The sequence below is a fragment of the Nocardia nova genome (assembly GCF_002933465.1).
Taxonomy (GTDB): domain Bacteria; phylum Actinomycetota; class Actinomycetes; order Mycobacteriales; family Mycobacteriaceae; genus Nocardia; species Nocardia nova_B.
The window spans coordinates 1-57,671 of record NZ_PSZE01000032.1 but is presented as its reverse complement, the minus strand read 5'-3'; the positions used below and the strand labels follow the sequence as shown (position 1 = coordinate 57,671).

The following is a 57,671-nucleotide window of genomic DNA, read 5'->3' as shown; positions in this document are numbered from 1 at the left end:
TTGTTCTCCTTTGGGAAGGCCGAACCGGGGCTGGCACCCCGTGCGACCTAGAGCTGTTCGGTTTCGGCGTAATCCTGCTCGCCGTTGTCGGTATCGCCGAAGGAGCCGCTGTCACTCCAGGTTCCGGTGGCGGCGTCGTAGCCGACGACGCTCGACGGATCGAAGGAGGCCGGGCTGTCCTTCAGCGACAGGCCGAGCGAATGCAGCTTGACCTTCACCTCGTCGATGGACTTCTGGCCGAAGTTGCGGATGTCCAGCAGATCCGATTCGGTCCGCGCAACCAGCTCGCCGACGGTGTGCACACCCTCGCGCTTGAGGCAGTTGTACGAGCGCACGGTGAGGTCCAGGTCCTCGATCGGCAGCGCGAACGAGGCGATGTGGTCCGCCTCGGCCGGGCTGGGCCCGATCTCGATACCCTCGGCCTCCACGTTCAGCTCGCGCGCCAGGCCGAACAGCTCGACCAGGGTCTTACCGGCCGACGCCAGCGCATCCCGCGGGGAGATCGAGTTCTTGGTCTCGACGTCCAGGATGAGCCGGTCGAAGTCGGTGCGCTGCTCGACACGGGTGGCCTCGACCTTGTAGGTCACCTTCAGCACCGGTGAGTAGATCGAATCCACCGGGATCCGGCCGATTTCCGCACCCGAGGCCTTGTTCTGCACGGCCGGGACGTAACCGCGACCGCGCTCGACGACGAGCTCGATCTCCAGCTTGCCCTTGTCGTTCAGGGTGGCGATGTGCATATCCGGGTTGTGCACGGTCACACCGGCCGGGGGAACGATGTCACCGGCGGTGACGGTGCCCGGGCCCTGCTTGCGCACGTACATGGTGACCGGCTCGTCCTCTTCGGACGACACGACCAGGCCCTTGAGGTTCAGGATGATGTCGGTGACGTCTTCCTTCACGCCCGGGACGGTGGTGAACTCGTGCAGCACGCCGTCGATGCGGATGCTGGTCACCGCGGCCCCCGGAATCGAGGACAGCAGGGTGCGGCGCAGCGAATTGCCGAGGGTGTAACCGAAGCCCGGCTCGAGGGGTTCGATGGTGAACTTCGAGCGGTTCTCGGCCAATACCTCTTCGGCCAGTGTGGGTCGCTGTGAAATCAGCATGAGGATCTCCTCCTTCAGGGGCGCCCGCTATTTGACGCCCACGAACTGGGGTGTGGATGAGCACGGAAAGTGCTCACCCACCAGCAGCACGAACGGCTTACTTCGAGTAGTACTCGACGATGAGCTGTTCGTTCAGCGGCACATCGATCTGCGCGCGTTCCGGGAGCTGGTGGACCAGGATCCGCAGCCGGTTCGGAACGACCTGCAGCCAGCCCGGGATCGGGCGATCGCCCTGGGTCTCACGGGCGATCTGGAACGGCAGCGTCGGCAGCGACTTCTCCTTGACATCGATGATGTCGTACTGAGAGACCTGGAAGCTGGGGACGTCGACCTTGCGGTTGTTCACCAGGAAGTGGCCGTGCGAGACCAGCTGACGGGCCTGGCGGCGGGTCCGGGCCAGACCGGCGCGGTACACGACGTTGTCCAGACGCGACTCGAGCAGCTGCAGCATGTTGTCGCCGGTCTTACCCTTGCGACGGTTCGCCTCTTCGTAGTAGCGGCGGAACTGCTTCTCCATCACGCCGTAGGTGAAGCGGGCCTTCTGCTTCTCCTGCAGCTGGAGCAGGTACTCGCTCTCCTTGATCCGCGCGCGGCCGTGCTGGCCGGGCGGGTAGGGACGACGCTCGAACGCCTGGTCGCCTCCGACGAGGTCGACACGCAGACGACGCGACTTGCGGGTGATGGGGCCTGTATAACGAGCCATTTTTCGCTAAATCCTTTCCCGCTAGACGCGACGCCGCTTGGGCGGACGGCAGCCGTTGTGCGGCTGCGGGGTGACGTCGGAGATCGTGCCCACCTCGAGGCCGGCGGCCTGCAGCGAGCGGATCGCGGTCTCACGGCCCGAACCCGGGCCCTTGACGAACACGTCGACCTTCTTGACGCCGTTCTCCTGCGCCTTGCGGGCGGCGTTCTCGGCGGCGAGCTGCGCGGCGAACGGGGTCGACTTACGCGAACCCTTGAAGCCGACGTGGCCCGACGACGCCCACGAGATCACGTTGCCCTCGGGGTCGGTGATCGAGACGATCGTGTTGTTGAACGTGGACTTGATGTGCGCGTGGCCGTGCGGAACGTTCTTCTTGTCCCGGCGACGCGCCTTCTGGGACTTCTTGGGGCCGGAGGCCCGACTCTTCGGAGGCATGGTGGTATCCCTTCGGGAAGTAGGTTTATCCCTACTTCTTCTTGCCGGCGACGGTCTTCTTCGGACCCTTGCGCGTGCGCGCATTGGTCTTGGTCCGCTGTCCGCGCACCGGCAGGTGGCGGCGGTGGCGGATGCCCTGGTAGCAGCCGATCTCGATCTTGCGGCGGATGTCGGCCTGCACCTCACGGCGCAGGTCACCTTCGACCTTGAACTCCGACGCCTCGATGTAATCGCGCAACCGGGTGACGTCGTCGTCGCTGAGATCCTTCGACCGCAGGTCGGGGCTGACGCCGGTGGCGTCCAGGATCTCCTTGGCGCGGGTACGACCGATGCCGAAAATGTAGGTCAGCGCGATCTCCATGCGCTTCTCGCGCGGGAGATCGACGCCCATCAGACGTGCCATGTGGCAGCTTCCTTAACTGTTGCGGAGGTCTGCTCCCTGTCCGTCCCCTCGAATGGGGCCCCGGCCTCCGTTCCGGGGGTAGGTCGTCCGTCCGCTCTCCGCTCGTTTCCGAGACGGCGAGCTCGCCGACGGCGACTGGCGCTGGGAGGTCTTCTTTTCTGTGCCAATCCGAACTGCGTTCGGTGCTTGGCTGGTGAACCCCTGCGTCGGGGCGCAGTCCAGGTCAGCCCTGACGCTGCTTGTGACGCAGGTTGTCGCAGATCACCATGACCCGGCCGTTACGGCGGATCACCTTGCACTTCTCGCAGATCTTCTTGACGCTCGGCTGAACCTTCACGTCCGTCCAATCTGGTTGTGGTCCACACCGGGTGTGAACACAGCTTTTCCCCAGCCGTGTGACTGGGGAAATCTTTGGCGCGGATTCCGGGGTGAATCCACCCCTGAACCTCGCGAGTCCGGCGTCCGGACTCTCCCGGGAATCGCTTCCCGGAAACTCACTTGTAGCGGTAGACGATGCGACCGCGGGACAGGTCGTAAGGAGAAAGCTCCACGACCACGCGGTCCTCGGGCAGGATGCGGATGTAGTGCTGACGCATCTTGCCGCTGATGTGCGCGAGAACCTTGTGACCGTTCTCCAGCTCGATGCGGAACATCGCATTCGGCAGTGGCTCGATAACTCGACCCTCGACCTCGATGGCCCCGTCTTTCTTCGCCATATCCTCCGCGATCCCGCTTACGCTGAAACCCTGTGTGGTCTCAACTCTTCGGCTAGCTTGTCACTGCAGTTACCGGTGCACTGCAGTTACCGGTGCACTCCAGTCGACCCGGTGCCATACTCTTCGTAAGTCCCAAGCGGACACACAGTCGCATGAGCACAGACGTCGGGCAGGTGCACCGCCGACCAAGCTTACCCGTGCGCCCGCGATCCGGCCAAATGCGGTCCCCTCGCGCTGTTCGCGGCGGCTTCTGCGCACCGTTCGCGCGGCTTCGGCTAATGGTCGGCGAGCGGACCGCGCCCGGTCAGCGGGCCCCACGCCGCGATCAATCCGAGCATCACCACCAGTGCGACCGTGATCACCGTGAACACCGCACCGGGCCCGTGGTTGTCCAGCAGCGGGAGCAGCACGAACGGCTGCACGGCGGTGCTCAGTTTCGACAGGGAATAGGCCGTACCCGAGGCGGTGCCGCGCACGGTCGTGGGGAACGACTCCGGCAGATACGTGTGCAGGGCGTTGGAGAAGATGTTGCTGGCCAGGGTGAACAGGCCGCCCGACAGCAGAATCAGCGGCACGCTGGTGGCGAATCCGAAGACGAGGCCGAACAGCGCCATCAGTCCGGCCGAGGCCAGTACCAGGTATTTGCGCTCAGTGCGCTCGATCAGCGGAATCGACAGCAGCGAACCCAGCGGATAGCCCAGATAGGTGACGGTCAGATAGCCCAGCGAGTTCACCACCGTGAACCCCTTGTGCTGCAAGACCAGCACCGCCAATGTGCCGAAACCGTAGTAGCCGAACACCTGCAGGATCATCACCGCGGAGAACAGCAGGGTGCGGCCGCGATTGGCGCCGCGCAGGATGTCGGCGAACGCCACCTTCGCCGGGGTCCCGGCCGCCTTGTCGTGCTGGGCCTGCCAGCGCGGGGACTCGGGCATGTGCCGGCGGGCGACGAAGACCAGGGCGGCGCCGAGTCCGCCGAAGACGAACAGCCAGCGCCAGCCGTCGGTGCCGAACGGTTCCAGCGGAACCAGCCACCGAGCCAGGAATCCGACGGTCGGGACCGCGCAGAATCCGATGGTGTAGGCGATGGCGATCATCCGCCCGCGGACCTGCGGCGGCATCGTCTCCGACAGATAGGTGTCGGAGACGGTCATCTCCGCACCGATGCCGAGGCCCGCGAGTACGCGCGTCGCCATCAGGAACCAGACGTTGGGGCTGAACGCGCCGAGCAGGGTGAATCCGGCGTACACCCCGATATTGATCATGAACATCCGGCGGCGCCCGAAGAGGTCCGAGAGCCGGCCGATGAGCAGGGCGCCGAGGAATTGGCCGACGAAGGCGGAGGCGAGGATGCCGCTCAGCTGATAGGTCGACAGCGCGAGCTGCTGCTTCAGCACACCGGTGATGGTGCCGGCGAGGAACAGTTCGTAGAGATCGAAGAACAGACCCAGGCCGACCAGGGCGACGAGTGTGCGATGGACCGGACGGACGGGAAGTTCGTCCAACCGGGCCGCGCGGGGATCATCGCCTGCGGTGATTGCCATTTCGATACGCTCCCGACCTCGCAAATAAGGGGCAACCGAACCACGCGGCGCGTCCGCCGTCCGGCTTGTCGGCTGTGGGTAGGACGCCCGTCACGGCCGATAGCCCTCGCGTAAACTACCGGCTGTCCAGGAAATCGGTCCAGCAGATCCCAGGGGGACACCCGTGAGCGTGCGCAGCGAGCGAATTACGGACGCAGCGCCCTCGAACCCGATCGGCACGATCCCCGGCGAGGCCCCGACCACGAACCGCGGTGAGGTACTGCCGTGAGTCGCAACAACAACGATCTGCCGATGCTGCCCCCGTGGCTGTCGGAGAGCGATGTCACGCAAACGGGATACGAAGCTCCGGTCGAGAACCTGCCGCACGAGGAGTACATCCCCGAAGACAGCGGTCCGCGGCGGTTGTTCTCCCGCAAATCAGACGATCGCGCGGACTCCGACAAGAAGGACTCCGACAAGAAGGATTCCGACCGGAAAAGGCGGAAATCCCGGCGCAAGGACAAGGCCGACACCGAGCCGGCCGCCGGTGAGGCGGCGCCCTCCTGGGGACCGCCCGAATCCGCCGCGCCCAGGGGCGATGCACAGCCGGGGCCGGAAACATTGCGCGGCAACGGTTCGCAGAGCTCCGAGGCGATGCCGGGCCAGCACGCGCCCGACGGCTACCGCCCGGACGGCACCCAGGGTGTGATCCCGGCCGATTTCCGTGCGCAGCAACAGAATCAGTTCTTGCAGCCGCCGCAGGCAGCGTCCGGCCCGGTCACCCCGCTTCCCTCCGCGCCGTTGTCCGGCGAGTTTCCGACGGCACCGCCGCAGACTCCCACCCACCCGCCGATTCCGCCTGCGCCGCAACATATGCCGAGCACTCCGGTTCCGGCCGCTGAAAGCGCGGATGCGGAGATGACCGTGCGGGTGACGCGACGGCCCGACCTGCCGCCGCCGCCCCAGCAGTCGGCGCCGACTCCGCCGCCGCTGCCCGAGTGGCCTGCCTCGGCTCCCCCCGCCCGTCCCGGGCCGCCGCCGAGGCTGGGCGTGCCGGAAGGGTACGAGGACGCGTCGTCGCATCCGAACAACGCCGGTGCTCAGCAGGTTTCGTCCGCATCGAACGACACCACGGCCGCGCCGACCGCAGGCGCACCGGACCTACCCCGGCAGTCGGCGCACGCACGCCCCGCCTCGGCCGACACTCCGGTCGGGACCACTCCCCCCGTATCGGCCGACGTTCCGGCGCACGGGTCGGCGGGCGGTCCGTTCGGATCGAACCCGGATGCGAGTGAACACGCCGGGAACGTGGGCGTGCGAACTTCCGGCGTCGTGGAGGAGGCGCCCGCGTGGCTCGGCCGGGCAACGGAGCAATCGCCCGCACCGGCCGATTCCGCGCCCGGGCACGGCGACGCCGCCGCGGCTTCGGTCGCGCATCGGGCGACCGAGGATTCGGGTGCGCCCGGCGAGACCGCCGTATCGAACACTCCCGGTGCGCGCATCCCCGGCGCGGCGGCGGAAGACTCCGGGCACGGAGGCGGCACCACGTGGGATGCGTTCGCAGGCGGCACCGCCGGAGTTCCGCACGGTAGCGATTCGACTTCCGGTACGCGGCCCGTCCACTCGCCGACGATGGGAACCCATGCGCCGGAAAGCGATTCGGGTGCATCGTCGGTGGTCGGTGGGGTGGGATTCTACGGCTCCGGGAATGCCGACACCGGTGGCGCCGGTTCGGCGGGTCCGCAGTGGAGCGGGCGGCATCGGCTCGTCTCCGAACCGGTGTCGGCTCACGAACCTGCCGTGCGGCCCGGACCGGATGCGGGCACCGCCGCGTGGAACGGGATGGACGCGGTACCGCCGCGGCCCGATGCGCGGCCGCAGGCGCCCGACGGAGCGAATCCGCCGTACGGCGTCGCGCCACAGATACCGCAGTACCAGCAGCCGCCCGCTCCGGACTTCGGCACGCACACAGACCGTTCCGGCCCGCTGCCGCAGGCGCCGAATTCCGAATCGACGATGGTCGTCGGCCCGCAGGGCGTTTCGCAGCCTCGGATCCCACAGCCCGCCCCGGACGCCCAGTGGCACAGCGGGCCGCAACCGCCGCATGTGCCGGGCCCGGCGACCGGTCCCGAACAGCAGTGGGCCGCACGGCAGCCGGATCAGTACTCCCAGCCGCAGCAGTACGCGCGGCCGAATCCGTATATGCCCGGGCCGCACGTCAATTCGCCCGAGCAGTATCAGCAGGCTGCCAACCCACAGGCCCAATATCAGCAGGCCCCGAACCCGCAGGCGCAGTACCAGCAGGGTCAGCCGCCGCAGCAGTACCCACCGAACGGCGTGACGCCCTCGCTGGAGGATGTGCCGATGCGCCGGGCGAAGAAGGCCCCCGGTTCGGGGTGGCGGCGCGCGGTGCACCACATGTCGGGCGGTGCCATCAATCCGGGTATGTCCGCGGAGGAGCGCCGCCTGCAGGAATTGGTGGCTCGGATTCGGCAGCCGGTGCGCGGCGACTACCGGATCGCCACCCTGTCGTTGAAGGGCGGCGTCGGCAAGACGACCACTACCATGGGCATCGGCTCGATCTTCGCCTCCATCCGCGGCGACCGCGTGATCGCCGTCGATGCCAACCCGGACTTCGGCACACTGTCGCAGCGGGTGCCGCTGCAGACCCGGTCCACGGTGCGGGATCTGTTGCTGGATCAGCAGATTCGCAGTTATGGCGACGTGCGGCGGCACACCTCGCAGGCCACCAGCCGGCTGGAAGTGCTCGCCAGCGAGCGTGATCCGGCGGCGTCGGAATCGTTCAGCGAGGACGAGTACCGCCAGGTGCTGCGCGTCCTGCAGCGGTTCTACAACATCATCCTCACCGACTGCGGTACCGGACTGATGCATTCGGCCATGGCGGGAGTGCTGGATCTGGCGCATTCGCTGGTGCTGATCTCGTCCTCGGCGATCGACGGCGCCCGCAGTGCGGCGGCGACGCTGGACTGGCTCTCCCTGCACGGGCACGACCACCTGGTGCGCAATGCCGTAGTGGTGATCAATCTCCCGCGCGAGGGGTCGCCGAATGTCGCGATTCAGCATCTGCGCGAATACTTCCTGGCCCGGTGCCGCGCCGTGCACGTCATCCCCTACGACCCGCATCTGGCCGAGGGCGCCGAGATCGATCTGGCCCGGCTGCACAAGAACACCAAGCGTGCGCTGGTCGAACTGGCGGCGACGGTGGCCGACGATTTCGCCACCGACCATCGGCGGTTCGGCGGTTACTGAGTGCCGCGGGCCTGCCAGGTGAGCGGGGTCGCCCGAACCTCGGCGATACTGCGTCCGCGGCGGCGCCGGAACAGGCCCCGCAGGGTGCCGGCATTGAGGTAGCCGACCCGCGCGGCCACCGCCTCCACGGTGGCATTGGTGGTGTGCAGCAGCCGGGTGGCGCGTTCGAGGCGGATCTCGTTCACGAAATCCCGTGGTGACATCCCGATTTCGGCCTGTGTGGCACGCTGCAGGCTGCGCACGGTGACGCCGAGTTCGCGGGCGGCGTCGGTGATCCGGAACTGCTCGGCGATATGTCCACGCACCCAGCGTTCGAACGCCGCCACCAGCGAATTCCCGCGCGCGATCACCTGCGGGACGATGTAGTCGCGTTGCTCGCCTCCGCTGCCGGCCAACAACATCCGGGCCGCGCGTTCGGCTTGGGCGGGACTGCGACCGGCCACCGTGGCCAATGCGAGGTCGAGGTGCGCCAGGGCGGCCGCGGCCGTCGCGATATGACCGGAGCGGCACAGGATGCGCCCCTCGTCCAGGTCGACGTTCGGATAGCGGCGGCGGAAGGCCGGGCCGAGCCACCAGCTCGTCGTCGCGGGCAGCCCGTCGAGCACCCCGGCCTCCGCGAGAAAGAAGGTTCCGGTGCACGCGGCGGCCAGCGCTGTCCCCGCGCGGTGCGCCTGCGAAATACGTTCCAGTACCGGCCTGTTGGCGGGCGCGGCGATGAGGTCGACCACCGCGTCCGCATCCACGGCCAGCACCGCGGGCACGATGATCGGGCCGATGTCGGCGGGTACTTCGGCCAACGGGGTGGTGGGAATCAGATGGCCGTGGCCCGAGCGGACGCTGCTGCCGAGCGCGACGGTGTGCACCCGCCACGGTTCGGGCTCGAGCTCCGGATCGTCGACGAGCGAGTTCGCCGTGTTGAAGACCTCCAAGACGGCGGCGAGACCGAGGTCTCCGACGCCGTCTACGACGAAAACCGCTACATCCATGTCGTAAACAGTACTGAATGCGTCGGATACGACACTGATATTGCGCGTATCCACCGCTTAGGGTTGCCGGTATGACGGTGTGGGTGAACAGAGGTGCGCGATGCGCATCGTGAGCACTGCGTGTCACCTCTTCGGATACGAGGTCACCGCGGCGGGGCCGTGCGCGGTCGCGCTGAATCCGGCGGCCGTGCGCGCCCGGAAATTGTTCGTGGACTGCCTGGTCCTGCAGATCGCGGTCGAGCCGGGCGATGCCGCGGTACTTCCGGCGGCGGTCGAGGTCGTGAAAACCATTGCGCTACACAACGACGCCCGCTACATCGTCGTCGAAAGCGTGGCGCCGTGGGCACGAACCGATCGACGCGCCGGCGGTGGTGACCCCGACGACGTACTCACCGGCTTGGCGGATGCGCTGGACGTCGTGTCCGAGCTCACCGAGCGCCTGGAGGAACGCGGCGAACTGGTTCACCTCATACCGTTCGGCTGGAACACGATTCGCTTCACCGAACTGGCCGGTGGGTCACGACCACGGCGGGTGACCCGGTTGAATCCGGCACCGCTGCCGGCGGATCGGTCGCGGCACAGCCGCGCACCGCGGATCGCGGGCTCGTGCCGATCGCTGAGCTACTAGACCGACTCACCAGGTCGGCAGGCGACGCCGTCCGGTGAGTACCTCCCGCACCAGATCGTCGTAACCGTCGGCCAATTCGGCCAGGTGATGCCAGGCGCTATGCAGCACATCGTCGTTCGCGTCGAGGGTCATCAGCGCGTGGTGCGCGCGGACCGACGCTTCGGCCAGCCGGTCGATGACGGCGCCGATCGTTTCGGTGTGCAAGGTGGCGCCGGAACCCTGCTGCGGCACGGCGCGGACGATCCAATCGTCGATCGCCATCACCAATTCCATTCGCCGTCTGCCGATTTCGATCATCAGGGCGGAGTCCGGATCCGGCGTGGAACCGCCGCGGCCGAGCTGGCGTTCGAACAGTACCGCCAGGTCGCGCGCGAACCACAGGATCGGGCCGCCGATCACGCGATGCCCCCGGCACGCACGCAACAACAGATCCGAACTCGGCAGAACTTCGGTCGTCAGGAACTCGACGGCCGTCGGTGTGTGTGGTGTGTCGGGCAATGCCACGACCACCATCGGGGACGTCTCCAAACCAGCCACGTTGCCTCGCCGTCGTCGCCGTACAACCAATGGTCAGGACGTTCATTACAATAAACCTCTGAATGTGTGTGTCAAGGGTCACACCGCCCCGTCAACCAGCAGAGTAAACTTTCTTTCCTTGAAGGTACAACCGAGGAGCGAGATGGCCGCCGGTCCGAGGTACCAGCGCATCGCCGATGTCCTACGGGAGGCGATTCGCGACGGCACGTACAAACCTGGTGATCGCCTGCCCAGCCACAACGAGCTGGCCGATCAGATGCACGTCTCGATCACCACCGCGCGTAACGCGATTCAGGTGCTCGTTGCCGAAAACCTGCTGTTCACAGCGACTTCCCGGGGCACGATCGTGCGCAGCCAGGAGGTCCTGGAATCCGTGGTGACCAGCCACATTCGGCGCGACCGCCCCAAGTCGGCACACGACATCTTCTCCGAGACCGCCCGTGCCGCCGGGCGCGAACCGGCCAAACAGTTCAGCGCCCGAATGGAACCGGCCGGTACGGAAGTCGCGCACTGGCTCGGCGTGCCGAAGGATTCCTGGGTCGTCGCCCGCACCGTCGTGCAGTACCTGGACAACGAGCCGTGGTCGTGGGAGGTCAGCTACTACCCGCGTGACCTGGCTGAACTCACCGGAATCGATTCCCCGCACGACATTCCGGAGGGCACCACGCGGCGACTGGCCGCGCGCGGATATCCCGAAACGGCCCACCGGGATACAGTCGTGGCGCGCCCCGCGAATGCCGACGAAGCCGCCGTCCTGGGCGTCGGAGCCGGCACCATGCTGCTAGACCATCTGCGCATCGGCGCCAGCAACACCCGCATCATGCGGGTCACCCGCCAGCGGTCGCTGGCCGCACGCAACCGGCTGGCCTACGAACTCGGTGACGACGAGGGCACCGCCCTCATCCGCAAGACCCTGGGGGCGCCGCATCCTCCGGGCAACTCCCATTCCTTCGGTAACTCACTGGTTCCCGGTTCACCATGACGATCCGCATCCGCCAGGCCCGCTCGGCCGATCTCGGCAGCATTTGCCGACTACGGCTCCAACGCACGGCCTGGCTTGCGGCACGCGGGTCGGATCAGTGGACTCGGCAGGGCCGGGGGCTGTCGATCGAGCGGTTTGCGCACGCCGTCGGCCGGTCGGTCTCGGCCGGGGAGACCTGGGTGGCGGAGGTCGACGGCGAATTCGCGGGAACCGTCACCGTGAACGATCGCGCCGATCCCGGCCTGTGGTCACCGCGGGAGATCGCCGACGCGGTGATCGTGCACTACATGATCGTCGATCTGCGCTTCGCCGGGTACGGTGTCGGCCGCGCGCTCCTCACCCATGCCGCCGCGCTGGGCGTTGTGCGGCAACGTCATTGGGTGCGGCTGGACGCCTGGACCAGGAATACCGACCTGCACCGGTACTACCGGGCGGCGGGATTCCGGCTGGCCCGCATCGCCAACCCGGCCGTCAGCGGACCGTCGGCCGCGCTGTTCGAACGCCGCGCCGACAGCTGGGACCTACCGGAACCGATCCTGCGGCAGCACCTGCCCGCGGACCGGGGAGATCCGGTGCCCTGACCTCAGACCGGCGGCAGATAGCTCACCTGCACCATTTCGTTGTCCCGGGCACGGGATACGAGCGTGCCCCGGCCCGGTGCCAGCTTGGCCGACCGCACGTCGCCGAGCAATTTGCCCTCGTCCTTGGGCGCCGACATCAGCAGCGCGTCGACCGACAGGTCCTTCATCATGCCCAGCACTTTGTCGTACAGCGCCCGCGAGGCACCGCCGGAGCGCCGCGCCACGATCAGGTGCATACCGATATCGCGGGCCTGCGGAATGAATTCCAGCAGCGGTTCGAGCGGATTGCCCGTACCGGTGGCGACCATGTCGTAGTCGTCGACCACGATGTAGATCTCCGGCCCGGTCCACCAACTGCGGTCGCGCAACTGCTGCGGGGTGATGTCCGAACCCGGAATCCGTTGCCGCAGATAGGCGGCGACCTCCTTGATCATGTCGAACGACGTCTGGCCGGAGGTGGAGTAGCCGGCGAGCTGCTGCCCCTCCAGAACACCGAGCATGGTGCGCCGGTAATCGATCAGGATGATGCGCGCCTGCTCGGCCGTCGAATTCTCGGTGATGCCGAGCACGATGTTGCGCAGCAGCGTGGTCTTGCCACATTCCACGTCGGCGAAGGCCATCAGGTGCGGCTGGGCGTCGAAATCCATGACCAGCGGTGTCAATTCGTTCTCGCCGAGGCCGACGACTACCCGAGTGGCGCTGCATTCGATCCCGCGCTTCGCGGCCTCGGCGAGCACCTGTTCACGCGGCACCCGCAGCGGCAACATGCGGACCGCGGGTGCGCGCCGATCGCCGTACAGCTCGGCGAACTGGCCGCGCGCCAGCGCGATTCCGTCGGAGAGAGTCGCCGGATCGGAGCTGGAATCCAGGCGCGGCAGGGCGACGAGCATATGCAACTTCTCCGGCGTCAGACCGCGGCCGGGGCGGCCCACCGGTACCAGCACCGCGGTACGGCGGTCCATTTCGGAGTCGCTGGGGTCGCCGAGGCGCAGTTCCAGCCGGGTGCCGACGAGATCCTTGACCGCCGGGCGGATCTCGCCCCAGCGGGTGGCCCCGATCATGAGGTGGATGCCGTAGGACAGACCCTGCGCGGCCAGTGCGTTGAAGGCCGGTTCCAGTACGTCGAATTCGGCGCGGATGGTCGCCCAGCCGTCGACCACCAGGAAGACGTCACCGAACAGATCCTGCGACAGCGGGTCCGCCGCTTGTTCGGCCGGACTCCGCTGTGCCAGTTCGGCTTTGCGGCGGCGAAATTCGTGGATCGACTCGATGCCCAGCTCCCGGAACCGCTCCTCGCGCTGGTGCAGCAGGGTCACCATCTCGGCGACGGTGCGGCGCACCCGGTCGACATCCATGCGCCCGGCCACCGAGCCGACATGCGGGATGTCGGACAGACCCGCCAGCGTGCCACCACCGAAGTCCAGACAGTAGAACTGCACCTGCTCCGGCGTGTGGGTGGCCGCGGCCGCCATGATGATCGAACGCAGCGTGGTCGACTTACCGGACTGCGGACCGCCGACCACGGCCAGATTGCCCTGCCCCGCCGACAGATCCACGATCAGCACATCGCGGCGCTGCTCATAGGGCTTGTCGATCACACCGATCGGCCACCACAACCGGCCGTGCCGGTTCACCGGCGAGCGCCAGTCCGGGTCCGGTAGCAGCATGTCCACCGACGGTGATTCGTCCAGCGGAGGCAGCCACACCTCGTGGGCCGGGCGGCCGTGACCGCGCAGCCGGTCCACGACCACGTTGAGCAGTGTCTTGGGCACCGTTTCGGCGGGGGTGCCGGGCGGCAGTTCCAGCTCCGCCTCGGGTGAGCCGGGCGGCGGCGGAAGTTCGGGGCGGCCGAGCGGCCCGCGCGCCTGGGTGGCCGCCACCGGTGTGCGCACCGGGACCGGCGCCGCGGTGAAGACCACCGGCTCCTGCCCGCCCCCGCGCTGCCCGCCGCCGGTGCGCCCGGGCGCGTTGCCCGCGGGCGATTCGTAGGCGCCGGAGACGTAGCAGGCGTTGAACCGCAGCGGATCGTCGGCATCGCTTTTGAGGTACGCCGAGCCCGGCACACTCGGCAGGTGGTAGGCGTCGGTGATGCCGAGCACCGCGCGCGATTCGTTCGCGGAGAAGGTGCGCAGGCCGATCCGGTAGGACAAGTGCGAGTCGAGGCCGCGAAGTTTGTTCTCCTCGAGCCGCTGCGAGGCCAGCAGCAGGTGGACGCGCAAGGAGCGGCCGAGGCGGCCGATCATGACGAACAAATCCGCGAAATCCGGTTTCTGCGAGAGCAGTTCGGAGAACTCGTCGACGATGATGAACAGTGCGGGCAGCGGATCCAGCGCCGCGCCGGCCGCGCGGGCTCGCTCGTATTCGGTGACGTTGGCGAAGTTTCCGGCCGAGCGGAGCAGTTCCTGGCGCCGGGTCATCTCACCCGACAGCGCGTCCTTCATGCGGTCGACAAGCGCGATCTCCTCCTCCAGGTTGGTAATCACCGCGGCGACGTGCGCGAGCGATTCGAGTCCGAGGAAGGTGGCGCCACCCTTGAAGTCGACCAGCACCATGTTCAGCTGATCCGGCGAATGGGTCGTCACCATGGACAGCACCAGGGTGCGCAGGAATTCGGACTTACCCGAACCCGTTGCGCCGATGCACAATCCGTGCGGTCCCATACCGTTTTCGGCCGACTCCTTGATGTCGATCTCGACCGGGGTGCCGTCGGGAGTGATACCGATCGGCACGCGCAGCCGCTCGCGATCGTTGCGCGGGCGCCACACCGACGCCGGATCGATCTGCGCGGCATCGGGAATCTTCAACAGCTCCATCAGGCCGGGCACGGCTCGCGATTCGTCGCCGAGGCTCACGATCTGCGCCGCGGTGGCCACCCGATAGCGGGCCAGCGCCCGCGCCAGCGTCTGCGCTTCGGCGATCGTCACCGGGTCGGACGTGGCGAATTGTTCCACGCCCGCGGCAGATCTCGCGGCGACGGTACCGTCGGCGACCACCAGTTGCAGACCGCGGCGCACCGCGAGCCCGGCCTGCGGCGCGGTGAGGTCGAGCACCGTGACCGAGTCCAGGCCCGCGTCGCTGACGATCCGCTCGGTACCGCTGACATAGCCGTCGTCGATGATGACCAGCAAATGGATGCGCCCGGCCGTGGGCTGGGCGTTGCGCATGAACCGGCCGCGCTCGAGCAGTTCGGCCGCCATGGAGGTCTCCAGTTCGGCCAGCGAGCGATACATCATCCGGGCCGCGCCCATGCCGTCGCGGTCGACCGGATGCTGCAGGTGCGGAAGCCATTTCGCCCACGACCAGGCCTCGGCGTCCGGGTCGGCGCAGATGATCGCGACCGCGGCGTGGTCGGGGCCGTGAAAGGTCACGTATTCCATCAGCATGGCGCGCACCAGCATGCGCGTCTCGTCCGGGCGGCCCTCGACGTTGATCGCCGGGAACGCACGCAGCGACAGGGCCGTGGGCAGGCCGTGCACCACCGAATGGGTGCGCACGAAGCGGCGCAGCGCCACCGTGGACACCGGCTCGAGGTCCTCGAGCGGACCGGTCTCCGGGCGGGCCAGTTTGGTGGCCAGCCGGTGACTGCCGACACCGACGCGCACATGCCCGAAATCCGGGTCGTTGGGGCGGCGTTCCCACATCCGGCGGGTGCCGGCCACCGCGCGCAGATCGGCCGGTTCCGGATGGCTCCAGATCAGCGATTGCAGCTGTGCGCCACCGGTTTTGCGGACGTCGCGGCGGACCTGGTCGAGGTAGCGGAAGTAGTCCTTGCGTTCCTCGTTCAGTTCGGCGGCGCGCTTGGGGCCGCCCGAGCCACGCATTCCCGCCATCATCCCGACCATCGACATCAGCATCATCATCGGAAACATCAACATGAAGGGGTTGGCGAGCAGATTGCGCCCCATCATCACCATCATCGCGAGCATGCCGACCACCGCGACCACCATGACCACGGGCATGAGCCGCATCAGCAGAGCGGGTGGCACCGGCCGCGGTATCTCCGGCGGGGCGGTCAGCGCCACCTCCCCGCCCGGTGCCCGCGGCGGGGCGATCCGCGGTCGGCGCACGAATCCGTCGGTGGACATGCCTACTCTCCTCGAGGCGAGTCGGTCCCGGGGGGAGCCGGGGTGGCGGAAAGGTATCCGGCGGCCGGATCGTCGGCGACCGGTTCGGGTCGCCTGCGCCGGTAGGGAAGGGCGGCGGCCCAGCCGACGGCCAGCAGGGCCAGCAACGCACCGGAGCCGATGATCGCCACCCGGCGCGGCAGCGGATCGGGGCCCGGATCCGGGGCGGGCGGCGCGATCGCCCGTGGCACCTGCGCGGCCTTCCCCGGTGGCGGCGGCAGCTGCGTGGTGAGCGCCGCCAGCGGATCGACGAGGCCGAATCCGACCCGATCGTCGCGGTCGGCACCGGGGTTGTGCGCGGTCCGCTCGATCCGATCGATCACCTGCGCCGCGCTCAGCTCCGGAAATCTGCTGCGTACCAACGCCGCCAGACCTGAAACGAAGGCCGCCGAGAAGCTGGTCCCGTCGATGGTCAGCGGTCCCTCGTCACCGTGTTCGGTGTCGACCAGGCCGGTTCCGCCCGGCTTGCTGTCGAGGGAGATGATCGACCGGCCGGGCGCGGCGACGCCCACCCATGGGCCGTGGATCGAGAACGGCGAAGTCGCACCGTCCGGATCGGTCGAGGCGACCGAGAGCACGTACGAGGAGAACCACGCCGGGCTGATGACGGTGCGCACCCCGTTCCAGCCGCTGGTGTCGTTCTGGGCCGAGCAGGCGGACTGGTCGAGATTTCCCGCCGCGGCGACCACCACGACATTGTGATCGGCGGCGTACTTCACCGCCGCGCCCAATGCGCCGTCGGCGGTTTCGGAACCGGCTGGGCTGCAGGACACTTCGGAGATGTTGATCACGGTGGCGCCCATGTCGACCGCGCGCACCACGGCGGCCGCCATCGTCAGCACGTCACCGTATCCGCCGGCGGCGACCTTGCCGGTCGCGTCGTTGTTGCGGTTCTTCGCCTCGTACTGCAGGCTCAGCTGCCGGATAGCCAGGATCTGCGCCTCCGGGGCGACCCCGGAGAAGGCGTCGGCAGGGCTGGGGCGCGCGGCGATCAATCCGGCGACCAGGGTGCCGTGGCCGTCGCAGTCCTCGGTGCCGTCGCCGGCGGTTACGAAGTCGCCGCCGGGCTGCAGGTCCGGCAGGCGCGGATGGCGGTTCACCCCGGTGTCGATCACGGCGACCTTCTGCCCGGCGCCGCGACTGAACTTCCAGGCCCGGTCCAGATCGAGAATCCGCTGGGGCAAGGGTGGATCCCGCGGAATCGCTCCGGTCAGATACGGTTCGGCGCAGACCGCGCGCTTCTCGGTCTGGTCCGGCGGACCGTTCTTCGCGTTGACGGCCAGCGCCTGCCCGAGGGCGCCCTCGTCGATCGCCGGCGGGGCGACCGCGGTCGCGGGACCGCCGCCGAGCAGCGACGCGCCGAGTACCGCCGCGGCAGCGGCCACGCGCAACCGGCGAGCCGCTCCGCGCGCGAAACCCGCTACCGGACAATCCCTTCCGTAGCGCAGCACAGCCATCGCCCGATCAGATGTTCCGGGCGGCCGAATAGACATCCATCAGCCACAGCGACAGCGGCACGATGGCGATGATCAGCAGGTACTCGACGATCTCGATCGCCCGCCGCACCACCGGCGACACGTCCGCGCGAGGCCCGAGCACACCGAAGGCGACCACCGCCGCGGCGACGATCAGCAACAGGCCCGCACCGACGGCGCGCCAATCCTCGTGGGCCACAGCGGCTCCGCTGGTGACGGCGAGCGCCAGCGCGGTGCCGCCCGCGATCATCGTCGACGCTTGGGTGAGATCCGCGTACGCCCGGCCACGCAGGCACAGCACCACCGCGGTGATCGCCGCCAGCACCAACCCCTGCCAGCGCGCCCCGCCCAGCGGGTCGGCACCCAGGACGGCGCCGAAACCCGCTGCGAGCGTGGCGCCCACGATGACTCCGGACTGGTACTGATTGGCCGCGTGGGCTCGGCGTTCCAGCCCGGCCGCCGAGGGCAGCGCGGTCGCGCCGATGACGCCGATATCGGCGATGGTCGGGCGCGGCTCGTGATCGGTGGGGTCGATGGCTCCACCGGCGGTCGGCACCGGGGGTACCGGCAGGCGCGCCGCGGCGACGGCCGCCCGGGGAGCCATTGTGATCAGCACCAGCCCGGCGATCAGCACGCCGACGGCGATCTTCGCGATGTCGAAGTCCCACACCATCCGTACGGCCGCGGCGACCGCGAGCACCGCGGCGCTGGTGACCACCGCGGCCACCACGAGCGATCCGGCGCGGGTCATCGAATACAGCGCCAGCGCCACCACCAGTGCCGCCACCGCCGAGAACAGGACGTGCGGTGACCCCACCCGGCCCGGTGTGAGCAGGCCCGCGCTCGCGCCCAGCAGCGCAATCGCGAACAGCGACAACACGTTCGCGGTCGCGCGCTCCGCCCGATAGCGGCGCGCGACGATCACCGCGGCGCCGGCGGCGAGCACACCAGCGCCGAGCGCGATGAATCCGTTCCAGATGCCGGTGCCCTTACCGGACACCAGGACCGCCACCGCGACGAGTACCGCGATCAGCCCGGCGCCCAATCCCATTCGCCGCGCCGCCGACGGTGACCAGGCGTTGCCCGATTCGGCGGTGAGCCGCGAGACCGCGTCGATCACATCGTCGAAGAGCGCGGGCGCCTCCTTGGCGGTCACCGAGCGCAACACCAGCAACTCGCCGTCGAAAACCTCTGCGTCGGTGAGCGATTGGTGCGGCGGAATGGGATCGCGGCCGATCCGCGCCAGCGTCCAGTGCTGTGCGCGCACGGGCGCGCCCTCGTCGTGTTCGGTCAGGTCGGGATTGCGGGAATCGATCAGCTCGACCAGGTCGGTGATGTACGCCGCGACCGGCACGGTCGCGGGCAGGCCCACATCGAGTTGAGTATTTCCGCCGATCACCGACACTCGGCACAATTCCGGGTCAACGGCCCCCACGCCGCTGCTCGACGACTCGGTCACGGATTACAGAACTCCCTACGATTTTCGTCGCTGTATTGCGACGTTCCAAACTTAACCGAGATCGGCTGTCACGGCAGCCGGTATGCTGAGCGAGAATTAGCACATTCACGCGTTTAGGGGACTGTCCGTATGACCGGCAACCGCCAAGCACAACGCGCCTTCGATGCCGGCGTATTGTCATTGGGCATCGCTATCGACGGCCAGGAATCCACGCCCGATCTCGAATATGCGAAGCTCGCATTCCAGCGCGCCACCGAATGGGATCCGGGCATGTGTGACGCCTGGCTGGGCCGCGCCGCGGCCGGGGAGATCACCCCCGAGGTGGTGTTCAACCTCTACAAGACCAGCGGCTCGACCCTCTACCGCGAGCAGCGCCGGCTCGGTCTGGCGCCGCGGCAGCTGGCGGGCCGGTTCGTGGTGGGCCAGTACATCGACTATCCGCTGGCCGGATACACCGAGATCTGGCTCGCGCAGGCGACCCAGCTGATTTCGGCCGGCGACTACGACGAGGCCGAGCAGGTGCTCGACGAGCTGGCCCGGCATCGCGCGGGCCTGCTGTCGCAGCCCGATCAGGACCTCGACGACCGGATCTGCCAGTACGTCCGCGGCCTGCTGCACTACACGACGCAGCGCTGGCCGGATGTGATGACGGTGCTGGCCGGTTCGGCGGACTGGCAGGATTCCTACCTGGCCGCGGGCGCGCACGTGATGGTCGGCACGGCCTGTGCGCAGCTCGGCCTGTTCGGCGAGGCGATCCGCCGGATGGAGGCCGCCGAGAGCGGCCCGATTCCGGCCGCGGCCACCACCGCCCGGTTCTGCCGCGGGCTGTGCCTGCGCGAGATGGGCCGTGAGGACGAGGCGCAGGCCCTGTTCGAGAAGGTGTTCTCAGAGGCGCCGGATTTCGCCGCGAACACCCAGGCCATGCGCGACCGCAAGTACCGCCTCACGGTGACCTCGAAAGAATTGATCGACGCGCGCACCGACCGCTGGGATCCGGCCTCGGCGCCCACCGCCGAGCAGGTCGAGTCCGAGGAACGCGGCGATCGGGCCAAGCGCCTGCTCGAGGTCGCCCGCGCCGAGCTGGATGAGCAGATCGGCCTGGCCGCGGTGAAAACTCAGGTCGCGAAACTCCAGGCCACCGCGCAATTGGCGAAAATTCGAGCCGAGAAGGGTATGTCCAGCGCGCCACGCGGACAACACCTTGCGTTCACCGGACCGCCAGGAACCGGTAAGACGACGATTGCCCGAGTGGTGGCAAAAATTTACTGTGGGTTGGGTTTGTTGAAAACCGATCGACTGGTAGAGGTAAAGCGTTCGGATTTCGTCGGTGAACATTTGGGAAGCACCGCGATAAAAACAAATAAATTGATCGATTCCGCGATGGACGGAGTGCTGTTCGTCGACGAGGCGTACACACTCATTCAGACCGGCCTGTCCGGCGGTGACGCGTTCGGCCGCGAGGCGGTGGACACCCTGCTGGCCCGGATGGAGAACGACCGCGATCGGCTGATCGTCATCATCGCCGGCTACGACGGCGAGATCGATCGATTCCTGGCCTCCAACGACGGTCTGGCGTCCCGCTTCGCCAAGCGCGTGAAGTTCGAGTCCTACACCCCCGAGGAACTCGGCCGGATCGGTCAGTTCATTGCGAGCAAACGGGATTCGGAGGTCGCCGAGGATGCGCTGGAGCTGCTCCAGGCCGCGTGCCGGGAGCTCTACGAGCGCCAGGTGGTGGACCAGAGCGGTGAGCAGCGGCGGGCGGTGGACCTCGCCGGTAACGGCCGCTTCATCCGCAACGTGATCGAGGCCGCCGAGGAGGAGCGCGAATTCCGTTTGGCCACAGACGAATCCATCGACTTGTCGGCGGTGGACGAGACGGTGCTCATGCGGATCGAAGGCGCCGATATGGCCAAGGCGCTGGAAGGTGTGCTCGGCGGGTTGCGCTGAGCCGCACCCGCGGCCGGCGTACCGGTCGCCCCGTCGGGCGGCCGGTGCCGATCAGTTGATCTTACCGGGCGGCGGGATCGGCCGGGCGCACGCTGTCGCGCTCGGACCCGCGTCCGGACACTGCGGCAGGCTGTCGTGACTCGTCAACGCGTCCTGCCGGGTCAGCGCCGGGCCCGCCGACAAGGCCTCCACGATCGGCTTCGGCGCCGGCTTCGGAGTCTTCGGCATCCCGAGGACCTTGGCGGTGTCGGCATCCGGGATGCCGTATCGAATCCCGTTGTCGCCCACATAGAACAGCGGGCCGTTGCTCACCGCGCCCGGCTCCGCGCCGACCGACCGCACGAACTCCCCCGTGCCCGGGCGCAGATAGACGCCGTCGATCCGATCGCCGGCGCCGTCGGCGGTCGCCGGAACGACGGGCTCCGCATCCGCGGGCAGGGGCAATGCGCGGCCCGCGAGCAGGGTCACGGTGGCGCGCGCATCGTCGGCGGCGCGGGTCCACGACAGGCAGGCAACCGGATCGGCGTCGGGCGCGAGCACGGACGGAATCTGCTGCGGGAAATCGTCGATCGGCAGCCGGTGCAGAACCGGAATACCGACGATGCGGTCCGGCGGCACGGTCGAGATCTCGTTCATCCCTTGGGAATTCGCGTCGCGGATCAAGCCGGCGGCAAACGGCGTGACCCGCTGCACGCCGTCGGCGAGGACCACGTACAACTCGTCGGCGTCCACGCCGTGTACTCGGATCACACCACCGACCGGCACATCCGACAGCTTGCCCGGACCGGGCGCGCCGTGCCGGTCGATCTCCGGAACCGTCAGCGGCGGAACGGGTTCGGTGGCATCGAGCAACGCACCGCCGATCGGGCGCGGACGCTGATCGCGCAATCCGAGGGAGCGGATCAGAACGGAATCACCGGGATCGATCTCGGCGCGCTTACCGTCGTAGACGAGGAAGGTCTTACCGCCGTGGGTGGCCAGCAGCGCCTGATCCGCGCGCGCCGGCACCGCGCGGGTGCCACCGGCCGGAGTGTCCAGCGGCCCGGCGATCACCGTGGTGAGCGGGCCCGTCGCGACCGCACCACCCGTCGCGGAGGGCAGCAGGTTGTCGCACATCGTCCAGGTGGACCGCCGGGGTTCCCCTGATCCGGGCAGGGCGCCGGGCGCGCCCGGAATGCCCAGCAGCGGACCGCGCGGCTGGGTCAGTTTGCTGTCCTTGACCGAGGCCGGCGAGGCGTCGGTGCCGGTGATGAGACGCGCCGAGGCCAGGTTGAGCACCGGATGCAACGTTCCGTCCACGAGGACGTAGAGCGCACCGGAATCCTTGCCCATCACGATCTTCGAGTCACCCACGGAGCCCTGCGGGTGCAGGAAGGCGAGGATCGCCGCACCCGCCACGCCCAGCAGTCCCAGTACGGCGCCGATCACGAGCGAGCGGAACTGGGTGCGCATGGGATCGTGCAGCATCCGCACGTCGCGCCGGACGAGCGCGTGCTCGTAGCGCTTGAGCAGGAACCGGTAGCCGTTGACTTGGGCACGGGTCGTCAACTGCGCCGGCACAACCGCCTCCCGATACCCACTAGCTGATTCCGATGACCCGATTCGAGGGCGCGAACCGCATCCGGCCGCGCCTCGACAGACTAGCGAAGCCGAACGAGTTCGGTCCATTATGTGCGCATGAACTCCACCGCGCGCGGAGAAAAAGTCACACCGCCTGAAGACGATTCATCCGACGCTTCCGAATCGCGCTCGAACACACCGCAATTGCGCTCGACGGAATTCTGGCTCTTCCACCTGCTGCCCCTGCGTCTGGTGCTCCCGGTGCTGGTCACGGCGGCTGTTGGCGCCTTCGCGGCAAGGGTTTTCACGCCGCTCTGGTGGGTTCCGGTCGGTGTCGCCGCGGTGTTGGTGATCGTCGCGCTGGCGCCGATTCGCGGCACTTCTCTCGCACAATCTCTGGCACGCGGAATTACCTTTCGTTGGCAATTGTTTCGTAATCGTTCCACCGCCGTTCAACATTCGCCGTTCAATGTTCCACTGACCGAAGGCGGAAGTTACGGAATGCGCTGGGACGGTGACCGGCTCATCACCATGTTGCGGATCGACGCACAGCCGCGAACGGTCACCCGGCTCAGCCCCAGCGGGCTGCTCGGCGACGATATGCTGCCGCTGGCCGAGATCGCGCGCTGTCTCGATCAGTTCGACATCCGGCTGGCCGCCATCGATGTGATCAGTACCGGATCACGCAGTGCCGGCACCGGTGCGGTGGCACGCACCTACGAGAGCATCCTCGGGCCGCTGCCGGCCGTGGCGCATCGGACGGTCTGGGTCGTCCTGCGGCTGGATCCGCTGGCCAACGCCGCCGCCGTCGATCGGCGCGGCGGCGGGGCGGAGGGGACCTTGCGCTCGGCGGTGGTGGCCACGCGGCGGGTGGCCAATCGACTCGCCGCGCACGGTCTGTCGGCGGTCGCGCTCTCGGCGACCGAGATGAATCAGGCGGTCGCCCAGCTGACCCTCGGCGCGGCGCCGGAGGAATTCGAGGAGACGACGGACAGCCTGATCCACAACGGTTTTCACCACACCACCTACCGGATGACCCCCGAGGCCCTGGGTTCTCGCGGCATCGCCGAGGTGTGGTCGACGCCGACGGTAACCTCCACGATCACCGTGCGGCTACAGCGGGTGGATTCCGGTCCCACCACGGGCGCGATCACCGACACGTCCATCGCCGTGACGGCGACCGCACGCTTCGCGACCCGCGACGCGCCGTGCCGGGTGCGCTCGGCCGGACTGATTCCACTGCCCGGAAAGCAGCGGCGCGCCTTGCTTTTCAGCCTGCCGCTCGGCACCGGAGTGCCGGCGCTGCCGCTGGACAGCTACCTCGGACCGCCGGACGCGCTGGATCGGGTGCCGATGCCGATCGCCGGCTGCGGACAGCTCATCGGCGCCGACAACTCGGGACAAGGCGTGGCGCTGCCGCTGGTGAGCCGGCACGTGCGCAGGGTCGAGGTCATCGGCTCCCCGCTGGTCGCCAAACAGGTCATCCTGCGCGCGATCGCGTTGGGCGCCAGTGTGGTGGTGCATACCAATCGGCACGACGAGTGGCGGCCGATGGTCGGTTATGTCGATATGCCGCAGGCGCTCACGCTCGCTACCTGGTCGGCCGGTTCCCAGCAGGCCAGTTCGTATCGGTTCGCGACCATGGTGGTGTTCGACGGCATCGCGCCGAGCGGGCACCACTCCGACGCCACCGTGATGGTGCTGCGCCAGCACGGGCCGGTAGCGGACGGATTTGAGCCCGATGTCACCCTGATCGAGGACCCCGTGACCGCGAATATGGTCACCGTGCGCACCGAGAGCGGGGAGACCAGCGTGTACATGGTCGCCACGCCGGAGGAACTGCGGTATGTGGGGGCGAATCCTGCGGTCCCGGCCTGAACGCAACCGCGGCTGCGGGGGCGCCTTGCGGATTGCTCGGCACCTATCCCGCTGAGAGTCCGTCGTCCGCATCGAACCGCTCCAGCGCGGCCGCGGTTTCCTGGGTCAGCGGGTCGTCGATTCCGCGCAACCACACGAGATCCTCATGCAGCTCGCTGAATGTGGTGCGGGCCTCCGTGCGATGACCGATGAGCGCCAGCAACCGTCCGAGAGCCAATCGCAACTCGAACGCCATTTCGCTACAGTCACTCTGCGCGGCGCGCACATCGTCCAGCACCGCACGCATTCCGGACAAGGCTTCGGTGAGTTCGCCGAGCTCGATGCGGCAGTCCGCGGCGAACTTGCGGCATTGGATCGTCAGGTCGTCGGCGAACCCCTTCACCCGGGCCGAGGCCGCCGCAAGAACATCGAATTCCGTTCTCGCCTTGCGGTATTCGCCGCCGAGGAAGCGAGCGAGCGCTATGTCGAACCGTAGTTCCAGTACCCGCGGGCTCTCGGTGCCGAAGGCGCGCCCCGCCGGCTCGAGGATGCTGCTGAGGACATCCGCCGCCTGCAGTGGACGGTCCGCGGCGAGCAGGTCGCGGTACTCGTCCAACTGTTGTCGCAGCCGCTGCTCGAGCACCTCATCGCTGATCGGCGTGGTGGCGGGCAGCGCGCCCTGGAACCGGATAGTGGGCGCTACCTGTTCCGGGCGCAGAGGTGCGTTGGGTCGGCGAAAAATCGCCGTCGGGTCGGGCACGCCCGGCAGATACCCATCGCTCGGTCCGACAGTCGACTCCGTTCGGGGCAGCAACGGAAGCAGTCGCTCGTACACGTCCGCTGCGGCAGCCGGTCGCTGTTCGGGCTCCTTGGCGAGCAGGTCCAAGACCAGCCGGTCCAATTCGGCAGGGATCTCGCCGCGCAGTTCGCGGGGCGCAGCGGGCGGGGTGACAGCGTGGTGGTGCAGCACCATCGGCGCCGTGCCGTCGAATACGGGCGCGCCGCACAACATTTCGTAGAGAATGCAGCCGAGCGCATACAGGTCGGTACGTGGTGTTGCCTTGGCGCCGATGGCCTGCTCGGGCGACATATACGCCACCGAGCCGAGAATCGCGCCCGTCATGGTCAGCTTCGGCACGCCGGCCGTGAGGAGCGCCGCGATGCCAAAGTCGATGATCTTCACGGTGCCGCCGGGCGTGACGAGGATATTGTCGGGTTTGAGATCGCGGTGGACCACTGGCAGCGCATGCGCGTAGGAGAGCGCGGTGGCGATCTGCGCGGTCACCGCGACGGCCCATTCGACCGGCAGCGGGACATCGGGGTCGAGATAGTGCCGCAATGTGTGGGCGCCCTCGACGAGTTCCATCACGAGGTACACCTCGCTCAAGTCCGCATGGAGGACCGCGTCGTACACCTGGGGCACGCCGTGGTGCCGGATCTGCGCGGTGATCCGGGCTTCCCGACGAAACCGCTCGGCGAACTCGGCGGCATCGGTCTGCGAGTGAATCTGGGTGAACCGGATCATCTTCACCGCGATCTCACGGTCGAGCACGGTGTCGTACCCGCGCCAGACCGATCCCATCCCACCGAACCCGATTTCCTCGATCAGGTCGTACCGCATACCGATGCGACGCGCCGGCACCGTCTACCCCCTGCCATCCCGCGACAGCCCTTCCACCGTCCGCTACATCTCGGGCAGTCCGTGCCGCCGCCCGAGCAGCCGAAACGCCGCTGTCCGCGCCTGCCGATCCAGGTCCTTCTTGAACTCGTTGTCCCGGGCGAAGTACCGCTCACCCAGGTCGTTGAGAGTATCGAAGTGTTCGACCATCTTCTCGGCGAACACCTTGTCGAAGACGACGCCGAAGTCGTCGACATTCTTGTTCGCCAGGCGCGCCTGCTCCACCTGCGGTTCATCCATGGCGGCGTTGAATGGCACAGCGAGGTGTTCCTCGGAGAACTCGGTACCGAACCGCTCGTTGAACCGCTCGACCAGCGCGGACAACAGGGACTTCTCGGGCTCCTTGGCCGGCCCGGTACCGTCACCGAACCCCCGTAATTCCTGTGAGCCTTCCGGAGCCAGCCCGAGGTCGTGTTCCCCGGTCTGCTCGAGCCGGAGGTGGCTCAAGTCGATCTCGCCGATGTCGATGCCCCCATCAGCACGTCGCGGCAACCGATTCAGCAGGTGACGCCCGTATAGGTGCAGCAGCTCAAGATCGGGGTCCTGATAGGGCACGATTTGCGCGAGGAACCCGTACTTGCGGACGTAGTCGTTGAGGTTGGCGCGGAACGATTCGGCGAGCGCGACATCGTCTTCCTCCTCACTGTTGAGAAACACAGCGAACCGGTCGACCGCCGGTGCCAAATGCCGATACAGCTCGGCATGCAACTTGGCCCACTTCGCGGCCGATCCGGCCGCCTTCTGCTCGGCGACGAGATAGGCGGCGGCGAAATCCCTCATCTCCTGCGTGATCAGGATCGGCGCGGCCGTCACCAGGTCGCGTGCGACGTACAGCAGGTTCGGGTCGGTCGGCAGGGTGAACGCGTCTTCGTAGTAGGGCGCGAACGCTTCCTGGATCTTCTCGGCTTCGTTGACGAAGTCGAGCACCACCAGATCTTGCTGCGATTTGCCTTCGCGGGTGCGGTTGAGTCGCGACAGTGTCTGCACGGCGGCGATTCCGGTCAGCGTCTTGTTCACGTACATGGTGGTGAGCAGCGGCTCGTCGAACCCGGTCTGATACTTCTCGGCGACCACCAGGATCCGGTATTCCTTCTGCCCCATGCCACCCACCTGGGTGGCCCGGTCGTCGGCCCGCGTGTACCGGAACGCCTTGGGAAGTGCGGATTCGGCGAGCCCACCGTTCTCCGACGGCTCGGTGACCTCCACGCCATCGACCTCGAGGCTGCCGGAGAACGCCACCAGCACACCGACATCCGGGTATTTGATGTCGTACTCCCGGTCCTTCAGGTACTCCTTGATCGCCCGCGCCATCGCGACCGCGCTCTGCCGGGAAGCAGTCACCACCATCGACTTCGCCCGGCCACCGAGCCGCCCGCGGGTGTGCGCGATGAAGTGCTCGACGATCACCTGCGCGTGCTGCTGCACCGCGTACGGGTGCATGAACGCGAACCGTGCGAGCAAGTTCGAGGCTTTGGCCTCGGGCACTTCGACGTCGTCGGGATTCTGGTTCACCAGGCGGTAGTAGGCCTTGTAGGTGACGTAGTTGCGCAGCGGGTCGAGGATGAACCCTTCCTCGATCGCCTGCCGCATCGAATACGTATGGAACGGACGGTATTCGGCGCCGTCGGCGGTACCGAAGTTCTCGAGGGTCTTCGCCTTCGGCGTCGCGGTGAACGCGAAATAAGAGATGTTGGCGGCCTTCGCCCGCGCCTCGGCTTTACGCCGCAGGCGTTCGTCGATGCTCACCTCGACCGCGCCCTGGTCCTCGTCATCCGCATCAAGTCCCATGTCGCGCAATGCGGTCCGAACAGCTGCTGCGGCGTCACCAGACTGCGAGGAGTGCGCTTCATCGATGATGACGGCGTAGCGGCCATCGGCCAGCTCGGCCTGCTCGCGGCGCAGATAATCCAGCAGCGCCGGAAAAGTGTGCAGCGTGACGGTGATGATCTTGCCGCTCTGCGAGTTCAACGCCTGGGCCAACTGCTCGGACTTCGAGCCCGCCTTGTCGTCGATCTTCCTCACCAGACCGGACACCTGCTCGAACCCGCCGACGGTGTCGCGAAGCTGCGAGTCCAGGTTGCGCCGGTCGGTGATGATGATGACCTTGTCGAAAACCGGTACGCCCGGCGGCAATCCGGCCGCCCGCGCCTCCGGGTCGAGGTTCTCCAGCCGTTCGGTGTGCAGGTCGCTGAGCCGGTGCGCGAGCCAGCCGATGGTGTTCGACTTGCCGGAGCCTGCCGAGGCCATGATGAGGTAGTCATGCCCCGATCCGTGGGTCGCCGCGTGCGCGGCGAGCTTCTTGACCACGTCCCACTGGTGGAAGCGTGGGAAGATCGTCGAGCGAGTCGCCTTGCCGCCCGCACCCTTCGTCTCGGCGGTGTGCACGAACCGTTCCAGCAGGTCCAGCCAGTTATCCGGCTGCCACACCTGCTTCCACAGGTACGAGGTCGCGTACTCGCCTTCCGCGGTGGCCGGCGGATTCCCTTTGCCGCCGGCATTTCCCGGCCCCTCCGAGCCGGTGTTGAACGGGAGGAACACCGTCTTCGCCGCCCGCAGCTGCGTAGTGACGAACACCAGATCCGGGTCGACAGCGAAGTTGGCGATCACCCGATGCTTGAAGATCAGCTCAGTGGGATCGCGGTCCTCGCGATACTGCCGCTTCGCTTCCTCGACACCCTGCCCGGTCAGCGGATTCTTCAACTCCGCTGTTGCCACCGGAATCCCGTTGAGCAGCAACGCGAGATCCAGACGCGGTCGCGAAGCGCCGGGCTTCGTGGCGTATGGCAGTTCGCGAACTATCGCGAGCCGATTGGCATTATAAGCATCCAGCACGTCCTGCGAGCCGACGAGGTTCGGCTTGAAGTAAGCAACGCGGATCAGAACCCCCCGATCCTTCACCCCCTCCCGCAGGACCCGCACCAGCCCCTTCGCAACCAGCTCCTGCCCCAGCCGCTTCGCGAACCCCCGCTGCGCCTCATCCTGATCGTCGCCGTAGGTGGCGAGCAGCTCATCCCACTCCGTCTGCTGAGTCTGCGAGATGAAGGTCAGCAACTCCCCCGTATCCAGCCCGAGCTCCGCCCGGTACTCATGCGAATTCCCCTCCCGCCAGCCGTTCTCCACCATCGCCTGAACGATGGCCGCCCCGAACACCTGCTCGCTGTGGACCGACATTTTCGTTATACCCCCTGGGTGAGATTCCGCCCGGAGGCGGTGGTGACGTCGAATTGGCCGGTCACTGCGGCGGTGATGAGCGATTGGCGGCGCTCGGCAAGGAGATCGATCTGGCGAGACAGCAATGCACGCAAGCGGCCGGTAGTCACTGTTTCGAGCGAGATCTCCCGGACCAGCTCGTGCTGTTCGCTCAAGCTCGCCGGAGGAACCGGCCAGGATCTAATGTCCTCGCCCCGGAGTTTGACCATGGATCCCGAAGATCCTCGTGCCGCCGCCTCGATTACAGATCGTACTCTGCCGCCGAGCGCCACTTGAGTAACATATTCAGCATCCATCGCCTCGGTCAGGCCGATTCTGTAAATGAGGTCCGGAAGCAGCAAACGGGCACAATCGGACGATACGACCGCAACATCGCCGACCAATTCTGGCGTGTTCGCCCGAGTAGCAAGGAGGTCCCCCGGGCGTACCTCATATTCCCGGGAGGGTGCGGTCCCACCGGGCAGCAACTTATTTTCGCCGGGACGAAAGACACCGCCCTTTACAGCACTCAGCTTTAGTACCGACCATTCAGAGGAATCCTGTCGAGGAGCGGATTCGCATTGTGGACTGACACCCTGCTCAATCTTGAGTATGAACCGCCGTAAGGGAAGTTCGCCGCGCCGGTTGGCCATGCGGTCAATCAGAACGTCCCTCACAGCTGCGTCTCGCTCATTGAGCCTTTCGACTACCTGCCTCTGTAGGGCGACTAGCCGGTCGATGCGGGAGGTTTCGGCGTCGAGGAAGTCGGCGATGCGGCGCTGCTCCTCCAATGGAGGCGTGAGGATTGGCAGCAGCCGCAACGTTTCCCACGGCGTATCGAACTGCGATGGAGGCATATACTTGGAAATTCTTGTCAATTCGGCAAGATAGGGCGTCGAGCGCAGAAGATAATGCAGGTATCTCGAATCGTATCCCAAGTCAGGCCGACACACATAATAAGCCGGGCTGACAATACCCCGATAAGACGAAGAACCAATCCCACCTTGCCAGGTACGCAGTTTATTGAAGACCACATCTCCAGGTTGAACGACCAAATACTTAGCCAGGTCCTCACCGAGCCGGTTGTGGTTGTCTCCGCGCGAGTCACGAGGAACTACGCCAGCATCGAGGAACACCGAGAGCGGCCGGAGGCCGGGCTGGCCGACCCGCTTCTGGCGTGTCATCGCTGACCAGAGCGACCGCCATGACCATCCAACAGGTGCAGCGACTGAAGAAAGTGCTCCGGAAGTCATTTCGTCACCTCCCCAAGGAGATCTTGGATCTCAAGCTCGAGCGCTTTGAGCTCCGCGTCGATCTCCGCCAGCGGCCGGGGCGGCGTATACACATAGAAGTGCCGCGTGAAGGGGACCTCGTACCCCACTTTGGTTTTGGCGTGGTCGATCCATGCATCCGGAACGTGAGGCAGGACCTCGCGGCTCAGGTATTCATCGACGTCCTCGGTCAACGGAACGTTCTCATAGTCGCGCAGCTCAGGATCCGGTTCGGGAGCGCCCTTCACGAATTGAACCTCGCCCTCCGCATCACGCGAGCCGACCGCTTCACGGAAGGCTTTGGCGAAAGGTGCACCACTGGGCCACATTTCACCAGCACCAACAACGGCATCACGCATGGCGGATACGGCGTCAGCCTTCGTCTCCCAGGAAGTACCGACCAACGGCGCGAGGAGGACCCGGAACACGTCGGAGTCGCCGTACTGCTTGCGGACCGGTGCCGAGGAGGCTAGCTTGTCCAGACCTTCGCTGGTGAGCGCAAACCGCAGCTTCAGCGGCCGTTCCACGGTGATGCGGCGGTATCCGAACTCGTCGTTGTCGAAGACCTTCACCTTGCCGTGCAGCGGGTGGGTCGGGTCCTTGGCAACCGTCAGCGCTTCCCCGTACAGCCGTGTAATTTCCTGAATCTGTTCATCGCTGAGCTGCTTACGCTTGTCGCCCAGGGACTTTCGCATTTTGACCCAGTACTCCCGCGCATCCAGCAGGACCACCTTACCCAGATGATCAGGCTTCTTGCGGTTGGTGAGAATCCAGAAGTAGGTCGAGATGCCGGTGTTGTAGAACAGCTGATCCGGCAGGGCGACAACAGCTTCCAGCCAGTCGTTCTCGATGATCCACCGGCGGATCTCGGACTCGCCGGACCCGGCGGCGCCGGTGAACAGCGGGGAACCATTGAAGACGATCGCGATCCGGCTGCCGCCCTCGCCGGAGGCGTTCACCGGCTTCATCTTCGAGATCATGTGCTGCAGGAACAGCAGCGACCCGTCGTTGATGCGGGGCAGTCCGGCGCCGTAGCGTCCCGCTTCACCGAGGTTGGCGGCCTCCCACTCGACATCGTCCTTGATCTTCTTCCATTCCACGCCGAAGGGCGGGTTGGCGAGCATGTAGTCGAACTTGGTCTTCGAGTGACCGTCGTTGTCGTCGAGGGAGTTACCGAGCACGATGTTCTCGGAGTCCTCACCCTTGATCATCAGGTCGGACCGGCAGATCGCCCACGACTCCGGGTTCAGTTCCTGCCCGTACAGGTCCACGGTCGCCTGTGGGTTCAACGCGGTGATATGCGCTTCCGCAGAGCTGAGCATGCCGCCGGTGCCGCAGGCCGGGTCGAGTACGCGGCGGACCACACCGGGCACACCGAGCAGTTCGGCGTCGGGCGCGATCAGCAGGTTCACCATCAGCTCGATGACTTCGCGCGGGGTGAAGTGTTCACCCGCGGTCTCGTTGGACTGTTCGGCGAAGCGCCGGATCAGTTCCTCGAACACGTAACCCATCTGATGGTTGGACACCACCTCCGGGCGCAGGTCCAGGTCCGCGAACTTGCCGACCACCTGGTACAGCAAACCCGCCGCGTCGAGTTTGCGGATCTGCTGGGCGAATTCGTACTTCTCCAGCACCTCGCGCGCGTTCTCGGAGAAGGCGCCGATGTAGGTGATCAGGTTCTTCGAGGCGTAGGTCGGATCGGCGGCGATCTTCTTCAAAGTGAGATCGCTGGTGTTGTAGAACACCGCGCCGGCCGCCATGGTCAAGAACTTGTGCACGTCGAGGTCTTTGCCCGCCAGCGACTCGGCCTTCGCGACAACCGCGTCCCGAGTGGGCGCCAGCACACACTCCAGGCGGCGCAGCACGGTGAACGGCAGGATCACCTTGCCGTAGTCGGACTGCTTGTAGTCGCCGCGCAACAGGTCCGCGACCGACCACGCGTGGTTGGCCAGCTCGCTGTGCTTGCCGGTGTTCACTCACTGCCTCCTCGAGGATGACTGATGTCTTCGTTTGTCTCGCTGCTCGCGGTCGGTTCGAGCGCACCGGCGACGAGACCGTTGTTCACCACCTCGGCAACCTGATCTACCGCCGCACCGGCCTGCGCCAAAGCCGCCCGCAGCTGGTGCACGCGGCGGAACGCTTCGCCATAACGCTGTTGCTGCGCCAACGGCAGCAACGGTATTCGCGTTCGGTGCAGGGCGGAGTGAATCGCGGTCGTACCACCGGCGGCAACGTCGTCGATGCCGCCGATGAATCCGGCGACGAACCACGGGTCCAGGCGTTGCGGGTCCGGGCGCACGAGCTGGACGTTCGCGCCGAGTGCGATCCCCGCCTCTTCGGGGCCCGCGATCCGGAAGGCCTCGCCACGGAGAGCGCGCACGGTCGGCACCAGAACGTCACCGACCTCGACTTCGACCGCTGGGCTGCCGGATTCCACCTTCACCCTGCCGGACGCCGGACTACCGAGGGCGATGTCGCGCCCGGTGACGGCCAACCGGAGATCGGCGTCGTCGGACGCCGTCGACCTCGGTGGCTGAGCACGCACGATGCGTACGGCACCACCCGAAGCCAGATCGGAAAGGGTGGCAGTGCGCCATGTGATACCCGAGACCGGCGCGACCTGACCGGCAACGCCGGACGCGTGCGCCAGTTCTGACACAGCCGCGCTGAGGCGCGCGACGGCCGTATCGACCTCGCCGGCAACGATTCCGGGGTCGATCGCCAACTTCACCCGCGGTCCGGGCGTGAGGTCGACCTCCTCATCGAGCAGGTCGACAACCCTGACGACCGTCGACATATTGGGCTCTTCGGCATCCGCTGAACGCCCCTCGACGAAGGCCGACCACACGCGCCGCACCGTCTCGGCGACCGGCGGCCAATCGACAGCATCGCCGGCACCGATCTGCGCGGCCTTGCCCGCAGCCGTATCGACCAGCAGCACGCTGTCGGGCACCGCTGCGTCGGGGTCCGGTTTCTCCAGGACCCAGATCTGCAGATTCAGTCGTGTCCACAGGAGCTGCGGCAGTCGCGGTGGCAGGTTGATCACTGCGCGAATCGCTCCCGCGCGCAGCAGCGAACTGCGAATGCGCCTGCCGGAGGCCCTCGCCGCGATGGATGCTGGAAGGAGGAGAACAGCACGTCCACCGGGACGAAGGTGCGCGAGAGCGTGCTGGACCCAGGCCAGGTCCGAATCCATCCGCCCCGGTGCGCCGAACACCCACCGCGGATCATCGATATGCACCCGATCCGCGGCCCAATCCCGAAGGCTGGGCGGACTGCTCAGTACCACGTCCACTTCCATGCCGGAGAACGCATCGTCATGCACACTGTCGCCCGTGGCGATGTTCGCCTCTATGTCGGTTTCGGCCCGCACCACCAGACGGGCCAGCGCCGCTTGGGTTTCCGAAATATCCTGACCGTAGAGCTCGGTGGCTCCGCGCGCCGCGGCGGCAACGAGCAGCGAACCACCACCGCACGCAGGGTCCAGCACCCGCGCCACCCCGGCTCCGAGCGGCTGCAGCAGGTCGGCCATGAGTGTGGCGACCGGCTCTGGAGTCCGGTAGAGGCCGACGTTCTGCTCACCCCCGTGCGCGTGGTCGGCCAACGCCTGCAGCGCCGAACGCGGCCCCTCGACCTCGGCGGCATGCGTCAATGTTTTCAGGACGTTTGCCACAGCATCCGTTGCCGGTTCCGCCGACACCCACCCGGATTCGGACCGCTTCAGGCCGGCAAGCAGAATTCGCGCTTCGTCGCTGGACAACGACGACCGCAACAATGTCTGCAATGACAGAATCGGCGCGTCAGAGATGTCTTGACCACGGTCGGCCAACCATGCCCGCACCGCGTTCCAATCGAATACGGGCCGAAACTCGGTGCCGCCCACCGGCTTCGGGAAGTCCTCGTGCCGCTTACGCCAATTACTCACGGTCGCACGTGTCACGCCGACCAGCTTGGAGATTTCCGTGGCGGTCACGGGCGGAACCAGGTTCGACATGTGACCCCTCTCGTGTACATCACGATCCTGGCGCATGGCGGTGTGAAAATCAAGAGGGCCAAATTTTCTTGACAACATTCACGGTGATCACCGGCAGCGGATGACGCCAGTTCGTGCATCGGCACCCATTCCGCATCCATGCCCAGGCCGCCCTGCGGATCGTCACCTGGATCGGAGGGTTCTACTACCCGCCCCGGCACAGCCTGTGCGGATGGATGTCACCGATCGACTACGAAACCCACATGGCCGCCGTCCGTGCGGCCTCAGCAGCAACCTTGTCACGAGACGAGGCTGCTTCAGAAGCCGCCACACTTCGAGGGGATTGACAGAAGCAACGGCCGATGGGGCAAAGGGTGAGTCTCCACTCCAGCAGCCGCTCGCGTCGATCCGCTGTCTACATCCGTTCAGGAGCAGCAATTCCCAACAATCCGAGCCCATGAGCGAGCGTTGCGGCAGTGAGCCGGCACAACGCCAGGCGGTTTCTGCGGACAGGTTCGTCCGCGCTCAGGACCGGGCAGTTGTCGTAGAAGGTGGTGAAGTCGCGCGCCAGCTCGTACAGATATCCGCACAACCGGTGTGGCTCGAGTGTTTCGGCGACCTCGCGGACGGTCGAGCTGTAGGCGTCGAGTTCCAGGGCGAGTGCGCGTTCGGCCGGTTCCAAGACCAGGTCGACATCGACAACCGGTGCAGGTTCGCCTGCCTTGCGGAGGATCGAACGGATCCGCGTGTGCGCGTATTGCAGATATACGGAGGTGTTTCCGTTGAACGCGATCATGCGGTCGAGGTCGAAGGTGTAGTCCTTGATCCGCGAAGTCGACAGGTCGGCATACTTCACCGCACCGATCCCGGCCTGTTCAGCGATCTTGTCCAGCTCTGCCGGGTCCAGGTCGGGGTCTTTGTCAGCGACAACTTCACGGGCCTTCGTGAAAGCGTCGTCGAGTAGGTCCATCAATCGCACGGTTCCACCGGTGCGGGTCTTGAACGGCCTGCCGTCGGGGCCGAGGACCGTGCCGTAGGCGATGTGCTCGGCGTCGACTTTGTCGGTGAGCCAGCCTGCGCGTCTGGCGGTTTCGAAGATCAGCTGGAAGTGCAGGGCCTGCCGTGAGTCGGTCACGTACAGCAGCCGTTGCGCCCCCAACTCGTTGATCCGGTAGCGGATCGTAGCGAGATCGGTTGTGTCGTAACCGTATCCACCGTCACTTTTGCGCACCATCAATGGCACGGGCCGGCCGTCGGGACCGTTCACTTCTTTGGAGAAAACGACCAGCGCGCCATTGCTTTCGACCGCGATTCCCTTGCCGACCAGCTCGTCGATGATGTCCACCAGCATTGAGTTGTAGAACGACTCTCCCACCGAATCCTCGGCAGTCAGCAGCACCCCGAGTCGACGGTAAATATCGGCGAAAGCTTGTTCCGATTCCGAGACGATCTCGCGCCACCGAGCCAGCGTCGCCGGATCACCGGCCTGCAGCGCCACCACGCGCGCCCGCGACCTGTCCGCGAACGCCGAGTCGGCATCGAACTCCTTACGCGCCGCCTTGTACAACGCGTCCAACGCGGACACCGACGAACCGTCCCGCTCAGCGAGGTCCTCGTGGCGCCAGCGCGCATCCGGGTGCTCGTCCAAGTATTGGATTAGCATCCCGAACTGGGTTCCCCAGTCGCCCAAGTGATTCTGACGAACCACCTCTGCCCCCAGGAACTCCAGCACGCGAGCGAGGCTGTCACCGATGATCGTCGTCCGCAGATGCCCGACGTGCATCTCCTTAGCGATATTGGGCGCCGAGTAATCGATCACCGTCCGACGACCTTCCTCCGACGCCGCCACTCCGAGGCGTTCATCGTCCAGTCGTGCCGTGACCTGCTGCCACACCGCCGTGTCCGAAACCCCGATATTCAGAAAACCCGGCCCGGACGACTCCACTGAAACAACTGGTGCTCCAGCAGTTTCCAGGTTCTCGGCGAGTTCTTTCGCCAGTTCGGCCGGCTTGGTCTTCAACCGCTTGGCCAGAGGCAAAGCGACATTGGATTGGAAATCGGCGTGTGCGGATCGTCGGACTACCGGGTCTGCGCCTGCCGCATCGGGTCGGACCACGCTGACCGCACGAGACACGGCATCAGCGACAAGGTCGATCAACGGCAGAACCCCGGTTTGGGCCACGGGAAAAATCCTCCTGAATAGTAGGGATGAGTCAGTATCCCAGGCCGGCAAGGAGCAGGCCTGTTGGCATCTCAGATCTCTTGCGGTCGATCCGTCGGTTTGCGGATGTGTGTGCCGTCGATGTCGCTGATGAATCCTTCGGCCATGAGTTCGCCCAACCCACGTGCAAGTGTCGACCGCAGGTGCGCTCCATCGTCGTACCCGAGGAAATCCTTACCAGCCGCGCTCGCACAACAGACAACGGCGCGGCTGATGTCAGCCATGCTCACGACCGTGTCCGGCACCAATGCCAACGCGAGCCGCGCCAACGCTGCCTCTGCTTCCTGCTGGTGAACGCGATATCGAGTGGTGTTGCCGCCGAGAAAGATATGTGGACTGGTGAGAGCGTTGAGCAGTAGGCGCGCTCCAAACCGATGGGAGTTCAGGAATTCAGGCTCGGCCACGACTGGGACCGCTCGGATGGTTCCGTCGTCGCGGTCGAAGCACCGCAGCGCGACGGCGTTGTGGACGTCATCGAAAGTGGCGAACAACTTCGTCTCGTAGGCGACTTCGGTATCCAAGGTGAGCCCGAATCGATGATGAAGTGCGCAGACCTCGGCTATGAGCTGGCCCATTCGCGTCGCGGGAAGTTGTTCAGGACCGATCAGGACGAGATCCAGATCCGATGTCGGCGTGCCGGTCCCGGCGGCATGCGAGCCGTAGACCAGCCCATATCCCTGGCGACCGACGTAGTCACCCCGTATGCGGCAGGCTTGTTCCACTGCGGCGAGAATGCTCATGGCTGCCGCCGAGGGATGTGACAGACGGGGTGGCTGCTGCGCCGGAAATGGACGACGTGAGCCCCACTGGGCAGGGCGACCGACCCGTCTGGCAGAGCGTAATGGTCGATAAACTCCTCTATCTCCGCATGAACTTGCGGGTCCTGGACGAGTGGTGGATAGCTCTTGAGGTGCACCGCCAAGAACCATCGCAATGCCGCTTCCCGGTTGGGCGCCAAGGCTGACCCACCACAGCGCGTGTGCGACACAACGCCATACCCGTGGTCTTCGGAGGCACGTAGCCCGTCGAGCAGGAGGTTCAGCGTGTAGCTGCGCCCGCCCTCAGGAAATGGGCAGACTCGTTCCCACAGTCGGGTGACAAGCCGTTGTTCGGGCGTCTCGGCATCGAAGTGCAGGGCTACGAAATGCCCCTGCGGTGCAAGCAGTTTCACCATGTCTCCGACGAACTGCATGGCTCGCTCCCGAGCCAGGTCGACGTCCTCGCGCGGAATAATCGCGCGTGCGGACATTTGCTCGAAGAACTCCCCTATCGGATAGCTCAACGACCAGAACGCCGCGACGACATCGAAACGGCCGCCTTGACCTTCGCGCAACAACTTTGCCACCGCGTCACGAGTATCCGCCCGGACCGTTTCGACTGCCGGGACATTGTCGACCACGGCATCGATCATGGCCGCGCTGTAATCACAAGCCAGCAATCGAGAGGCATATGGCTCCAATGCCGAGGTCATTCGTCCTGTACCACAACCGAATTCAACAATAGACAACGTCTGGCCGGACATACCGATCATGTGCTCGAGCAGGTCCGCGACCAGCGCCACGTCATCTCGGCCGTCGAAGTAGTGCGGCACCAACAGCTGGTCGTACACACCGGCGGACTCGTACACGGCCCGGAACTGACCAAGCTCACTCATCGCACGCATCCACCAGCCGGCAGAGCTCTGCCACGTAGTCCAAGACCTGGGTCATGTGGCTGTCGGTCAGCCGCGGATTGTTCGCCATGAACCGCAACGCATGCACGATCTCTCCGCGGCGAAGCACACCGTTGTCATCGGGCAAAGTGAAGTGGTGAAGATACCAACGGCCGTCCTCGAGCATTCGTTGATGGACACGGCGGTTCAGCACGTTGATTTCTTCCAGGTCCGCGGCGGTGAGACATCCATTGGCGGAAAGGCCGGACGGAAGACAAATGAACGCGACTGCCGCAAGCTCGGGTTCATGAAGGCGCCGCAACCCGGGCCGCTCATCCACCAAGTCTGAAAACCGACGAGCGAGGGTGATTCGCCGTTCGGCGATTTCGGCGAGCTTGGTTCGCCCGTTGGTCACCATCATCATCCACAGCTTCAAAGACGACCAGCCTTTCGTGCCGATGAACGGCGTAACCTGCCCGAATGCAAAGTCCTCCTGCATGATCAGATCAGAATGACTCGCGACCATGCGCAAACTGTCGGGTCTCCGAACCAGTAACGCGCTCAATCCATATGGCACCGCCATCACCTTGTGCGGGTCGACCGTCACGCTGTCGAACAACTCGATGCCCGCTACCAGGTGACGCAACACGTCGCTGAATGTGGCAACCAGCCCCCAGCATGCATCGGCATGCAGCCAGATCGCCGGATCGGCAGCGCGGACCACATCGTGCACTTCGCGCAAATGGTCGACAGTCTGCGTACGGCTGTCGCCGGCATATGCGACCACAGCCATCACCCGGCCCCGGTGCTCAGCCAACAACCGCACCAAATCGTCCAGGTCATAGCGAAACCCGCGAGTCTTCGCCTCGATCACACGCGCTCCCACACCGATCCAGGCCAACGCACTCTTCACGCTGTAATGACCGATACCACGGGGCACGACAACACCGAACTTGTCGACCTCAGTCACACCGTGCTGCATCGTTCCCGGTGCTTTCGCTTCACGTGCCAACAACATCGCGACGGCATTGCTCGTCGTTCCGCCGTACGTGACCACGCCACCGACGTCCCACACCGACGACACATCGGCGACGGCGAGATTGCGGTACCCGATCAACTCCCTCAACCACCGCAGTACCGCAATCTCGATGAAGGTAGCGCTCGGTGAATCGAAGCTCTGATTGATCATGTTCTGCTGCGTCAACATCGTAAGGACGCCACCGACCAACGCTCCCGGATCATCGCCGGTGTCGCCGAAACCGAGGAACCGAGGACTCGCCTCGTTCTTACACAGCGGCAGAATCTCGGCAATAAAATGCTCCAAGGCCGCTTCGACGGTCAGTCCCTCCGCCGGCAACTCGGTGACCAGACGATCCCGAATCTCGTCGACCGGCATTCGCCTTTCGAAAACATCAGGCTGCCCTTTGAACAAAATTCCGAGATCGAGGGCACGGTGCAGATCAGCGCTGGCTGTACCTGCGGTCGAGCGCTGCCGGATGGACTCGTTCAGCCTCCTCGGCATGGCAATTTGTTCGATTCGATGATGGTCACGCATTCTGGCCCCTTGCGTTTCGGTTTCATTGGAAGCGAAGTATCAGTGGAACTGGCTATGGGAGTGCCCACAGGCGCTCGCATGGGAGCCGCGGACACGTCCGATCGGGTAGCGCGAACACGACGGTGTCGGGCCGGTGATAGGCGACCCAGCACTCGGCGAACCGGCGGGCTGCCGACTCGCAGGCAACGAACCTCAATTCCTGCCCGCGCAAGAGACCGATGCGGACACGAAGAAGCACGTCCGGCTCGTGCGGCAGAGGCGAAACATGCTGAGCTGCCGAAGGACTGGCGAAGCTCATGACAACCTGCTATCACTTCCAGCCTCAGTGCTATCGGCTGGCGGGTCAGTGGCGGCCGAAGCATCCGCATCGCCTTCCAGCTCAGCGAGCCCGGCCAAAACGTTGAGCAGAGTCGACAGAGTGACGCCCGCGGGCAGCGAGCCGCACGCGTCGCGATGTAGGCGGAACGGCAACCCTCGCGCGGCAGCTCGTTCACGCGGACTAGCTACCGGCGGGACAATTTTGCCCGCGCGGACCAGGAAGCTATAAGCGGCGGCCTTCCTCTGGCATCCGAAGGCACGGCAACTCAAGTGCTGCTGCATGATTCGATGAGCGGCCTCGGCCGTAAGCGACTGCTCCGGGTAGGCGTGCGCCGAATCGGCATCGCCGGACACGGCAACCGCCCAGGTCGCAGGCGGACTGACCGTCTCCAGACCCACCATCTCGCACACTCGGCTCGGCGTATGACCGACTGTCTTCAGGTCGTAGACGAACAGCGCGTCCGCATCGAAACCGGCGGCCACCCCTAGCGCATACGCAATCGGATCATCATCGACAGGCGGGCACACCGTGTAGACGTAGAGGTACCCCAAACGGTGGGCATGTCGACGAATCATGCTGGCATGTCGTGTCATTCGGGTTCCAGAAACATCGGTGCGCACCAGACCGACCGCTGTCGGGCGCTCAACACTCCACTTTCCGGAGCTCATTGCGAAGTCCTCTCAGCTCGTGCCTGCAGGCATCCGCCACCGCGATCTCGCGCCGATCGTGGAGTCACGATCAGATGAAAGACGTCCCAAAAAGGGTCTGAGGTCGGACCGGCAGCGGAGGCCTGGATTGAGCGTCGCGCACCCTCAGGTGTGATCCCAGGCACGGAATTCCGACGGAAGTCGTACGCTTCTCATACCCAGCGCCGAAATCACGGGGGCGGCAATGATCGTGAGCACATGGACCAAGGCCGAAGTTCGCGCTCTGCGCCAGGCTGCCCTCCGGATGACCCAAGAAGAATTCGCCGAATTCGTCGGTTTCAAGGTCGAAACGGTCCAGAAGTGGGAGCAGAAGGCAACCACCGACCGCCCCGTCAGAGGGCGGTCAGCGGAAGCGCTCGACACCGTGTACCAGCGTCTCTCATACGCTCAGGAACAACGGTTCTGGATACATCTGCATGGTGCGCGGCCGGCTACGAATTGGCATCCTGTTCTCAGCGGCGCGGCACCAGTCCTCGCGTCGAGTAACACCCCTGGCTCGACCGAGTCCGGGGCAGTCGAGCGGGAAGTCGATGAAGAGGTGAGACGGCGCGATTTCGGAAAGCTCGCCGCTACCGGAGCAGTAGCCTTCCTGTCCGGCGATCACGCCCGAATCGGGATGAGCGACGCCCATCGCTTGCTGGCCGCGGTAGATACCCTCGAACAACAAGACCAACACACCGGTGGCGCCGAACTGGTCGACTTCGCGCTCGGACAACTCGAGCGGGCCAAGCACACGCTGCACATCAGCACGTACGACAGCAAAACCGGAGTCGCATTCACCAGCGCGACCGGAGAACTGGCGGTACTGACTGGATGGCTGGCCTACGACGCAGACCGCCATCGCCTAGCGCAGCGTTGCTTCGCCGACGCCATGGCGCTCGGCACCGAAGCCGACAACGACGACTTGATCGCAGACACCTGCCTGTGCGCGGCCAACCAATCCATCGCGCTCGCACGCGCCGGAAAAGGCAGTCCACACAAAGCCTTACAATTGGTCGGCCGGGCTCGCGACCTCATGCGCGGCCGACCTCCAGGCCGGATCCACGCCCTGATCGCTGTACGGGAAGCACAGGCCGAGGCCGCTCTCGGCGATCGCATCGCATTCGGCCGCGCCATTGCCACCGCATGGCGTGAGATGGACCATGCCGCCCAGTTCGAGGCGATCGAGGACTGCCCCCAATGGCTACGGTTCGTGAACCACGCTGAAATCGGCGGCCACGAAGCGCGCGGATACGGCGATGTCGGCGATCTACCTCGATCACTCGAGCTGTACACCATCGCCGCCGACCAACAGGCCGGCACACGCAACGCGATCAATCTCCGCGCATGGATCGCCACGACAAGGGCACAGATGGGCGATGTCGCAGGCGCCCTCGAGACCGGCACACCAGTGATCACGGACCTCTCCACCGTGGCCTCAACTCGAACCTTGCGCGTCCTGGAACCAGTTCGCCGGGCCGCCGACGACATGGCGGCGGGCGACACCTTCCGCCACCAATTCGACGCTCTCACACAGAAAGCCATCACCGGATGACCCAGCTTCCCGACGACGTCGAGTTCGAGCACCTAGACGCCGGCCAAGCGCGAGAACTGAAGGACATCGTCGAAGACATCTATCGCCGGTCCTATGCCGACGCCGTCGCATCAGGCGAGCTATTCGATACGCCAGAGCAGTTCATGGCCCGGTTCGACGCATATACCGATCCCGCACGATCAACCGGGTTCGAACTCGTGATCAGCCGCGTTCGAGGCAACGCCATCGGTCAAGCATGGGGATGGCCACTCACTCCCACAACAGCCTGGTGGGACGGGCTCCACCTCGACAGCGGCGATACCGACGACTTCACAGCCGAAACGGGCACCCGCACCTTCGCACTCAGCGAGATCATGGTCTGCCAAGGACACACCGGCCACGGACTTGCCCACGCTCTACACGACGAACTGCTCCGGAATCGTCCCGAACAACGCGCCACACTGCTCGTCGAACCGGAGAACACTCGCGCGTACAACGCATACCTCAAATGGGGTTGGCAACGCGTCGGACATCTACGTCCGAACTGGCCCGACGCGCCCCTCTTCGATGTCCTGATCATGGAACTCGCAGCTCACCCCGAGCGACACCAAGCCTGAGGCCTGCCCGCGGAGTGGGTGAACTGACACGGAAGAAGCGTTCGCCGCCATCACGCCGAAGCCTCACCGCACCGGACAACCGGCGAAGGCTGGTATCGGCACGCCGTGACAGGTCACCGCAGGTATCGCCAACGGCTACCTCCAGACCGGGCCACCCGGCTTTTGACCTCCCAAAGGCTCTCATGCCGCTGCCAGCGACTGCCCAGGCCGGGCCGGGCAGTAGATCTGCTCGACCCTCAGCGCGGGCTGGGACGGCGCTACCGCCGACGCGATTCACAGCGACACAGGCGCATTCGTCAATGAGATGACCGAGATGCACAACCTTCACTGGACGTGTCGCGCCAAGATTTACCAGCAACTTATCACTTGACAACATTCACGCACTCCATGACTATGTGAACATCACTGAGCGGGCGACGTCGTGCCTGCCCTACCTGGCTCCACCCGAATCACCTCCCACGGAAAGGGTTCACCGCCATGACCGATCCGCTTTCGGACAGGACACTCCTCGCACCATGGATTGCCGAACAGATCGACGGATCGGACCTACCCGACGAAGTCGGACTGTTGATACTGACGGCCTTCGAAGGCGATCAAGCGCTCGACGATTACCTCGGAGGGAGCACGCCGGCCCAGTACGCCGTGGAGCCGGCTGCCGCTGAAACAGCATCAGAGGCTCGCGGCACATTCCTCACTTCGGTGCAGGTCGAGGGTTTTCGGGGGATCGGACCGGCCACCACCTTGAATCTGCGGCCCGAACCGGGACTGACGATTGTGGCGGGACGCAACGGATCCGGAAAGTCCAGCATCTCCGAGGCGCTGGAGCTCACGCTCACCGACAGCGCCTTTCGCTGGGCCGGTAAGAAATCGACACAGTGGCGTGACCAATGGCGCAATCTGCACCATCCCACCGCGCGCGTTGCGGTGAGCTTGGTGGAGGAGGACAACGAGCCGGTCGTGGTGACCCTCCACTGGACCGACGACGAGACCGACGTGAACCAGCACACCACCCGCACCCAACGACGCGGCGGCAAACAGCAGATCGGTCGCGGCGACCTCGGGTGGGACGGACCGCTGCAGCGATTCCGCCCGATCCTGTCCTACGACGAGCTCGGTGCGATGCTCAACGGCACCCCCAGCGATCTGCACGACGCGATCTCACGCGTCCTGGGAGTCGAACAGCTGACAGCCGTGATCAATCGAATATCGATGCGGCACAAGGATTACAAGGCACCCGGTGACGAACTCGTGAAACGGCGCAAAGTGCTGGCGGACGCGGTCGCAGAGCTTGACGATGAGCGGGCCACCGCAGTCGCGCCACTACTGAAAAAGACCGCGCCCGATCTGATCCGGCTGCGCGCATTACTGCACGAGACGAAAACCTGTGCGAGCGGGCCGGTTCCGCAGCTGCGCGAGCTCGCAAACCTGACGGTGCCGGTCACACCGGACAACGCCATCGCCATCGCGAAGCGGTTGCGCGAGAGCGATGCAGAAGTGACCAAGCTCAACGACGCGGCCAGTGATCGCAAACTGTCCACCCTGCGGTTGCTCGAACAGGCTCTCCAGGTACACGAAGAGCACGGCGACATGGCGTGCCCGGTGTGTCACGACGGCACACTGAACGCGACGTGGGCTCGGGAAAGCCGTGCCGCGGTAAGCGCGGACCGCCAACACCTGGCCGCGCTGAACGACTCCCGGAAACTGAGGGAATTGGCACACGCCGCGGCCGTTCACGCGCTGCAGCCGGCTCCCGGCGTACTCGACCGCTCCCCCGTCCAGGAACTCGACGAGACGGTGGCTGCCGCCCGCCGCGCGTGGCAAGGGTGGGCCGCGATCATGAGCGGCCCCGTCGCACCGACGACGACACAGCTCGCCGACCATCTGGAAACCCACGCCGCCGCACTCAGCGACGCGGTCGACGCGGTTACCAAGGCTACGGCGGCATGCATCGCTGAGCGCGAGGACCGATGGCAGCCGGTGCAATCCGAGCTCCAATCCTGGTGCGCCGCTTGGGAAGCATGGCTCGCGGCCAAACCAGTGGTCGATCAGCTCAACGACGCCAAGAAGTGGCTTCAGGACAACGATCGCCGACTGCGCAACGAACGCCTCGCGCCGATACGCGTCGGCGTCCAGCACGCCTGGTCGATGCTGCGGCAGGAAAGCAACGTCGAGATCGGTGACCTCTGTCTGGAAGGGTCCGCGACCCGGCGCAAACTGCGCATCGACTCGCTGGTCGATGGTGTGGCCGCGGATGGGCTCACCGTGCTGAGCCAGGGTGAGCTCCACGCACTGGCCCTCGCCCTCTTCCTGCCCCGCGCCACCATGGCCGAATCACCCTTCCGGTTCCTAATTCTCGACGACCCCGTGCAAGCCATGGATCCGGCCAAGGTGGACGGGCTCGTCACGTTGCTGAGCGAACTCGCCCAGACCCGGCAAGTCGTGGTCTTCTCCCACGACGACCGTCTACCCGCCGCGGTGCGGCGTGGAGACTTCGCGGCCACGATCGTGGAAGTCAACCGCGGCAAGGACTCCCAGGTGTCGATCACCACGCTCACCGATCCCGCTCGACGGTATATCGAAGACGCGTTCGGCCTGGTGCTCGAATATGAGAATGGCAAGCTCCCCGATGAAGCCATGCGCCGGACGCTGCCCGGCATGCTGCGGTTTGCCGTCGAAACAGCCGCTCGTCATACGTATTTCACGCGCAACATCAGAGCTGGACGGTCGCTCGAAATACTCGAGAGTGAGTGGGGGGCAGCGGCCACGACCCGAGCCAAGGTAATCCTCGGCGTGTTCGGCGAACCACAGGCAAACCATGTACTCGAACAGTGGGCACGAGCGCCCTATCAGAAGTCCGCGCTGCACATCGCGGGACCCAAGATGCACAACGGACTCACCCCGGCCTCTGATCCACGCCAAGCGGCCAAGGACGTTCAGCGCCTGGTCGACGACATCGAGAAGGCGGGAAAGTGACCAGTCTACTGGATCTGGCGGCGGCGCAGGTCGCCCGGCAATCCCCGCACAGCAACCGGATCGCGGCCTGGCTGACCCGGACTGCGCTCGAACAAATCGTCGACGAACTCCTGCGCGCAAAAGGAATTGAAGCAGGCGGAGCCAGCAGCCGGGCCCGCCTGGCCTGCCTGGAGGTCGCCTACCGCGACGAGAGCGACGTGTCGTCCCGATCCCAGTACGCGTGGACGCGGTTGTCCGAAGCGTGCCACCAGCACGCATACCAGCTGTCGCCCACGTATCACGAAGTCCAGCACTTGCTCAAGATCGTCCGCAGTCTGCAGCAGAGCTGACCTTAGGCCCTGCTCGTTCGGCGAAGGACCCGCCCGATCTGGGACGTCGGGCGGGCCCTTCGTGGGTGAGAACTGTTCCGGCCGTGCCGGACTCAGCCGCCGAAGCCGTTGGCGACGACCTTGTCGGCAGCGGTCGCGTTGTTCATCGCGGCGGCGACGGCCTTGGACAGTGCCGACACCTTGCCCATGGCGGTGCTGGGGTCGCTGTCGCCGTTGACGTCGCCGAACTGCTGGTCCCACTTCTGCTTCGACTGCTGGAACGCCTCGAGACCGGCGTTGCCCTCCCATGCCTGAGCCAGCTTGGCCGCGCAGTCCTGCAGGTTGCTCGCCTCGGACTGCAGGTCCTTGTGGAAGCCGTTCAGCAGGTCGGAGAGCTCCTGGAGAACTGTTCTTTCGTAAAGCATGTCACTACCTTTCGTACGTGTGCGGGGGAACGGTTGTGCTGGATTCGCCTCAGACGCCGAGGTTGGTCAGACCGCCGGTCTGCGAGATGAGCTGCCGGAACTCGTTCTCGTTCTCGCTCTCCAGGCCGGTGTAGGTCTTGTTGCCGTGGCCGACTTCCTCGGTCATCTCGTTGAGGATCTGGTTCAGCTTGGCGGCTTCCTCGTCCCAGTCCTGGGCGGCCTTGTTGCACGCGGAGAACGCGTCACCCTGCCAGCCGCGCTTGGCGGAATCGACCGCCTCGGTCACGCGGGCGATGGTGGCGCGGATGCGATCGACCGAGTTGGCCATATCGGTCTGCGCCTGCGAAGTACTCGCTGCATCGTTACTGATTTGCTGTCCGGCCATCGAAAGGCCCCTCTCTGTGTTTTCCGGTAATGCGGGTGGTCGGTAGTACAGGTGGTCACTGGCACGGGATTTCGCGAGCTAGGGCATCCACCTTCCCCCGGGCAAGGTGCCGATCAGCGCCGTAATCGCCTGTGCGACGCGGTGATCGGATCCCGGTGTGAAGGTGGTCCACATCCGCTGGTCGGATGCGGCGCCCGGGCTGGCCGCGATCCGGCCCCGGGCGGTGTCGTACACCGCCACGGCGCCGGAGGATCGGGTGGTGATGCCGTCGGCGTGGAGGTAGGCGACGATCTCGGCGTGGGCGTGGCACCGCGAGAGCGCCATGCCGAATTCGATCGCCGCGCGTTCGGGCACGTCCAGTCCGTGCAGCGCTTCGGCGAATTCCGTTGCCGCCTTGGCGTTGTCCAGACGCGGGACCAGCTCGTCGGTGGCGGCGCTGAAGCTCGCGATATCCGCGGGTTCGGCGGGACCGAGTACCTCCAGCACGGGGCGGGCCAGTGCCGCACCGTCCTCGTCCGCCCAGATGGTGCGGACGTCGATCTGGTCGCCGGTGCGGACGGCGACCGCGTGCCCGGCGCCGCGCCGCACCACCGACACTCGATGCACCCCGGCCGCGGTGACGATCCGCGCCGCGAGTTCGGACTCGGGCCGCGCCAGCATCGACAGGGCCGCACCGAGTTCCGGCTCGACGTCGTCGTAGCGGTCCACGAGTCCGGCGCCGCGCAACCCGCGCAGCGCCTCGGCTCGCGCCGCGGTGAAGGCGTCGATCGAGTCCTGCCGTGGTCCGACCTCCAGCACCAGCGGCAACGTCTGCACGCCGAGCAATTCGGCGACGGCCAGGACGGCGTCGTTGGTCAGGGTCGCCATGACACTCCTTATGCGGGACTCGCGGTTCCGGCCGCGGGCGGCGTCTCGATGCCACCGAGAACCGCTGGGGCGGCGGCCAATCCGGCGTCGATCTCGAATTCGCCGACGGCGGGTGCGTCCGCCGCCCCCGCCCGGGCGACGCGTTCCTCCTCGGACTGCACGGCGGCGGGGCCGGCCGCGGCGGGGACCGCTTGGCCGGTGGCCGTCCCGGTCTGCGCGGGCGAGGCCTGCAGCGCGGTGAATTCGGTGGACCGCGCCACCTGGGCGACGGTCTGGACACGGGTGCCGGTGAGGGCGCGCGGCATATCGAAGGCGGCCGGGTTCGGCGTGGCGGGCATCCCGGGAATGGCGGGCATCGCGGGTGCCGATTCGGCGGCCACCGCGGCGGCCGCCTGCTCCCCCGCCAGGGCGTCGCCCGTGGCCAGCACCGGCGGCTCGATCTGCTGCCACGGCATCGCGAGCGGTTCGGTGGCGGCCTCGTAGGTGCGCATCACCCGGGCCGCGCCGGCCTTGGCCACGTCCTGATCGGCGCTGATATCGGCGGCGGCGCCGACCAGCGGCGCGCCCATCGCGGCCCCGATGGCCTGCACCGTATGCATCGCCTGTTCCAGCGCCGCGATCTCCGCGATATGCGGCATCGCCAGCCGGGCCACCTCGTACGCCGCGGCCTGTTCGGCGGCGTGGGTGGCGTTGCGCCCGGCAGCCGTCGCGGCGTCGAGCAGCCAATCCCGCATCCGCGTAATACGTTCCAGCACTTCGTCACTGCGGTCGGACTGCCAATGTCTGCGGATCTCGGCGACAATCCGGTCGTAATCCACCACGGCGGCATCGAAGTTCGCGGCCAGCCGTCCCCATGCCGAAGCGGCCTCGGCCATCGGCACCGATCCCGGACCGGTCGTCAGTTCGCGCGCCAGCCGCTCGGTCGGCCTGGCCTCCCAGACCACCCCGGTGAAGCCGTCACCCGGTGGTTCGACCATGTCGTCGCGCCCCGATCAGGCCGTGGCGCCGAGGTCGGCGGCGTTCTCGCTGTCCATCCGGGACAGCCCGCGCGACTGCGCCCGCAGGGTGGCGGCCAGTTTGCGCAGCTCCTGCACGCCGAGGTTGCCCGACGAGTCGAACGACGCGCCGACCTCGGTCAGGGTCGTCGCCGCACGCAGCGACACCTCGTCGATACCGGGAGCCGCGACCGACAGCGCCGGGGTGTCGGCCTGCAGGCCCGCCTCCAGACGGTCGGCGAGTGCGTCGAGATCGGCGGCGGTGCGCGCCGCGACTACGGGATCGAATTCCATCACGAACTCCTAGAGGGTGAGAGCTTTGTCCGGTGGCTCGGTGTCCGGTGCGGTGGTGACCGCGTCGGCGGCCCCGACCACGGGGAGGGAGGCTCCGGCAATGTCGCCCACGACGTCGTTGCCGTGTGCGGCCGTGACGAGCTGACCGCGCACCGCGTCGCTCGCACCGCTGGAATCCGATGCGGCGCGGGCCATTCCGGCCGCGCCCGGCGCCATCGGCATCATGCCCGGGCCGCCGGCCGTGCCGGAGGAGACGATCGCGGACTCGGTGCTCGCGGTGACGGCCGCCTCCGTCATGATCGACGGGGTGCGCGCGGCCTGCAGGGGCGAGGACATCTCGGATGGGCCGACGGCCGGTGCGCCGATGCCACCGGGTGCCCCGGCTCCGGCCCCGGCTCCGGCCGCCGCCGCGACCGGGGCCGCGATCGGTTTCGCGGCGCGGCCGGTGAGGCTCGTGGCCGCCTGCGCACCCGTCCCGCCGACGGCCGACAAGGATTGCACCATCTGCAGTGCCTGCGCAACGTATTGCGTCGCATTGCCGGCGGCGCTATTCGAGCTCGACGCGTTGGTCGCGAGCGACATCCCGGACGGCGTGGCGCTGAGCCGCGACGTGGTGCCGGCCACGGACTTCAGCGAAGCCTGCGGCACCGTGACCCGCTGCGCGGCGACATTCGACACCCCGTGCGGCACGTTGGTGATCTTGACCTTCTGGCCGGTGTGCGCCATCTTCGCGCTGTGCGCGGTCAGCTCGACCCGCGTCTTGGTGACCACGGCGAGCGCCTCGGCCAGCGTCTGCGCCGACATCGCCAGCACGAACACCTGACCCGGCGGGGTGACGATGAACGGCGCGGCCGCCGCGAGCGAGGTCAGATACTTCGAGGTGATGCCGGTCATCAGCGCGTTTCCGGTGAATACGCTGCCGGCCGCGGCGGTCGTGCCCAGCGACATCTGCGCACCCTGGCCCGCCACCGCCGTACCGTCGGCGGCCGCCTGGGTCGATGTGGCCGCCGCCGACAGCGCGCCCGCGCCCTGCCACAGCGACATCGCCGTCTGCATCGCCGTGGTGCCCAGTTGCACGACGGTCTGCAGCACGGCCGAGACCTGGGAGAGCACCTGCGTCGGGTCCGCGCCTGGGCCGGCGCCGAGTTTGCCGGTGCCGAAACTGCTGGCCAGATCCGTGATCGGTTTGGTCAGCGCATGCAGGTCGAGCACCGGCAGCGGCGGTAGCTGCGGCAGCGGTGGCGCCGGCGGCAGCTGCGGCAGGCCCGGCAGCCCCATCTCCCGCAGTACGTCGTTGACCGGCCGGTCCACGATCGACCCCATCGCGCTCTGGCGCAACAGGTCGACGATCGACCGGTCCAGGCCCGGTTCCATCACGCGCGGCCGATTCCGCCGAGGAGGTCGGCGTTGTCCTGGTCGGTCGTCGCGTAGGTGGCGGCACTCTGATGCGCGGTCACCGCGGTACCGGCGTGCACCGTCGCCAGCTCGACCACCGAACTCAGGTGATTCGCCTGCGCCAGCGCGTATGTCGCGAGAAAGTCCTGACCGATCAAACCGAAGACCGGAACGGCCGCGGCGATGGCCACCGCCTGGTTCACCGTGCCCGCGGAGAGTGTTTCGGTGGCCATAGCGGCCGCCGTGTCCCCGTAGCGACGGATCGCCTCCGGTACTGCTACCAACTCGCTCATCTGAAAGCCCCTGCCCGGTAAGCCGATTCGCGCTCGCGTAACCGGCGGATCGAACATCTACCGAGCAATTGCAACAGGCGTCGACGTAGATTGGCACGCGCGCAGCTTAAGAACGCGTTACGCGTCAGTGAATCTCGCGCGTACCGGCGCCGTTCTCCTCGTTGAATGCGGCGATCAGATCACCGCGTTGCGCGAACGCACGGGCGGCGGCGCTGCGCGCGGTGGACACTACCACCTGCTCGAACTCCGCTGGGGTGAGCCGATTCACCAACGGTGAGAAAACGAGATCGAGCAAGGCGCCGTTACCGTCGACCTCCACCGTGACGGCGCCGTCCGGTGAGGTTTCGCGGGCGCGCACCCCCGCCATCCGGTCACCCAGATCGCGCATGCGTTCCAGCTGCCGCTCCGTGCGGGCGACCAACTCGTCCATCACCGAAACACCGGACAGACCAGGCATATTCGCCATCGGCTCCCCCTCGTTCGCGTCGTCTCCGGCGTCCTGGGCTACCACTCCACCGACCTCAGCCAGCTCTGCGGTTCCGTGTCGTACTCCTGCTCGTCGATCAGTTCCTGCCGTTCGACCTGCTCGGCCGTGGGCAGTCCGGTCAAGGCGAGCAGGTCGCTGCTCAGTCCGGCCTCGGCGAGTTGACGCCGCCGTGCGAGTCCGGCCCGATCGGCCGCGCGCGAGCACAGCCGGAGCAACTCGGCGGCCAATTCGGCGGGATCTCGGCGTAATTCGCTCGCTTCGATCGAAATCCGCAGCGGTAGGCCCTGTTCCGTGGTCTCTACCGCGATCGCTCCCGATCGCGTTGTCGCGGTGGACATCATGCTCCTCGTTGTCGGTCGGAATCGGGCGCGGTGGCGCCGGACGGTCAGACGCGCTCGTCCTTGATCGCGCGGACGACGGTGATGATCTCGGCATTGATCGCGGCGATCAGTCCCTGCCGGTCCACTCCGGCGGCGGTGCGCGGCGGGCCCGCCTGGATCACGTAGCGGCCGTCGCCGGACAGGTCGCGCCAGTCCAGATGCCGGACGGTACGACCCCGCGGGCCGAAACGCGATACGCCCTGCGCGATTTCGATGGATCCGGAGCGTTCCGGGACGATATCGAGGAAGCGCTGCCCGGCGGCGTCGTCGGGCTCGTCGTAGCTGTCCCACAGTTGCGGGGCACCGCCCGCACTGTCGGCCGATACGTAGTGCGCTTCGGTGGCGCCGGCCGCCGATTCCGGATCGGGCGGTAACAGAATGTGCCCGGAGCCACCGGCCTCGACCGGTGGCAGGGCATCCGCGACCATATCTGCCAGCCGCAGCGGATCGCACTGCACCATGGTGAATCCACCGGCGTGCAACAGGGTACGGCCGGGCAGTTGGGTGAGCAGGTAGCCGCGATCCTCTCGCCGGGCGGCCAGCAGCCGGACCGCTCCCTCGCCGCGATGCGGGTCGTGGCCGTCGAATCCCGTGACCAGGACGGCGAGATCGGGCCGGGTGCAGTCGCGTACCGCGTCGAACAGGGTGTGGTCGGGCCGGGCCAGCATCCGGTCGCGCAGGCGCGTGCATTCGCGCTGGAAATCGTCCTCCAGCGGAATGTCGGTGGTGTAGACGAACGGACGCGGGGGCCCCTCGTCACCGAAATGCCGCCACATGACGACGAATTCGAGATCGGTGAAGCTCCAGCTGCGGCTCATTTCTCGACGACCGGCTTCACGACCACGGGCGCATCGCCGAGTGCGTCCTCGAGATGCTCGACCGAGTCCAGATAGGCGGGCCGCTTGTGCTCCTTGCCCTGCTGGTTCTGCGCGCCCGCCCCGGCCGCACCCGGTGAGCCGGGAGTGCCCGCCATCGGCGCGGCGCCGGCCCGGCCGGTCGCGGAGTCGACGGTGGTGGCGCTCAACGCCGTGCTGAGCGTGCTCGCCCGCGGGAACAACGTGGAGGCCTGCGCCAGATCGCGATTGAGCGCGGGCAATCCCGGCACCCCGGCACCGCCGCCGGGCACACCGCCACCGCCGCCACCCGCACCGCCTCCGGCGCCCGCCAGGGCGGACAGCGGATCCGAGCCGTCCATACCCGGAATACCCAGTCCCGGAATATCGCCCAGCCCGGCCTTGGCCAGCGCGTCCTGCTGCTGTTGCTGCGTCAGGGTCTGAGCAACCTGCTGGAATGCCTGCATCAGCTGCTGGACACCCTGCTGCGCGGCCGACATCAGTTGCTGGACAGCGGACATGACCTGCTGCTGTTCCTGCTGCTGTTGTGCGGCCGCCTGCTGCCGCTCCTGTTGCTTCTGCAGTTGTTCCTGCTGCTTCTGTTGCTGCTGCTGTTCCTTTTGTTGTTGCTGCTGAGCTTCCTTCTGCTGCTTCTCGTATTCCGCGGCCTGTTTCTGCTGCTGCGCCAACGCCTCCCGCTGCTGCCGGGCCGCGGCCTCCTGTGCGGCCTTGGCCTGTGCGTCGTTGGGTGAGCCGCCCGGAGTCGTACCACCCGGCGGGGTCGCGCCGCCGGGCGGGGTGCTGCCCCCTGGAGGATTCTGGCTGCCGGGCGGATTCTGGCTGCCGGGCGGATTCTGGCTGCCGGGCGGGTTCTGACTGCCCGGCGGGTTCTGGCCGGTCGGGTCGTACGGATTGGCGGGAATCTGGCCGAATGCCGCCGCCGCCGCGGGCAGTACCGGAACGTGCGACGACGACTGGTTCATCCCGAAGACATAGGTACGCCGGAAACTCTCGCGCACGGTTTGGATCCACTGCTGCTGTGTCGTCGCATCGGCCTCGTTGTTCGGCGGCATGCTGTACTGAGTCTCGTTCAACCACCCCGAGGTGTAGACGAGCAGATCACCCGTGCCCTTGATCGCGGTGGACAACCCCGGGATGCTCTTGCCGTAGGCCTGCACCGCCGCGACCGCGGTCTCCTTGCCCGGTCCGCTCCACTTGTCGACGGTCACCGAGTCGATCTTGTTCAGCAGATCCGAGTACACCTTGTTCACCTCGGTCGCCATCCACCACCAGGTACCCGCGTGGTTGGCGAGATTCTCGGCCACCTTGTTGACCCGGATGTAGTTGCCGACCTGGAACAGGTCGTACCAGCTCATGTAGTCGGGCGCTTCGGGGCTGATGGTCGAGGACTGGAACGACTGCAGTCCCGCCTTGTTGTCCATCGCGTCGACGGGATTCTTCAGATCGTCGTTGGTCGCCGGCACTTTCGGCGGATCACCCATCGGGTCCAGGCCGTCGGCGTCCCACATGTAGTCCGGTTTGCCGCTGACGTTGTCCAGCAGCGCGGAGTTGAAGCCGTCCATCGTGCCGTAGGCCTTGCCGGCCGCGATGAAGGTGTCGATCATCTGGCCGAGGATCGTCTTGTGGTCCTCGAAGACCGTCTTCAGATCGGTGGCCTCGGTACCGAACTTCTTACCCAGTGCGGTGCCCGACGCGAGATTCGACACCGGCGAACCGGCGGTGAGGTCGTCGGTGTAGAGCTGCAATGTCTTCAGCGCGGCGATCGTGCTCTCCGCGGCCGCGGCCACCTCCAGGGCCACGTCCGGCTCGAACTTCAACGCATCCTTGCCGGAGGTGTGGTTCTTCGTATAGTCACTCAACGCCGGCCACGGATTACCCGTAGCGACGGGCGTAGTCGGATCGGGCGCCATCGGTCGTGCTCCTCGAATTCGGTCGCAGCGGAAGCTGCTGCGCGTTCACCCCGCCGGCGATACCGGCCGCAGGTCGTCCCCCGCCCGCGCCGATATGCCGAATAGCAAGTCCCACATCATCTTTCGAACATTCTGCGACCTGCGAGCAACACCGGCGGCAACGGCAGTTGAACGCGGGGTGAAACACCGGCGGCGAGTGTCACCACCCGGCCCGCAGTGCGCCGCGCCGCTCCCGGAACCGCTGTTCGAAACCCTCGACGTACACCGACGGCGCGATCGAGGACGAGGACTGTTCCAGCACACCGTCGTCGGCGACGTAGAACACGGCCCGCCCGATCGCCACCTCGTCGGGCTCGGCGGGCACGTACACCATCCAGCCCACCGAGATCCGGTCCGCGTGTAGCCGATCCAGCGGATATCCGTCGGTAGCGATCCCGGCCTCGCCGAGGTGATCACGCACCCGCTCGACCGCCTCGGGCTGCGGCAGCGGCGCCGGGCCCGTCGGCGTCGCACCGGCCAGGGTGAGCTGGTTGAAGGCGCCGTCGATATCGAAGCCGCCGTCGTCGCCGAAGACGGCGACCAGGGTTTCGCGGGTGACCACATTCGCCTCGGCCGCGGCGACCAGGGTGTCCACCGCGGAGCGCAATTCGTCGTCGGCTTCGCCGTCGATCAGGCCGCGGATCACCTGCGCGACGGTGGCCGAGGTCCACACACCCGGCAGCGCGTCGCTGAGATGATCGGCCGAGGGTGACTCACCGCGATACCATCGCCCGTCCTCCCACCAGTAGCAGAACGACAGCAGCCCGTCGCCGAAGCGCGGATTGAGCACCGAATTCGACACCCATTCCGGTGCTCCTGCATACAGCCGCGGCAGCGGGGCACCGCCGTTGTAGGCGGCATCGAGCGCCGGCGCCTCCCACACCCCGCCGGAGAGCACGGCCCGGCCGCCGGGCAGAAGATACAGCGTGCTGCCGCCACGCCGCGCACCCTCGAACCAGCCCAGCGACGGCAACACGCGCGGACCCCACTGCGATCCGGCGGCGACGAAGGCGGCCGCCATCACCGCCCACCGGCTCCACAGCGTGGGCAGATCGGGAAAGTCGTCGTCCGACACCACGGGAACCACACCCTCGGCTCGATCGGCGCGCGCTTGCCGGGCCGCGACGGCCGGTGGGCGCGACTGCCGGTCGCCGTGCCCGATGTAGGCGCCCAGCCAGACCGGCACCCGATCACGCGGATATGCGTGCAGATCGGCCAGATACGCCTCCGGCGCCAGCAGTTGATCGTCGGGGAACGGTTCGTCACCGTAGTCGTAGTCGACCTGCAGATGCCCGGCCCGGTCCAATCGGACGAACAGCCGCCACCAGGGACCGCTGTCGAAGGCCGCGGACAGGTCGCGGTGCTCGCGCACCAACTCCAGAACCGACTCGGGCGGATCGGCGCGCAGCATGCGTTCCTGATCGTCGGTGAAGACGACCTCGCCGCCGCCGACCACCACCGTGATGGCGAAGACAGCGGTCAACTCGTGCCACCCCTCGGGCGCGACCGCCGCCAGTTCGCGCGCGATCCCGTGTGCCAATTCCCTGGCGCGCGCCTCCGGATCGACTGCCGCCGCGATGGATTCGGGCATTCCGCCACCCAGGGTGAAGCCGACGTCCGGCTCGTCCTCGGCGGCGGAACCCGCGGGGTCGTGCGCCGGAAGATCGGACCGGTCGTCGAGTGCGGGAGCCGGCGCGGCGGCCGCGTGTGCGCTGTCCGGTCGGGCCGACACCGTTGTAGCGGCCGGATCGGCCTCCGGCTGCGGGGCCGGGTTGTGGTCATCGGGGCGGGTCACGTCGCGGTGTTCTCCTCGTTCGCGTCCGCCGTCCGGCGCGGCCGGCCGCGGACATCCTCATCGGTGCGATGCTCGGTAACAGTGTGCGGTGCTGCGCTTTTCACCGCACACCCCGGACGTCGGCGAAGATCTGCGTACGGTGGGCCGGATTGTCGAGCACATCGCGAATCCACAAGCCGAGGTCGAGTTCCGGTGTGCGCTGGCGATAGCGCGCCGTGCACACCGCCAGTCCCGCTCGGGTGACGGTGAACTCGGTATGCCGGCGGCCCGCACGCTGCCAGTGCACGATCACCGCCAGATCGTCGACGTCGATCAACTGGCCGGCCACGCGCAGGAAGAGCCGATCGTCGGTGCGGAAGAAGACGAACTCCACGCCGTCGAGATCGCCGTACACCCCGCTGAACGGGCCCATCGGCTCGGCGGCCTCGTGCAGCGATCCGGTGAGCGGATCGACCTCCGCACAACGGTGACCGTTGAACTCCCGCACCAGGACGCGGGGCGGGGCAGGAGTCGGCGAGCCGGTCGGGTGCACGGGGTGGCGTGCCGGAGTGGAGGCGGAGGCCGGGTTGTTGCCGTTCGGCATCGGTGGCGCGAACGGCGGAAAACCGTTCTGCGGACCGCCGGTTTGCGGTTGGATCGCCGGAACCGGTTGCGCCCCATCATGGCCCGCTGTACCCGCCACCGGATCGCCGAGGGTGAACGGGCGATCGACCGAGAACTGTCGATCGTGGGCGTTCCCGTTTCCGGCTCCCGGGTCGTGGCCGGTGCCGTTGCCGTTCCCGTTGCCGTACCGGCCGGCACCGCCAGGACCCTGTCCGACACCATGATCCGGTGGGATCGCCGCGTGTGAACCGTCGGGCGCACGCGGTTCGAGGGCGGCATCGCCCGGGCCACCTGCCTCCGAAAGCCACGGCGGTACCGGGATGTTCGGCTGAGCCTGCGAACCCGGCACCGGAACACCTGGCACACCCGGATTCGAGAAGCCTCGGCCGGATCCGGGGCCGCGGTCGTGGCCACCGGGCCGGGCGGGCGAACCGTCGTGACCATTGCCGGGCAGCCCGCGAACGGAAGGACGGTGCCCATCGTCGCCTCCGAGGTCGTGCCGCCCCGGACGGCCGTGGTCGTCTCGACCGTAGCCGCCCGGTCCGCCGTGGTGGTGGTCGTGGCCGTGGTCGCCGTGCCCGTGACCTCGGCGGTCGTGATGGCCACCGTCGGGGCCGTGATGGCCTACGCCGGGCTGCCCCGGGCCGGGCTTTCGCGGCGGCTGATGCGGCGGCTGGTGGGG

At 66.7% G+C, this 57,671-nt stretch carries 48 protein-coding genes; 11 read left to right on the top strand and 37 right to left on the bottom strand.

Annotated features, from left to right (window positions below; translation table 11 throughout):
* Positions 1-47 precede the first annotated feature (47 nt).
* The 7 genes from C5E41_RS28005 to C5E41_RS27975 form a co-directional block, all read right to left on the bottom strand.
* The gene (locus C5E41_RS28005) at positions 48-1,106 is read right to left on the bottom strand and encodes a DNA-directed RNA polymerase subunit alpha (protein WP_025347283.1); all 1,059 of its coding nucleotides are present in this window, start codon (positions 1,104-1,106) and stop codon (positions 48-50) included.
* Positions 1,107-1,203: 97 nt separating this feature from the next.
* Positions 1,204-1,809 carry a 30S ribosomal protein S4 gene (gene rpsD, locus C5E41_RS28000; RefSeq protein WP_104378730.1) on the bottom strand — a complete coding sequence of 202 codons (606 nt, stop codon included), beginning with the start codon at positions 1,807-1,809 and terminating at the stop codon, positions 1,204-1,206.
* A gap of 21 nt (positions 1,810-1,830) precedes the next feature.
* Positions 1,831-2,244: a 30S ribosomal protein S11 gene (gene rpsK, locus C5E41_RS27995; RefSeq protein ID WP_025347281.1), complete on the bottom strand. Its 414-nt coding sequence runs from the start codon at positions 2,242-2,244 to the stop codon at positions 1,831-1,833.
* Positions 2,245-2,275: 31 nt separating this feature from the next.
* Positions 2,276-2,647: a 30S ribosomal protein S13 gene (gene rpsM / locus C5E41_RS27990; RefSeq protein ID WP_030513443.1), complete on the bottom strand. Its 372-nt coding sequence runs from the start codon at positions 2,645-2,647 to the stop codon at positions 2,276-2,278.
* Positions 2,648-2,870: 223 nt separating this feature from the next.
* The gene (gene rpmJ / locus C5E41_RS27985; RefSeq protein ID WP_025347279.1) at positions 2,871-2,984 is read right to left on the bottom strand and encodes a 50S ribosomal protein L36; all 114 of its coding nucleotides are present in this window, start codon (positions 2,982-2,984) and stop codon (positions 2,871-2,873) included.
* A gap of 157 nt (positions 2,985-3,141) precedes the next feature.
* Complete coding sequence (gene infA, locus C5E41_RS27980; protein ID WP_003886926.1) at positions 3,142-3,363, bottom strand: translation initiation factor IF-1; 222 nt, start codon at positions 3,361-3,363, stop codon at positions 3,142-3,144.
* A gap of 275 nt (positions 3,364-3,638) precedes the next feature.
* Positions 3,639-4,907 (bottom strand): MFS transporter, encoded by a 1,269-nt coding sequence (locus tag C5E41_RS27975; RefSeq protein ID WP_104378729.1) that lies wholly within the window; start codon positions 4,905-4,907, stop codon positions 3,639-3,641.
* 264 nt (positions 4,908-5,171) lie between these two features.
* Between C5E41_RS27975 and C5E41_RS35415 the strand changes: the two genes are divergently transcribed.
* Positions 5,172-8,156 (top strand): nucleotide-binding protein, encoded by a 2,985-nt coding sequence (locus C5E41_RS35415; RefSeq protein WP_258081310.1) that lies wholly within the window; start codon positions 5,172-5,174, stop codon positions 8,154-8,156.
* Here the strand turns inward: C5E41_RS35415 and C5E41_RS27965 are convergent.
* Positions 8,150-9,142, bottom strand: a complete 993-nt coding sequence (locus C5E41_RS27965; protein WP_104378728.1) for a GlxA family transcriptional regulator — start codon at positions 9,140-9,142, stop codon at positions 8,150-8,152. The two genes, C5E41_RS35415 and C5E41_RS27965, sit on opposite strands and share 7 nt — an antisense overlap.
* A 100-nt stretch (positions 9,143-9,242) precedes the next feature.
* Here C5E41_RS27965 and C5E41_RS27960 point away from each other — a divergent pair, with 100 nt between their 5' ends.
* The gene (locus tag C5E41_RS27960) at positions 9,243-9,770 is read left to right on the top strand and encodes a hypothetical protein (protein WP_104378727.1); all 528 of its coding nucleotides are present in this window, start codon (positions 9,243-9,245) and stop codon (positions 9,768-9,770) included.
* 6 nt (positions 9,771-9,776) lie between these two features.
* Here the strand turns inward: C5E41_RS27960 and C5E41_RS27955 are convergent, their stop codons facing one another.
* Positions 9,777-10,298 carry a DUF4254 domain-containing protein gene (locus C5E41_RS27955; RefSeq protein WP_258081309.1) on the bottom strand — a complete coding sequence of 174 codons (522 nt, stop codon included), beginning with the start codon at positions 10,296-10,298 and terminating at the stop codon, positions 9,777-9,779.
* Between the two features lie 151 nt (positions 10,299-10,449).
* On the opposite strand from C5E41_RS27955, the gene C5E41_RS27950 reads away from it, so the two are divergent.
* Both C5E41_RS27950 and C5E41_RS27945 read left to right on the top strand, forming a co-directional pair.
* The gene (locus tag C5E41_RS27950; protein ID WP_104378725.1) at positions 10,450-11,289 is read left to right on the top strand and encodes a GntR family transcriptional regulator; all 840 of its coding nucleotides are present in this window, start codon (positions 10,450-10,452) and stop codon (positions 11,287-11,289) included.
* Positions 11,286-11,870 carry a GNAT family N-acetyltransferase gene (locus C5E41_RS27945; protein ID WP_104378724.1) on the top strand — a complete coding sequence of 195 codons (585 nt, stop codon included), beginning with the start codon at positions 11,286-11,288 and terminating at the stop codon, positions 11,868-11,870. Before C5E41_RS27950 ends, C5E41_RS27945 begins: the two co-directional genes overlap by 4 nt.
* Before the next feature lie 2 nt (positions 11,871-11,872).
* On the opposite strand, the gene eccCa is transcribed toward C5E41_RS27945, so the two are convergent.
* The 3 genes from eccCa to eccD are packed head-to-tail and all read right to left on the bottom strand — an operon-like array spanning position 11,873 to position 18,928.
* On the bottom strand, positions 11,873-15,955 hold the full coding sequence (gene eccCa, locus C5E41_RS27940; protein ID WP_104378723.1) for a type VII secretion protein EccCa: 4,083 nt from the start codon (positions 15,953-15,955) through the stop codon (positions 11,873-11,875).
* Positions 15,956-15,957: 2 nt separating this feature from the next.
* Complete coding sequence (gene mycP / locus C5E41_RS27935) at positions 15,958-17,451, bottom strand: type VII secretion-associated serine protease mycosin (protein ID WP_104378722.1); 1,494 nt, start codon at positions 17,449-17,451, stop codon at positions 15,958-15,960.
* 7 nt (positions 17,452-17,458) lie between these two features.
* Positions 17,459-18,928: a type VII secretion integral membrane protein EccD gene (gene eccD / locus C5E41_RS27930; RefSeq protein WP_104378721.1), complete on the bottom strand. Its 1,470-nt coding sequence runs from the start codon at positions 18,926-18,928 to the stop codon at positions 17,459-17,461.
* A gap of 129 nt (positions 18,929-19,057) precedes the next feature.
* Between eccD and eccA the strand changes: the two genes are divergently transcribed.
* The gene (gene eccA / locus C5E41_RS27925) at positions 19,058-20,875 is read left to right on the top strand and encodes a type VII secretion AAA-ATPase EccA (protein WP_104378720.1); all 1,818 of its coding nucleotides are present in this window, start codon (positions 19,058-19,060) and stop codon (positions 20,873-20,875) included.
* Between the two features lie 51 nt (positions 20,876-20,926).
* Here eccA and eccB read toward each other — a convergent pair whose 3' ends face one another.
* A complete protein-coding gene (gene eccB, locus C5E41_RS27920; protein WP_104378719.1) occupies positions 20,927-22,435 on the bottom strand; it encodes a type VII secretion protein EccB in 1,509 nt (502 codons plus the stop codon).
* 117 nt (positions 22,436-22,552) lie between these two features.
* Here eccB and eccE point away from each other — a divergent pair, with 117 nt between their 5' ends.
* Entirely contained in the window at positions 22,553-24,313 is a 1,761-nt protein-coding gene (gene eccE / locus C5E41_RS27915) for a type VII secretion protein EccE (RefSeq protein ID WP_104378718.1), read from the top strand.
* 43 nt (positions 24,314-24,356) lie between these two features.
* Here eccE and C5E41_RS27910 read toward each other — a convergent pair whose 3' ends face one another.
* The 11 genes from C5E41_RS27910 to C5E41_RS33500 form a co-directional block, all read right to left on the bottom strand.
* Positions 24,357-25,934: a serine/threonine-protein kinase gene (locus tag C5E41_RS27910; RefSeq protein ID WP_219823270.1), complete on the bottom strand. Its 1,578-nt coding sequence runs from the start codon at positions 25,932-25,934 to the stop codon at positions 24,357-24,359.
* Positions 25,935-25,976: 42 nt separating this feature from the next.
* On the bottom strand, positions 25,977-29,141 hold the full coding sequence (locus tag C5E41_RS27905) for a type I restriction endonuclease subunit R (RefSeq protein WP_104378716.1): 3,165 nt from the start codon (positions 29,139-29,141) through the stop codon (positions 25,977-25,979).
* 5 nt (positions 29,142-29,146) lie between these two features.
* Positions 29,147-30,412 (bottom strand): hypothetical protein, encoded by a 1,266-nt coding sequence (locus C5E41_RS27900; RefSeq protein ID WP_146097714.1) that lies wholly within the window; start codon positions 30,410-30,412, stop codon positions 29,147-29,149.
* Complete coding sequence (locus C5E41_RS27890) at positions 30,409-32,406, bottom strand: type I restriction-modification system subunit M (protein WP_104378713.1); 1,998 nt, start codon at positions 32,404-32,406, stop codon at positions 30,409-30,411. Before C5E41_RS27890 ends, C5E41_RS27900 begins: the two co-directional genes overlap by 4 nt.
* Positions 32,403-34,403 (bottom strand): N-6 DNA methylase, encoded by a 2,001-nt coding sequence (locus tag C5E41_RS27885; protein WP_181063456.1) that lies wholly within the window; start codon positions 34,401-34,403, stop codon positions 32,403-32,405. The genes C5E41_RS27890 and C5E41_RS27885 overlap by 4 nt, the downstream gene beginning before the upstream one ends.
* A gap of 415 nt (positions 34,404-34,818) precedes the next feature.
* Positions 34,819-36,636 carry an arginine--tRNA ligase gene (gene argS / locus C5E41_RS27875; protein ID WP_258081308.1) on the bottom strand — a complete coding sequence of 606 codons (1,818 nt, stop codon included), beginning with the start codon at positions 36,634-36,636 and terminating at the stop codon, positions 34,819-34,821.
* A 20-nt stretch (positions 36,637-36,656) separates the two neighbouring features.
* Entirely contained in the window at positions 36,657-37,364 is a 708-nt protein-coding gene (locus C5E41_RS27870; protein WP_104378709.1) for a nucleotidyltransferase domain-containing protein, read from the bottom strand.
* Positions 37,361-38,278: a class I SAM-dependent methyltransferase gene (locus tag C5E41_RS27865; protein WP_104378708.1), complete on the bottom strand. Its 918-nt coding sequence runs from the start codon at positions 38,276-38,278 to the stop codon at positions 37,361-37,363. The genes C5E41_RS27870 and C5E41_RS27865 overlap by 4 nt, the downstream gene beginning before the upstream one ends.
* Complete coding sequence (locus C5E41_RS27860) at positions 38,271-39,830, bottom strand: pyridoxal phosphate-dependent decarboxylase family protein (RefSeq protein WP_219823269.1); 1,560 nt, start codon at positions 39,828-39,830, stop codon at positions 38,271-38,273. Before C5E41_RS27860 ends, C5E41_RS27865 begins: the two co-directional genes overlap by 8 nt.
* A gap of 294 nt (positions 39,831-40,124) precedes the next feature.
* Positions 40,125-40,817, bottom strand: coding sequence for a hypothetical protein (locus C5E41_RS27855; protein WP_146097713.1), 693 nt, complete (start codon positions 40,815-40,817; stop codon positions 40,125-40,127).
* 418 nt (positions 40,818-41,235) lie between these two features.
* Positions 41,236-41,697 (bottom strand): hypothetical protein, encoded by a 462-nt coding sequence (locus C5E41_RS33500; RefSeq protein WP_146097712.1) that lies wholly within the window; start codon positions 41,695-41,697, stop codon positions 41,236-41,238.
* Between the two features lie 30 nt (positions 41,698-41,727).
* Between C5E41_RS33500 and C5E41_RS33495 the strand changes: the two genes are divergently transcribed.
* The 4 genes from C5E41_RS33495 to C5E41_RS27835 all read left to right on the top strand — a co-directional run bounded on the left by C5E41_RS33495 (position 41,728) and on the right by C5E41_RS27835 (position 46,288).
* Positions 41,728-42,390 carry a hypothetical protein gene (locus C5E41_RS33495; protein ID WP_146097711.1) on the top strand — a complete coding sequence of 221 codons (663 nt, stop codon included), beginning with the start codon at positions 41,728-41,730 and terminating at the stop codon, positions 42,388-42,390.
* Positions 42,387-42,986 (top strand): GNAT family N-acetyltransferase, encoded by a 600-nt coding sequence (locus tag C5E41_RS27845; protein ID WP_104378704.1) that lies wholly within the window; start codon positions 42,387-42,389, stop codon positions 42,984-42,986. The genes C5E41_RS33495 and C5E41_RS27845 overlap by 4 nt, the downstream gene beginning before the upstream one ends.
* Before the next feature lie 477 nt (positions 42,987-43,463).
* Positions 43,464-45,959: an AAA family ATPase gene (locus C5E41_RS27840; protein ID WP_104378703.1), complete on the top strand. Its 2,496-nt coding sequence runs from the start codon at positions 43,464-43,466 to the stop codon at positions 45,957-45,959.
* Positions 45,956-46,288: a hypothetical protein gene (locus tag C5E41_RS27835; protein WP_104378702.1), complete on the top strand. Its 333-nt coding sequence runs from the start codon at positions 45,956-45,958 to the stop codon at positions 46,286-46,288. The genes C5E41_RS27840 and C5E41_RS27835 overlap by 4 nt, the downstream gene beginning before the upstream one ends.
* Positions 46,289-46,380: 92 nt before the next feature.
* Here C5E41_RS27835 and C5E41_RS27830 read toward each other — a convergent pair whose 3' ends face one another.
* The 13 genes from C5E41_RS27830 to C5E41_RS27770 all read right to left on the bottom strand — a co-directional run bounded on the left by C5E41_RS27830 (position 46,381) and on the right by C5E41_RS27770 (position 57,353).
* A complete protein-coding gene (locus C5E41_RS27830; protein ID WP_104378701.1) occupies positions 46,381-46,692 on the bottom strand; it encodes a WXG100 family type VII secretion target in 312 nt (103 codons plus the stop codon).
* 49 nt (positions 46,693-46,741) lie between these two features.
* Positions 46,742-47,077, bottom strand: a complete 336-nt coding sequence (locus C5E41_RS27825) for a WXG100 family type VII secretion target (protein WP_030513428.1) — start codon at positions 47,075-47,077, stop codon at positions 46,742-46,744.
* A gap of 78 nt (positions 47,078-47,155) precedes the next feature.
* Entirely contained in the window at positions 47,156-47,944 is a 789-nt protein-coding gene (locus tag C5E41_RS27820) for an ESX secretion-associated protein EspG (protein ID WP_104378700.1), read from the bottom strand.
* An 8-nt stretch (positions 47,945-47,952) separates the two neighbouring features.
* The gene (locus C5E41_RS27815; protein WP_104378699.1) at positions 47,953-48,921 is read right to left on the bottom strand and encodes a PPE domain-containing protein; all 969 of its coding nucleotides are present in this window, start codon (positions 48,919-48,921) and stop codon (positions 47,953-47,955) included.
* 15 nt (positions 48,922-48,936) lie between these two features.
* On the bottom strand, positions 48,937-49,233 hold the full coding sequence (locus tag C5E41_RS27810) for a PE family protein (protein WP_104378698.1): 297 nt from the start codon (positions 49,231-49,233) through the stop codon (positions 48,937-48,939).
* 9 nt (positions 49,234-49,242) lie between these two features.
* Entirely contained in the window at positions 49,243-50,610 is a 1,368-nt protein-coding gene (locus C5E41_RS34165) for a hypothetical protein (protein ID WP_439956498.1), read from the bottom strand.
* Entirely contained in the window at positions 50,607-50,921 is a 315-nt protein-coding gene (locus tag C5E41_RS27800) for a type VII secretion target (protein ID WP_104378697.1), read from the bottom strand. The genes C5E41_RS34165 and C5E41_RS27800 overlap by 4 nt, the downstream gene beginning before the upstream one ends.
* A 124-nt stretch (positions 50,922-51,045) precedes the next feature.
* A complete protein-coding gene (locus C5E41_RS27795) occupies positions 51,046-51,432 on the bottom strand; it encodes a YbaB/EbfC family nucleoid-associated protein (RefSeq protein WP_258081307.1) in 387 nt (128 codons plus the stop codon).
* Complete coding sequence (locus C5E41_RS27790) at positions 51,426-51,746, bottom strand: hypothetical protein (protein ID WP_062961765.1); 321 nt, start codon at positions 51,744-51,746, stop codon at positions 51,426-51,428. The genes C5E41_RS27795 and C5E41_RS27790 overlap by 7 nt, the downstream gene beginning before the upstream one ends.
* Before the next feature lie 47 nt (positions 51,747-51,793).
* Positions 51,794-52,606 (bottom strand): ESX secretion-associated protein EspG, encoded by an 813-nt coding sequence (locus C5E41_RS27785; RefSeq protein WP_104378696.1) that lies wholly within the window; start codon positions 52,604-52,606, stop codon positions 51,794-51,796.
* Positions 52,603-54,552 (bottom strand): hypothetical protein, encoded by a 1,950-nt coding sequence (locus C5E41_RS27780; protein ID WP_104378695.1) that lies wholly within the window; start codon positions 54,550-54,552, stop codon positions 52,603-52,605. Before C5E41_RS27780 ends, C5E41_RS27785 begins: the two co-directional genes overlap by 4 nt.
* Positions 54,553-54,751: 199 nt before the next feature.
* The gene (locus C5E41_RS27775; protein WP_258081306.1) at positions 54,752-56,386 is read right to left on the bottom strand and encodes a hypothetical protein; all 1,635 of its coding nucleotides are present in this window, start codon (positions 56,384-56,386) and stop codon (positions 54,752-54,754) included.
* A 100-nt stretch (positions 56,387-56,486) separates the two neighbouring features.
* Positions 56,487-57,353, bottom strand: a complete 867-nt coding sequence (locus C5E41_RS27770; RefSeq protein ID WP_181063455.1) for a hypothetical protein — start codon at positions 57,351-57,353, stop codon at positions 56,487-56,489.
* Between the two features lie 108 nt (positions 57,354-57,461).
* Here C5E41_RS27770 and C5E41_RS34160 point away from each other — a divergent pair.
* The coding region (locus tag C5E41_RS34160; protein ID WP_181063454.1) for a hypothetical protein at positions 57,462-57,671 on the top strand (210 nt) is incomplete at its 3' end.

What these genes read in the sequence shown, in the direction of transcription:
- mycP (WP_104378722.1), bottom strand. Translation starts at nt 17,451, where the DNA reads ATGGCTGTGCTGCGCTACGGAAGGGATTGTCCGGTAGCGGGTTTCGCG.
- C5E41_RS27950 (WP_104378725.1), top strand. Translation starts at nt 10,450, where the DNA reads ATGGCCGCCGGTCCGAGGTACCAGCGCATCGCCGATGTCCTACGGGAG.
- C5E41_RS27780 (WP_104378695.1), bottom strand. Translation starts at nt 54,552, where the DNA reads ATGGCGCCCGATCCGACTACGCCCGTCGCTACGGGTAATCCGTGGCCG.
- C5E41_RS27815 (WP_104378699.1), bottom strand. Translation starts at nt 48,921, where the DNA reads ATGGTCGAACCACCGGGTGACGGCTTCACCGGGGTGGTCTGGGAGGCC.
- C5E41_RS27975 (WP_104378729.1), bottom strand. Translation starts at nt 4,907, where the DNA reads ATGGCAATCACCGCAGGCGATGATCCCCGCGCGGCCCGGTTGGACGAA.
- C5E41_RS27900 (WP_146097714.1), bottom strand. Translation starts at nt 30,412, where the DNA reads ATGACTTCCGGAGCACTTTCTTCAGTCGCTGCACCTGTTGGATGGTCA.
- C5E41_RS33500 (WP_146097712.1), bottom strand. Translation starts at nt 41,697, where the DNA reads ATGGCGGTCTGCGTCGTAGGCCAGCCATCCAGTCAGTACCGCCAGTTC.
- C5E41_RS33495 (WP_146097711.1), top strand. Translation starts at nt 41,728, where the DNA reads ATGGCGCTCGGCACCGAAGCCGACAACGACGACTTGATCGCAGACACC.
- C5E41_RS27905 (WP_104378716.1), bottom strand. Translation starts at nt 29,141, where the DNA reads ATGTCGGTCCACAGCGAGCAGGTGTTCGGGGCGGCCATCGTTCAGGCG.
- C5E41_RS27840 (WP_104378703.1), top strand. Translation starts at nt 43,464, where the DNA reads ATGACCGATCCGCTTTCGGACAGGACACTCCTCGCACCATGGATTGCC.
- C5E41_RS27860 (WP_219823269.1), bottom strand. Translation starts at nt 39,830, where the DNA reads ATGCGTGACCATCATCGAATCGAACAAATTGCCATGCCGAGGAGGCTG.
- C5E41_RS27785 (WP_104378696.1), bottom strand. Translation starts at nt 52,606, where the DNA reads ATGAGCCGCAGCTGGAGCTTCACCGATCTCGAATTCGTCGTCATGTGG.
- C5E41_RS27945 (WP_104378724.1), top strand. Translation starts at nt 11,286, where the DNA reads ATGACGATCCGCATCCGCCAGGCCCGCTCGGCCGATCTCGGCAGCATT.
- infA (WP_003886926.1), bottom strand. Translation starts at nt 3,363, where the DNA reads ATGGCGAAGAAAGACGGGGCCATCGAGGTCGAGGGTCGAGTTATCGAG.
- rpsM (WP_030513443.1), bottom strand. Translation starts at nt 2,647, where the DNA reads ATGGCACGTCTGATGGGCGTCGATCTCCCGCGCGAGAAGCGCATGGAG.
- C5E41_RS28005 (WP_025347283.1), bottom strand. Translation starts at nt 1,106, where the DNA reads ATGCTGATTTCACAGCGACCCACACTGGCCGAAGAGGTATTGGCCGAG.
- C5E41_RS27870 (WP_104378709.1), bottom strand. Translation starts at nt 37,364, where the DNA reads ATGAGCATTCTCGCCGCAGTGGAACAAGCCTGCCGCATACGGGGTGAC.
- C5E41_RS27865 (WP_104378708.1), bottom strand. Translation starts at nt 38,278, where the DNA reads ATGAGTGAGCTTGGTCAGTTCCGGGCCGTGTACGAGTCCGCCGGTGTG.
- C5E41_RS27960 (WP_104378727.1), top strand. Translation starts at nt 9,243, where the DNA reads ATGCGCATCGTGAGCACTGCGTGTCACCTCTTCGGATACGAGGTCACC.
- C5E41_RS27800 (WP_104378697.1), bottom strand. Translation starts at nt 50,921, where the DNA reads ATGAGCGAGTTGGTAGCAGTACCGGAGGCGATCCGTCGCTACGGGGAC.
- eccCa (WP_104378723.1), bottom strand. Translation starts at nt 15,955, where the DNA reads ATGTCCACCGACGGATTCGTGCGCCGACCGCGGATCGCCCCGCCGCGG.
- C5E41_RS27790 (WP_062961765.1), bottom strand. Translation starts at nt 51,746, where the DNA reads ATGTCCACCGCGACAACGCGATCGGGAGCGATCGCGGTAGAGACCACG.
- rpsK (WP_025347281.1), bottom strand. Translation starts at nt 2,244, where the DNA reads ATGCCTCCGAAGAGTCGGGCCTCCGGCCCCAAGAAGTCCCAGAAGGCG.
- C5E41_RS27810 (WP_104378698.1), bottom strand. Translation starts at nt 49,233, where the DNA reads ATGGAATTCGATCCCGTAGTCGCGGCGCGCACCGCCGCCGATCTCGAC.
- C5E41_RS27845 (WP_104378704.1), top strand. Translation starts at nt 42,387, where the DNA reads ATGACCCAGCTTCCCGACGACGTCGAGTTCGAGCACCTAGACGCCGGC.
- C5E41_RS27825 (WP_030513428.1), bottom strand. Translation starts at nt 47,077, where the DNA reads ATGGCCGGACAGCAAATCAGTAACGATGCAGCGAGTACTTCGCAGGCG.
- C5E41_RS27965 (WP_104378728.1), bottom strand. Translation starts at nt 9,142, where the DNA reads ATGGATGTAGCGGTTTTCGTCGTAGACGGCGTCGGAGACCTCGGTCTC.
- C5E41_RS27820 (WP_104378700.1), bottom strand. Translation starts at nt 47,944, where the DNA reads ATGGCGACCCTGACCAACGACGCCGTCCTGGCCGTCGCCGAATTGCTC.
- eccA (WP_104378720.1), top strand. Translation starts at nt 19,058, where the DNA reads ATGACCGGCAACCGCCAAGCACAACGCGCCTTCGATGCCGGCGTATTG.
- eccE (WP_104378718.1), top strand. Translation starts at nt 22,553, where the DNA reads ATGAACTCCACCGCGCGCGGAGAAAAAGTCACACCGCCTGAAGACGAT.
- rpsD (WP_104378730.1), bottom strand. Translation starts at nt 1,809, where the DNA reads ATGGCTCGTTATACAGGCCCCATCACCCGCAAGTCGCGTCGTCTGCGT.
- C5E41_RS27830 (WP_104378701.1), bottom strand. Translation starts at nt 46,692, where the DNA reads ATGCTTTACGAAAGAACAGTTCTCCAGGAGCTCTCCGACCTGCTGAAC.
- C5E41_RS27855 (WP_146097713.1), bottom strand. Translation starts at nt 40,817, where the DNA reads ATGAGCTCCGGAAAGTGGAGTGTTGAGCGCCCGACAGCGGTCGGTCTG.